Origin of the sequence: Streptomyces sp. NPDC026206 (assembly GCF_040638465.1) — a bacterium.
In the GTDB taxonomy this organism is placed as follows: domain Bacteria; phylum Actinomycetota; class Actinomycetes; order Streptomycetales; family Streptomycetaceae; genus Streptomyces.
Genome location: NZ_JBEZYL010000006.1, coordinates 1 through 57,671, shown reverse-complemented (window position 1 = coordinate 57,671; position 57,671 = coordinate 1). Strand labels below are relative to the sequence as shown.

General features: G+C 72.9%; 44 protein-coding genes (1 of these 44 running past the window's edge). 32 read left to right on the top strand and 12 right to left on the bottom strand.

What is annotated here, in order from left to right:
• Positions 1-491, bottom strand: the 5' portion of a protein-coding gene (locus AB0F13_RS11630; RefSeq protein WP_362078981.1) for a glycerophosphodiester phosphodiesterase. The gene continues 199 nt to the left of window position 1, outside the view; the window shows 491 of its 690 coding nt (coding positions 1-491); it begins with the start codon at positions 489-491; its stop codon lies off the left edge, out of view.
• A 35-nt stretch (positions 492-526) separates the two neighbouring features.
• Positions 527-1,549: an adenosine deaminase gene (locus tag AB0F13_RS11625; protein ID WP_362078978.1), complete on the bottom strand. Its 1,023-nt coding sequence runs from the start codon at positions 1,547-1,549 to the stop codon at positions 527-529.
• A gap of 117 nt (positions 1,550-1,666) precedes the next feature.
• On the opposite strand from AB0F13_RS11625, the gene AB0F13_RS11620 reads away from it, so the two are divergent.
• Positions 1,667-2,473 carry a DUF4190 domain-containing protein gene (locus AB0F13_RS11620; protein WP_362078975.1) on the top strand — a complete coding sequence of 269 codons (807 nt, stop codon included), beginning with the start codon at positions 1,667-1,669 and terminating at the stop codon, positions 2,471-2,473.
• On the opposite strand, the gene AB0F13_RS11615 is transcribed toward AB0F13_RS11620, so the two are convergent.
• A complete protein-coding gene (locus AB0F13_RS11615) occupies positions 2,419-3,045 on the bottom strand; it encodes an NADAR family protein (RefSeq protein WP_362079540.1) in 627 nt (208 codons plus the stop codon). The genes AB0F13_RS11620 and AB0F13_RS11615 overlap by 55 nt on opposite strands.
• Before the next feature lie 425 nt (positions 3,046-3,470).
• On the opposite strand from AB0F13_RS11615, the gene AB0F13_RS11610 reads away from it, so the two are divergent.
• The 4 genes from AB0F13_RS11610 (at position 3,471) to AB0F13_RS11595 (ending at position 7,874) form a co-directional block, all read left to right on the top strand.
• The gene (locus tag AB0F13_RS11610; RefSeq protein WP_362078972.1) at positions 3,471-4,637 is read left to right on the top strand and encodes an ABC transporter ATP-binding protein; all 1,167 of its coding nucleotides are present in this window, start codon (positions 3,471-3,473) and stop codon (positions 4,635-4,637) included.
• 89 nt (positions 4,638-4,726) lie between these two features.
• Complete coding sequence (locus AB0F13_RS11605) at positions 4,727-5,650, top strand: ABC transporter permease (protein WP_362079537.1); 924 nt, start codon at positions 4,727-4,729, stop codon at positions 5,648-5,650.
• Positions 5,650-6,456, top strand: coding sequence for an ABC transporter permease (locus AB0F13_RS11600; protein ID WP_362078969.1), 807 nt, complete (start codon positions 5,650-5,652; stop codon positions 6,454-6,456). The genes AB0F13_RS11605 and AB0F13_RS11600 overlap by 1 nt, the downstream gene beginning before the upstream one ends.
• Before the next feature lie 5 nt (positions 6,457-6,461).
• Positions 6,462-7,874, top strand: a complete 1,413-nt coding sequence (locus AB0F13_RS11595; protein WP_362078966.1) for an FAD-dependent oxidoreductase — start codon at positions 6,462-6,464, stop codon at positions 7,872-7,874.
• A 214-nt stretch (positions 7,875-8,088) separates the two neighbouring features.
• On the opposite strand, the gene AB0F13_RS11590 is transcribed toward AB0F13_RS11595, so the two are convergent.
• A complete protein-coding gene (locus AB0F13_RS11590) occupies positions 8,089-8,808 on the bottom strand; it encodes a phosphatase PAP2 family protein (protein ID WP_362078963.1) in 720 nt (239 codons plus the stop codon).
• Positions 8,809-9,088: 280 nt separating this feature from the next.
• Complete coding sequence (gene gabT / locus AB0F13_RS11585) at positions 9,089-10,429, bottom strand: 4-aminobutyrate--2-oxoglutarate transaminase (protein ID WP_362078960.1); 1,341 nt, start codon at positions 10,427-10,429, stop codon at positions 9,089-9,091.
• Positions 10,430-10,666: 237 nt separating this feature from the next.
• Between gabT and AB0F13_RS11580 the strand changes: the two genes are divergently transcribed.
• The 10 genes from AB0F13_RS11580 to AB0F13_RS11535 all read left to right on the top strand — a co-directional run bounded on the left by AB0F13_RS11580 (position 10,667) and on the right by AB0F13_RS11535 (position 25,885).
• Positions 10,667-13,081 (top strand): ATP/GTP-binding protein, encoded by a 2,415-nt coding sequence (locus AB0F13_RS11580; protein ID WP_362078957.1) that lies wholly within the window; start codon positions 10,667-10,669, stop codon positions 13,079-13,081.
• A gap of 57 nt (positions 13,082-13,138) precedes the next feature.
• Positions 13,139-14,779 carry a PucR family transcriptional regulator gene (locus AB0F13_RS11575; protein WP_362078954.1) on the top strand — a complete coding sequence of 547 codons (1,641 nt, stop codon included), beginning with the start codon at positions 13,139-13,141 and terminating at the stop codon, positions 14,777-14,779.
• Positions 14,780-15,007: 228 nt separating this feature from the next.
• The gene (locus tag AB0F13_RS11570; protein WP_362078951.1) at positions 15,008-16,453 is read left to right on the top strand and encodes an aldehyde dehydrogenase family protein; all 1,446 of its coding nucleotides are present in this window, start codon (positions 15,008-15,010) and stop codon (positions 16,451-16,453) included.
• A gap of 199 nt (positions 16,454-16,652) precedes the next feature.
• Positions 16,653-18,587, top strand: a complete 1,935-nt coding sequence (locus AB0F13_RS11565; RefSeq protein WP_362078948.1) for an acyl-CoA dehydrogenase family protein — start codon at positions 16,653-16,655, stop codon at positions 18,585-18,587.
• Between the two features lie 72 nt (positions 18,588-18,659).
• Positions 18,660-19,931 (top strand): 1-deoxy-D-xylulose-5-phosphate reductoisomerase, encoded by a 1,272-nt coding sequence (gene dxr, locus AB0F13_RS11560; RefSeq protein ID WP_362078945.1) that lies wholly within the window; start codon positions 18,660-18,662, stop codon positions 19,929-19,931.
• Positions 19,928-21,229 (top strand): site-2 protease family protein, encoded by a 1,302-nt coding sequence (locus AB0F13_RS11555; protein WP_362078942.1) that lies wholly within the window; start codon positions 19,928-19,930, stop codon positions 21,227-21,229. The genes dxr and AB0F13_RS11555 overlap by 4 nt, the downstream gene beginning before the upstream one ends.
• A 140-nt stretch (positions 21,230-21,369) precedes the next feature.
• Positions 21,370-22,527 carry a flavodoxin-dependent (E)-4-hydroxy-3-methylbut-2-enyl-diphosphate synthase gene (gene ispG / locus AB0F13_RS11550; protein ID WP_362078939.1) on the top strand — a complete coding sequence of 386 codons (1,158 nt, stop codon included), beginning with the start codon at positions 21,370-21,372 and terminating at the stop codon, positions 22,525-22,527.
• Between the two features lie 151 nt (positions 22,528-22,678).
• The gene (locus tag AB0F13_RS11545; protein ID WP_362078936.1) at positions 22,679-23,524 is read left to right on the top strand and encodes a GNAT family N-acetyltransferase; all 846 of its coding nucleotides are present in this window, start codon (positions 22,679-22,681) and stop codon (positions 23,522-23,524) included.
• Positions 23,525-23,561: 37 nt separating this feature from the next.
• On the top strand, positions 23,562-24,095 hold the full coding sequence (locus AB0F13_RS11540) for a GNAT family N-acetyltransferase (protein WP_362078934.1): 534 nt from the start codon (positions 23,562-23,564) through the stop codon (positions 24,093-24,095).
• Positions 24,096-24,172: 77 nt separating this feature from the next.
• Positions 24,173-25,885 carry a proline--tRNA ligase gene (locus tag AB0F13_RS11535; RefSeq protein WP_362078931.1) on the top strand — a complete coding sequence of 571 codons (1,713 nt, stop codon included), beginning with the start codon at positions 24,173-24,175 and terminating at the stop codon, positions 25,883-25,885.
• Between the two features lie 122 nt (positions 25,886-26,007).
• On the opposite strand, the gene AB0F13_RS11530 is transcribed toward AB0F13_RS11535, so the two are convergent.
• Genes AB0F13_RS11530 through AB0F13_RS11520 form a run of 3 tightly spaced genes read right to left on the bottom strand, consistent with a single transcriptional unit; the run spans position 26,008 to position 27,944 of the window.
• A complete protein-coding gene (locus AB0F13_RS11530; protein ID WP_362078928.1) occupies positions 26,008-26,943 on the bottom strand; it encodes an aminoglycoside phosphotransferase family protein in 936 nt (311 codons plus the stop codon).
• 30 nt (positions 26,944-26,973) lie between these two features.
• Positions 26,974-27,471: a ferritin-like domain-containing protein gene (locus tag AB0F13_RS11525; RefSeq protein ID WP_362078925.1), complete on the bottom strand. Its 498-nt coding sequence runs from the start codon at positions 27,469-27,471 to the stop codon at positions 26,974-26,976.
• Positions 27,468-27,944 (bottom strand): hypothetical protein, encoded by a 477-nt coding sequence (locus AB0F13_RS11520; RefSeq protein WP_362079534.1) that lies wholly within the window; start codon positions 27,942-27,944, stop codon positions 27,468-27,470. Before AB0F13_RS11520 ends, AB0F13_RS11525 begins: the two co-directional genes overlap by 4 nt.
• A gap of 224 nt (positions 27,945-28,168) precedes the next feature.
• On the opposite strand from AB0F13_RS11520, the gene rimP reads away from it, so the two are divergent.
• The 9 genes from rimP (at position 28,169) to AB0F13_RS11475 (ending at position 41,554) form a co-directional block, all read left to right on the top strand.
• The gene (gene rimP, locus AB0F13_RS11515; protein ID WP_362078922.1) at positions 28,169-28,717 is read left to right on the top strand and encodes a ribosome maturation factor RimP; all 549 of its coding nucleotides are present in this window, start codon (positions 28,169-28,171) and stop codon (positions 28,715-28,717) included.
• A gap of 2 nt (positions 28,718-28,719) precedes the next feature.
• On the top strand, positions 28,720-29,712 hold the full coding sequence (gene nusA / locus AB0F13_RS11510) for a transcription termination factor NusA (protein WP_362078920.1): 993 nt from the start codon (positions 28,720-28,722) through the stop codon (positions 29,710-29,712).
• A gap of 209 nt (positions 29,713-29,921) precedes the next feature.
• Positions 29,922-30,227, top strand: a complete 306-nt coding sequence (locus tag AB0F13_RS11505; protein WP_362078918.1) for a YlxR family protein — start codon at positions 29,922-29,924, stop codon at positions 30,225-30,227.
• 145 nt (positions 30,228-30,372) lie between these two features.
• Positions 30,373-33,444: a translation initiation factor IF-2 gene (infB, locus tag AB0F13_RS11500; RefSeq protein WP_362078915.1), complete on the top strand. Its 3,072-nt coding sequence runs from the start codon at positions 30,373-30,375 to the stop codon at positions 33,442-33,444.
• Between the two features lie 138 nt (positions 33,445-33,582).
• Positions 33,583-33,876 carry a DUF503 domain-containing protein gene (locus tag AB0F13_RS11495; RefSeq protein ID WP_362078912.1) on the top strand — a complete coding sequence of 98 codons (294 nt, stop codon included), beginning with the start codon at positions 33,583-33,585 and terminating at the stop codon, positions 33,874-33,876.
• 64 nt (positions 33,877-33,940) lie between these two features.
• Positions 33,941-34,402 carry a 30S ribosome-binding factor RbfA gene (gene rbfA / locus AB0F13_RS11490; RefSeq protein WP_362078909.1) on the top strand — a complete coding sequence of 154 codons (462 nt, stop codon included), beginning with the start codon at positions 33,941-33,943 and terminating at the stop codon, positions 34,400-34,402.
• Positions 34,402-35,307 (top strand): tRNA pseudouridine(55) synthase TruB, encoded by a 906-nt coding sequence (truB, locus tag AB0F13_RS11485; protein ID WP_362078906.1) that lies wholly within the window; start codon positions 34,402-34,404, stop codon positions 35,305-35,307. Before rbfA ends, truB begins: the two co-directional genes overlap by 1 nt.
• Positions 35,308-35,556: 249 nt before the next feature.
• Complete coding sequence (locus tag AB0F13_RS11480; RefSeq protein WP_362078903.1) at positions 35,557-40,536, top strand: hypothetical protein; 4,980 nt, start codon at positions 35,557-35,559, stop codon at positions 40,534-40,536.
• A 52-nt stretch (positions 40,537-40,588) separates the two neighbouring features.
• The gene (locus tag AB0F13_RS11475; RefSeq protein WP_362078900.1) at positions 40,589-41,554 is read left to right on the top strand and encodes a bifunctional riboflavin kinase/FAD synthetase; all 966 of its coding nucleotides are present in this window, start codon (positions 40,589-40,591) and stop codon (positions 41,552-41,554) included.
• Positions 41,555-41,617: 63 nt separating this feature from the next.
• Here the strand turns inward: AB0F13_RS11475 and AB0F13_RS11470 are convergent, their stop codons facing one another.
• The 3 genes from AB0F13_RS11470 to eccE all read right to left on the bottom strand — a co-directional run bounded on the left by AB0F13_RS11470 (position 41,618) and on the right by eccE (position 47,266).
• Positions 41,618-44,707, bottom strand: coding sequence for an SCO5717 family growth-regulating ATPase (locus AB0F13_RS11470; protein WP_362078897.1), 3,090 nt, complete (start codon positions 44,705-44,707; stop codon positions 41,618-41,620).
• Positions 44,708-44,960: 253 nt separating this feature from the next.
• On the bottom strand, positions 44,961-45,677 hold the full coding sequence (locus tag AB0F13_RS11465; RefSeq protein ID WP_362078894.1) for a hypothetical protein: 717 nt from the start codon (positions 45,675-45,677) through the stop codon (positions 44,961-44,963).
• A 305-nt stretch (positions 45,678-45,982) separates the two neighbouring features.
• Positions 45,983-47,266 (bottom strand): type VII secretion protein EccE, encoded by a 1,284-nt coding sequence (gene eccE / locus AB0F13_RS11460; RefSeq protein ID WP_362078891.1) that lies wholly within the window; start codon positions 47,264-47,266, stop codon positions 45,983-45,985.
• Between the two features lie 196 nt (positions 47,267-47,462).
• On the opposite strand from eccE, the gene eccB reads away from it, so the two are divergent.
• The 4 genes from eccB to AB0F13_RS11440 all read left to right on the top strand — a co-directional run bounded on the left by eccB (position 47,463) and on the right by AB0F13_RS11440 (position 53,359).
• A complete protein-coding gene (gene eccB / locus AB0F13_RS11455) occupies positions 47,463-49,055 on the top strand; it encodes a type VII secretion protein EccB (protein WP_362078888.1) in 1,593 nt (530 codons plus the stop codon).
• 12 nt (positions 49,056-49,067) lie between these two features.
• Positions 49,068-50,354, top strand: coding sequence for a type VII secretion-associated serine protease mycosin (mycP, locus tag AB0F13_RS11450; RefSeq protein WP_362078885.1), 1,287 nt, complete (start codon positions 49,068-49,070; stop codon positions 50,352-50,354).
• Positions 50,355-50,368: 14 nt separating this feature from the next.
• On the top strand, positions 50,369-51,838 hold the full coding sequence (locus tag AB0F13_RS11445; RefSeq protein ID WP_362078882.1) for a PQQ-binding-like beta-propeller repeat protein: 1,470 nt from the start codon (positions 50,369-50,371) through the stop codon (positions 51,836-51,838).
• Positions 51,839-51,904: 66 nt separating this feature from the next.
• Positions 51,905-53,359 carry a PQQ-binding-like beta-propeller repeat protein gene (locus AB0F13_RS11440; RefSeq protein ID WP_362078879.1) on the top strand — a complete coding sequence of 485 codons (1,455 nt, stop codon included), beginning with the start codon at positions 51,905-51,907 and terminating at the stop codon, positions 53,357-53,359.
• A 48-nt stretch (positions 53,360-53,407) separates the two neighbouring features.
• On the opposite strand, the gene AB0F13_RS11435 is transcribed toward AB0F13_RS11440, so the two are convergent.
• Positions 53,408-53,650 (bottom strand): DUF397 domain-containing protein, encoded by a 243-nt coding sequence (locus AB0F13_RS11435; RefSeq protein ID WP_359372736.1) that lies wholly within the window; start codon positions 53,648-53,650, stop codon positions 53,408-53,410.
• Positions 53,651-53,798: 148 nt separating this feature from the next.
• Between AB0F13_RS11435 and AB0F13_RS11430 the strand changes: the two genes are divergently transcribed.
• From AB0F13_RS11430 to AB0F13_RS11415, 4 genes are all read left to right on the top strand, one after another.
• Complete coding sequence (locus tag AB0F13_RS11430; RefSeq protein ID WP_362078876.1) at positions 53,799-55,232, top strand: PQQ-binding-like beta-propeller repeat protein; 1,434 nt, start codon at positions 53,799-53,801, stop codon at positions 55,230-55,232.
• A gap of 53 nt (positions 55,233-55,285) precedes the next feature.
• Positions 55,286-56,692: a PQQ-binding-like beta-propeller repeat protein gene (locus AB0F13_RS11425; RefSeq protein WP_362078873.1), complete on the top strand. Its 1,407-nt coding sequence runs from the start codon at positions 55,286-55,288 to the stop codon at positions 56,690-56,692.
• A 143-nt stretch (positions 56,693-56,835) separates the two neighbouring features.
• Entirely contained in the window at positions 56,836-57,225 is a 390-nt protein-coding gene (locus AB0F13_RS11420) for a WXG100 family type VII secretion target (RefSeq protein ID WP_362078870.1), read from the top strand.
• Positions 57,226-57,280: 55 nt separating this feature from the next.
• Positions 57,281-57,592: a WXG100 family type VII secretion target gene (locus tag AB0F13_RS11415; protein WP_362078867.1), complete on the top strand. Its 312-nt coding sequence runs from the start codon at positions 57,281-57,283 to the stop codon at positions 57,590-57,592.
• Positions 57,593-57,671: the final 79 nt, after the last annotated feature.

Below are 57,671 nucleotides of genomic sequence, written 5' to 3'. Positions count from 1 at the left end.
GCGAGCAGGGACGGCCGGGGCGGGGCGAGCGTGGTCCAGGTGAGGGCGATCTCCGCGCCCGGGTCCGCGCGGCGCACGTTCAGCATGGCGGCCGGGCCACCGCAGTAGTACGCGCGCTCCGCCGCCCCGCTCGCACGGACCTCGGCGACCGCGGCAGCGGCGGCCGAGGGGTCCGGCAGGTCGATGAACAGCCGCCCCGCCGCCGGCGCCCGGGCGATCTCCGCGAGAGCCTCCGCCAGCGTCGGTGCCCCGCCCGCGGTCATGGCGCGCAGCTCCGCGGCCGTCAGCGCGGCCAGGGCCACCTCCCGGCCCCACAGCCGCCCCAGCGACGCGTCGTGCAGCAGCACGGGCACGCCGTCGCCGGTCAGCCGGACGTCGATCTCCACCGCGCCCGCCCCCGCCCGCAGCGCCGAGCGGATCGAGGGCAGGGTGTTCTCGCGGTGGACGTAGGGGTCGCCGCGATGGGCGACGGCGGTGAAGGCGGTGACCATGGGCACATTGTGGCCCGAACGCCCGGGCCGGTCGGTCAGTCCCGCCAACTCGCGGTGTAGGTGTCGATCTCCGTGCGGAGCCGGGCCTTGCCCGCCTCGTCCATGAACGACGCCTCCACGGCGTTCCTGGCGAGGCCGGCCACGCCCCGCGCATCGAGGTCCAGGAGGCGCGCGGCGACCGCGTACTCGCTGTTGAGGTCGGTGCCGAACATGGGCGGGTCGTCGCTGTTGATGGTCACCAGCACGCCCGCGGCGACCATCTCCTTGAGCGGGTGCTGTTCCAGGTCGGCCACGGCACGGGTGGCGAGGTTGGAGGTCGGGCAGACCTCCAGCGGGATGCGGTGCTCGGCCAGGTGGGCCAGCAGCGCCGGGTCCTGGGTGGCGCTGGTGCCGTGGCCGATGCGCTCGGCGCGCAGCGCGACCAGGGCGTCCCAGATGGTCTGCGGGCCCGTGGTCTCCCCGGCGTGCGGCACGCTGCGCAGGCCGGCGGCGATGGCCCGGTCGAAGTAGGGCTTGAACTGCCCGCGGGGCACCCCGATCTCGGGGCCGCCCAGGCCGAAGGAGACCAGGCCCTCGGGCTGGAGCTCGCAGGCGATCCGAGCCGTCTCCTCGGCCGCCGCCAGACCGGCCTCGCCCGGGATGTCGAAGCACCAGCGCAGCACCACGCCCAGCTCCGACTCCGCCGCCTTGCGGGCGTCCTCGATGGCCTCGACGAACGCGGCGTCCGGGATGCCGCGCCGGGTGGAGCTGTAGGGGGTGACGGTCAGCTCGGCGTAGCGGATGTTCTGCCGGGCCATGTCGCGGGCGACCTCGTACGTCAGCAGGCGCACGTCCTCGGCGTCGCGGATGAGGTCGACCACGGAGAGGTAGACCTCGATGAAGTGGGCGAAGTCCCGGAAGCTGAAGAAGTCGGCGAGCGCCTCGGGATCGGTGGGCACGGGCGAGTCGGGGTGCCGGGCTGCGAGCTCGGCGACGATGCGGGGGGAGGCGGAGCCGACGTGGTGCACGTGCAGCTCCGCCTTGGGCAGCCCTGCGATGAACGGGTCGAGTGCGGACATGCGGGCCTCCATGGCTGCTCGGGCCGCTCGGTCACGGCGTGCCGATCATCGTATGCGCGGTGGGAGTCGGCGCCGTGCCCAGGCCTTAGCATGACGGGGTACCGACTGGGGAGGGCCATGTCCGACAAGGACGACGCGCAGCCGGAGCCGCAGGACCGGAATCCTTGGGCTCCGCCGGAGCGGCGCGTGCCGCTCGACAAGCCCGGCACCGAGCAGGTGCCGTCCGTGCCGCACTGCGCGCAGCCCGGTCCCGGACCGGCCGCGGGCATGCCGGCCCCGCCGCCGGCGCCCTCGCCCCCTTTCGTCCCCGGCGCCCCGCTGGACGCCGCGATCCCGCCCATACCTCCGGCGCCGACCGGCCCGGGCACTCCCAGCGCGTACCCGGCCGGCCCCTACGCCTACGGACAGCCCGGCCCCTACCCGCAGCAGCCGTACGGTCCCGGCGCCGCACCCGGCGCGTACGCCCAGGACCCGTACGGGCAGGCGCCCTACGGGCAGACCGGCTACGGAACCGCCGCCTACGGCTATCCGGTGGCCGGCTACGGCCAGGGCTGGCCGGCCCCTGCCGGGGCGATACCCGACAACAGCCTGGGCGTGGCCGCCCTGGTGCTCGGCATCGTGGGCACCGTCCTCTCGCCGAGCATCATCTTCGGCGTCATTCTCGGAATCCTCGCGATCGTCTTCGGTGCGATGGGGCGGAGCAAGGCGGCCACGGGCGAGGCGAACAACGGCGGCCAGGCGCTGGCCGGGCTGATCCTCGGCGGGGTGGCGCTCCTCGCCACGGCTCTGTTGCTCGTCCTCTACATCAGCGTGGGCGGGAGCGCCGACACCGGCCAGGACGAGGATCCGGAAGAAGCCACCTACGGCGCCTATATGCCCGAGCCGCCCGCCCCCGCGCCGTTCGAGGCGGCCGCCAGGCGCTGACGCGCCTCCATCAGCGCGAAGCCCAGCAGGTTCAGCCCGCGCCAGCGGGCCGGGTCCGGTGCCCGCTCGTCGTCGGCGGCCAGGCCTATGCCCCACACCCGGTCCAGCGGGCTGGCCTCCACCAGCACCCGGGCGCCCGTGCCGAGCAGATACGCGCCCAGCTCCGGATGCTGTCCGAATTTGTGGACGCTGCCCTCGACGACCAGCTCGAAGCGGTGCCTGCGCCACTCCTCCTCGTCGAAGCCGCGTACGGAACGGCCCGCGTCCTTCGCCTGCTTGGGGTGGCCCGCCCCGACCGCCCGCGCCTGCGCCTCGGCGTCGCCGAAGAGCCGCGCTTTGCCCGCCATCATCCAGTGCTCGGCTGTGGCGTAGACCGTGCCGTCCACCGTGAACGGCGCGGGCCACCACTGGCTGAAGCAGCCGGGCCCCACGCTGCCGTCCCGGCGCGGCCGGTGGCCCCAGAAGTACAGATACTTCACCCGCTCGCCCCCGGCGGCGGCAGTCGCCAGCTCCGTCACCGAACGCGGCCCGTCCGCGGTGACCGCCCGGGTGTCGATGCCTCTTGTACCCATGTCCTTCGCCCCCCGTTCCGTCATGCCCGCATTCTGGCAGCGGCCACTGACAGTGCTTCCGCCCGGCCCTCAGGCCCCGCCGCGCCATGCACCGAATCCGTCGCCTGACCAAATATCGGCGACGGAATCCCTTGTAGCCCAGGGGGTGTTCTGCCAGGATCGGCAACCATTCCGGATGGAGCAACGCCTTTCCACGGGTGCGCGGTCGGCGGAGGAGTGTGCGCGATGGAGCAAGGCCTGGATGCGACCGAGGAGTTCGCGCAGGCCACCTCCTGCGAGGCGGCTCCAGGACGCCGACAAAGCCTGACATTGCGGGCAATGCGACGTCGTCGGCCGCGCGTGGCACGGCCCGCAGCAGGCCACACGCCGCTGTATGTCAATGTTGTCTGCTCTCCGTTCCCCCCGAACCCCCTGGAACCAGACCCATGACGGCAACCGCCACGACCGGCACCGACGTCCGCCTCACCGGCCTCAGCAAGAGCTACGGCGCCTTCACCGCCGTGCACCCGCTCGACCTGTCCATCCCCGCGGGCTCCTTCTTCGCCCTGCTCGGCGCCTCCGGATGCGGCAAGACCACCACCCTGCGCATGATCGCCGGCCTGGAGGACCCCACCACCGGCACCGTGCGGCTCGCGGGCAAGGACGTCACCGGTCTCGCCCCGTACAAGCGGCCCGTCAACACCGTCTTCCAGAGCTATGCGCTCTTCCCCCACCTGGACATCTACGAGAACGTCGCCTTCGGGCTGCGCCGCCGCGGCGTTAAGTCCGTCAAGAAACAGGTCGGCGAGATGCTCGACCTCGTTCAGCTCGGCGACTTCGCGCGCCGCAGGCCCCAGCAGCTCTCCGGCGGTCAGCAGCAGCGCGTCGCCGTGGCCCGCGCGCTGATCAACCACCCGCAGGTGCTGCTCCTCGACGAGCCGCTCGGCGCCCTCGACCTCAAGCTGCGCCGCCAGATGCAGCTCGAGCTCAAGCGCATCCAGACGGAGGTCGGCATCACCTTCATCCACGTCACCCACGACCAGGAGGAGGCCATGACCATGGCCGACACGGTCGCGGTCATGAACGGCGGCCGGGTCGAACAGCTGGGAGCGCCCGCGGACCTCTACGAGACCCCCCGCACCACCTTCGTCGCCAACTTCCTCGGCACCTCCAACCTCATCACCGCCGATGTCCTCGGCACCGCGGGCGACGACATCCTTCTACGGGCCTGCGATACCAAACTCACTCTTCCGGCGACACGATGTACAGCCACCGCCCGCACGGGCGAGAAGCTCCTGGTCGGCATACGGCCCGAGAAGGTCGCTCTGACGCATGCCGACGACGCCGGCTCCGTCCCCGACGGCCGCAACCGCGTCCGCGGCCGCATAGCCCAGTCCAGCTTCACCGGCGTCTCCACCCAGTACCTCGTCGACAGCCCGGTCGCCGCCGGCCTCTGCGTGTACGAGCAGAACATCGAGCGTGACTCCCGCCTCGCCCCCGGCGCCGAGGTCGTCCTGCACTGGAACCCCGGCCACAGTTTCGGCCTGGACGCCGCGCAGAACATCGAGGCCGGCACGGACGTCGACCGCGCCGAGGCGGGAGAAGGCACGTGAGCGACGCACGTGAGGCCACCGGGCCGCAGAAGACACCGAAAGCCACGCCTCTGCGCCTCGCGGGCGGAGAAGCGAACGGAAAGAAGGGGATGACGACTTCTGCTCTCGCCGAACAGTCCCCGGCCCCCGACGCTCCCCACCCCGCCGCCCGCCGCACCAAGCGCGTGCCCTACTGGCTGCTGCTCCCCGGCATCCTCTGGCTGCTCGTCTTCTTCGCCGCGCCCCTCGTCTACCAGGCGTCGACCTCGGTACAGACGGGCTCGCTGGAAGAAGGCTTCGAGGTCACCTGGCACGTCGCCACCTACTGGGACGCCCTGAGCGAGTACTACCCCCAGTTCCTGCGCTCGGTCGCCTACGCCACCACCGCCACCGCGCTGTGCCTGATCCTGGGCTACCCGCTGGCGTACCTCATCGCCTTCAGGGCCGGCCGCTGGCGCAATGTCCTGATGGTCCTCGTCATCGCGCCGTTCTTCACCAGCTTCCTGATCCGCACCCTCGCCTGGAAGACGATCCTCTCCGACGGCGGCCCCGTCGTCTCCGCCCTGGACTCCCTGCACGTCCTCGCCCTCACCGACGTGCTCGGCGTCACCGAGGGCCACCGCGTGCTCGCCACACCGCTCGCCGTCGTCTGCGGGCTGACCTACAACTTCCTGCCCTTCATGATCCTTCCGCTGTACACCTCGCTCGAGCGCATCGACGGCCGCCTCCACGAAGCCGCCGGCGACCTCTACGCCCGGCCCGTCACCACTTTCCGCAAGGTGACCCTGCCGCTGTCCATGCCCGGTGTCGTCGCCGGCACGCTGCTGACCTTCATCCCCGCGACCGGCGACTACATCAACGCCGAACTGCTCGGCTCCACCGACCAGAAGATGATCGGCAACGTCATCCAGTCCCAGTTCCTGCGCGTCCTGGACTACCCGGCCGCCGCCGCCCTGTCCTTCATCCTCATGGCCGCCATCCTGGCCATGGTCACGCTCTACATCCGCAAGTCCGGGACGGAGGACCTGGTCTGATGGCCCTCTTCCCCCGAGCCGTGCGCGCCCTGCGCCGCAACTTCGCGGTCATCGCCGGACTGTGCACCCTGGCGTACCTCGTCCTGCCCAACGTCATCGTGACGGTGTTCTCGTTCAACAAGCCCAACGGCCGCTTCAACTACGAGTGGCAGCGCTTCTCCACGGACGCCTGGACCGACCCCTGCGGCGTCGCCGACCTGTGCGGCTCGCTCTCGCTGAGCCTGCGGATCGCGCTCTGGGCGACCATCGGCGCCACCGCCCTGGGCACGATGATCGCGTTCGCGCTCGCCCGCTACCGCTTCCGGGCCCGCTCCTCCGTCAGCACACTGATCTTCCTGCCGATGGCCATGCCCGAGGTCGTCATGGCCGCGTCGCTGGCCACCCTCTTCCTCAACATGGGCGTCACCTTCGGCTTCTGGACCATCCTCATCGCCCACATCACGTTCTGCCTGAGCTTCGTGGTCACCGCCGTCAAGGCGCGCGTGATGAGCATGGACCCCCGCCTCGAACAGGCCGCCCAGGACCTCTACGCCACTCCGCTGCAGACCTTCCTGAAGGTCACCCTCCCCATCGCCGCCCCCGGCATCGCCGCGGGCGCCCTGCTCTCCTTCGCGCTGTCCTTCGACGACTTCATCATCACGAACTTCAACTCCGGTTCGACCGTGACCTTCCCCATGTACGTCTGGGGATCCGCACAACGGGGCACTCCTGTACAGATCAATGTCATCGGAACGGCGATGTTCGCCATCGCCGTGCTGTGCGTCCTTGTCGGTCAACTGGCCGGGAGACGCCGAAAAAGGAGCTGAGAACCATGGCCACCGGTGCCATGAACCCTGCTGAAGCACTTTCCGACGCCACCCCCCGTCCCTACTGGCTCGACGATCCCGCCCGGCCCCAGGCGCTGTCCGCCCTGGTCGGCGACGAGTACTGCGACCTGCTCGTCGTCGGCGGCGGCTACACAGGCCTGTGGACCGCGCTCAACGCCAAGGAGCGCGACCCCGGCCGGGACGTCGTCCTGATCGAGGGCCAGGAGGCCGGCTGGGCCGCCTCCGGCCGCAACGGCGGCTTCTGCGCCGCCTCCCTCACCCACGGCTGGGCCAACGGCCGCTCCCGGTGGCCTGCCGAGCTCACCACCCTGGAGGAGCTCGGCCGGCGCAACCTCGACGACATGGAGGCCGCCCTCGCCCGCCACGGCATCGACTGCGACTTCGAGCGCACCGGAGAGATCGACGTCGCCACCGCACCCCACCAGGTCAACGAGCTCAAGGAGGCCGCCGAGGAGGCCGCGTCCCTCGGCGTCGGCGGCCACGAGTTCCTCGACCGGGACGCCGTGCGCGCCGAGGTCGACTCGCCGACCTTCCTCGCCGGCCTGTGGAACCGCCGTGGCGTGGCCATGCTGCACCCCGCCAGGCTCGCCTGGGGCCTCAAACGCGCCTGCCTCGCCCAGGGCGTACGGATATACGAGCACACCCCCGGCACCGAACTCTCCTCCCGCAGCGCCGGCGTGGCCGTGCGCACCCCCTACGGCCGCGTCTTCGCCCGCCACGCCGCGCTCGGCACCAACGCCTTCCCCTCGCTCGTCAAGCGCCTGCGCCCCTACATCGCCCCCGTCTACGACTACGCCCTGATGACCGAGCCCCTGACAGCGGAGCAGCTCTCCTCCATCGGCTGGCGGCGGCGGCAGGGGCTGAGCGACAGCGCCAACCACTTCCACTACTTCCGGCTGACCGCCGACCACCGCGTCCTGTGGGGCGGTTACGACATCGTCTACCGCTACGGGGGCGGGGTCCGGGCCGAGTACGACCACCACCCGGCCACCTACCGGCGCCTGGCCGAGCACTTCTTCCGCTGCTTCCCCCAGCTGGAGGGCGTGCGCTTCTCCCACACCTGGGGCGGCGCCATCGACACCTGCTCCCGCTTCTCCGCCTTCTTCGGCACCGCGCACGGCGGCCGTGTCGCCTACGCCATGGGCTTCACCGGGCTCGGCGTCGGCGCGACCCGCTTCGGCGCCGACGTCATGCTCGACCTGCTCGCGGGGGAGCGCACCGAACGCACGGAGCTGGAGATGGTCCGCAGCAAGCCGCTGCCCTTCCCGCCCGAGCCGGTGCGCTCGGTGGGCATCGGCATCACCCAGTGGGCCATGACCCGCGCCGACGAGAACGGCGGCCGCCGCAACCTCTGGCTCAAGGCCATGGACAAGGCCGGCCTCGGCTTCGACAGCTGACGGCCGTCACTCCCCCCGTATGACACCAGCCGCCGAAACGGCGTAATGATTCGCCGTTGGCGGCCTCTCAACCGTCAAACGCACAACGGACGACACGGGCGGAGGCATTTCCATGAGCGACGGCACGGGGGCGAGGAGCGCGGTGGACTGGCTGGCGGCCGCCGCGCCGGACCCTGGCACCTGCCGGTGGGAGTGGGAGCGCAACCCCTCGGGGTCACGCTGCTGCCCGCCGGCAGGCTCTGGGACGCCGTGATCTGGGACGGGCGGGCCCTCGGCTGTGACGAGCGGTGACACGGGCCACGCAGCACAGCAGCAGCCCGGCCAGGCACCAGGCGCCCAGCACGTCCAGCGGCCAGTGATAGCCGCGCCGGACCAGCCCGGCGCCGACCCCCGCGACGAGGAGCCCGCAGGCCACGGCCGCGGGCCGGGAGCGGGGCAGGAGCAGCAGCACGGCCGCCCCGTACGCCACGGCGGCCGTGGCCGCGTGACCGGAGGGGAAGAAGCCGTCGTGCGCCCCCGCCGCCATGGCGGGCGGCCCGGGCCGGGCGATCCACGCCTTCAGCGGCACGATCAGCGCGGGCACCGCGGCCATCGCCACGGCCGCCGCGAGCGGCGGCAGCCACCGGCGCGGCGCCCGGGAGCGCAGCGCCGACCAGAGCGCGGCCGCGCCCAGCACGGGCAGGGCCACGGCCGTGTTGCCGAGGTCGGCGAGGAGTTCGGCGGCGGCGGAGGGGAGCGCACCGCAGGCGGCGGCCGCACGGCCGAGGCGCTCGTCGAGCACGCGCAGCGGCCCGTGCGCGGTGATCTGCCAGGTGAGGACGGCGAACAGCAGCGCGGCGGACGCCGGGAGGAGAGCCGCCCGGAGGCGGACAGTCGGCGGCCCCGGAACAGGGGGGGTAGTTCCGGGGCCGCCGCGCCGGCCGGCGTGCCGCACGTCCCGGGGGGTATGGGGCGGGCGGCCGTCCGATCGGTGAGGATGTCCGGAGCCGAGGGCTCCAGGGGTGTGCGCGAAGGCACGACCGGGTCGGCACTGGGGAAGTACCGGCACGGCGTCGTCCGCAGTCCCCTGCGGACGGGGTGTTTCATTCATCTGCAGAAACCGTACGGCAGGCAAGACGGCTCCGATAGTCGGATCACCCGTCCACCACCCGCCCCGCACAGGTTCTTCACTCGGTTACGGGCAGGCGAACGCGGTGACGACCGCCAGGAGACCGCTACAGCCGGGAGAACGCCGCCTCGATGATGTCGAGGCCCTCGTTCAGCAGGTCCTCGCCGATGACCAGCGGCGGCAGGAAGCGCAGGACGTTGCCGTACGTACCGCAGGTGAGCACCAGCAGGCCCTCGGCGTGGCAGGCCTTGGCGAGCGCGCCCGCGGCCGCAGCGTTCGGGGTCTTGGTGCCGGGCTCCACCAGCTCGATCGCGATCATCCCGCCACGGCCGCGGATGTCACCGATGATGGCGCCGTTGTCGAGCTTGCCCTGCATCTCGGCGAGGCGGCCCTTCATGATCTCCTCGATGCGCTTGGCCTTCGCGTTGAGGTCCAGCTCGCGCATGGTCTCGATCGCACCGAGGGCGGCGGCGCAGGCCACCGGGTTGCCACCGTAGGTACCGCCCAGACCGCCGGCGTGCGGCGCGTCCATGATCTCCGCGCGGCCCGTGACGGCGGCGAGCGGCATACCGCCCGCGATGCCCTTGGCGGTGGTGATCAGGTCCGGGACGATGCCCTCGTCCTCGCACGCGAACCACTGGCCGGTGCGGCAGAAGCCGGACTGGATCTCGTCCGCGACGAAGACGATGCCGTTGTCCTTGGCGAACTCCGCGATGCGCGGCAGGAAGCCCTTGGCCGGCTCGATGAAGCCGCCCTCGCCGAGGACCGGCTCGATGATGATCGCCGCGACGTTCTCGGCACCGACCTGCTTGGTGATCTGGTCGATGGCCTGGGCGGCGGCCTCGGGGCCGCAGTTCTCCGGGCCGGTCGGCCAGCGGTAGCCGTACGCCACCGGCACGCGGTAGACCTCGGGCGCGAACGGGCCGAAGCCGTGCTTGTACGGCATGTTCTTGGCGGTGAGCGCCATCGTCAGGTTGGTGCGGCCGTGGTAGCCGTGGTCGAAGACGACGACCGCCTGGCGCTTGGTGTACGCACGGGCGATCTTGACCGCGTTCTCCACGGCCTCGGCGCCCGAGTTGAACAGCGCGGACTTCTTGGCGTGGTCGCCCGGGGTCAGCTCGGCGAGCTGCTCGCAGACCTCGACGTAGCCCTCGTACGGGGTCACCATGAAACAGGTGTGGGTGAAGTCGGCGAGCTGCGCGGTCGCACGGCGCACGACGGCCTCGGCGCTGGCGCCGACCGAAGTCACCGCGATGCCCGAACCGAAGTCGATCAGCGAGTTGCCGTCGACGTCCTCGATGACACCGCCACCCGCGCGCGTGGTGAAGACGGGCAGCACGGAGCCCACACCGCCGGCCACGACGGCGGTACGGCGGGCCTGCAGCTCCTGCGACTTCGGGCCGGGGATGGCGGTGACGACGCGGCGCTCCTGCGGAATCGCGCTCATGAGGGCTCCTGGGGGTGATTCGGACGCATCCGGGGTCTTTCCCCGCAGGCTAGGTGCGGGGGGTTGGGTCCGGCATGCGCCGTTCGGTAGTGGTCAGGGCGTGTCGTTGTCCGTGGCGGACAGACGGGCGTGGCACCCCGGCCAGGCCGGAAACACCGGAACTGTCGGTGCCGGGCACTAGATTGAGCTCCGGCACGCCTGTCACGGGCCTGGCTGGTCAGGGGGTACAAGGGGTCGATGGACACCGAAGGCACGTACGACGCGCGCGGCACCCGCGCCCACCCGGTGCCCCGGCCGGCCCGCCCGCCCCTGGTGCCACCGGCGGCTCCGCCCCCTCCCGCGTACGCCCCGGCCGCCCGCCCGGCGGTCGTGGAGTGGCTGAACGCGCCGCGCCGGCCGGCCGGGCCCGGCATCTTCCGGCACGGCCATGTGCCGCCGCCGCCCCTGGGCCCCGACCGGGTCCCCGACCGCGCGCTGCTGTCCGGTGCGGTGATCTCCCTGCTGTCCGGGATGCTGCTCTGGACGCTCCTGTGGAACGGCTACATCCCTTACTGGCGCGTGCCGATGAAGCTGGTCACCCCGGCCGAGTGGTGGCACGCGGGCGCGATGGGCGGCCCGGCGACGATGGACGCCGTCGAGGCCACCGTCGTCTACCGCGCCGTGCTGGCCGCCCTGCTGATCTACGGCTTCGGCCGGCTGGGGAACTGGCCCGAGGTGCTCAGGCGCTTCGTCAGCGACCGCCCGCAGCCCTCCCGCGCCGTCGCCGCCGCGCTCCTCGCCGGCCTGACGCAGCTGCTCACCTGGAAGGGCACGCTGCCCGTCGTCGAACCGGTCCTGGTCCTGACGCCCGCGGACTGGCTGCAGGGCGGCGGCGACCCCTACCTGGCCGCGCTGGTGGTCTACGTCCTGTACGCGCTGATCACGGTGGCCCTCCTGTGGCCCTTCGCCAGGCTCGGTGACTGGACCGGCCTCGTCCGTCCCCGCCGGGCCGAGGAACCGCGCCCGCCCGCAGGCCCTCCGGCCGGCCCTGCCGCTTCTCCCGCGGACTGGCCCGAGCTCCGGGCGGCAGGGCAGACGGAGGCCGCCGACCGGCTCGCCGCCGACCTGAGCGCCGGACGGATGAACGATGTCGACTGCGTCCGTATCCGCCACACCTGGGCCTCGGCACAAGCGGAACCCCACCGGCTCGCCTCCTTCAGGGACACCGTCCTGCGCCACGGCGGAGCCTCCTGGGCGCACCCCTCCGGCGACCGGGACCTGCCGGAGCGCACGGCGACCCACGACCTGCTCGCCGGGCAGGTCCGCATCGGCCGCAGCGCGGACCACGCCCGCAACCCCTACGCGCGCCGCGGCTGCGGGGTCGCCCTGGAGCCCGCCCTCCTCGGCACCTCGCTGCTGGCGGTCGGCCCTCCGGGCGCCGGCAAGACCCGCCGCCTGATCAGGCCCGTCGTCGAGAGCCTCGCCCTCCAGGCGCTCGCCGGGCAGTGCGGCGTCATCGTCGTCTGCGCCGCCGGAACGCCGCTCGGCCCCGACGAGGCGTACGACGTCGTGGTCAAGCCCGGCGACAGCACGTCCCTCCACGACCTCGACCTGTACGGCGGGAGCACTGACCCCGACGAGGCCGCCGCCTTCCTCGCGGAGGGCCTCGTCGGCGACCTCGACACCGTCGACACCCGCCGCGCCGCCACCGCGCTGGCCCAGCTGCTCGGCCCGTACCACGCCGCCCACGGACGCTTCCCGGCCGTGCCCGAGCTGTACGAGCTCCTCAGCGGCACGCCGTCGGTCCTGGCGGCGCTGCGCGAACGGCTCGACGAGGGCGGTCACCACGCGATGCGGCGTGAGCTGGAGGCCCGGTTGCGCCAGGGCGGATCCGCGTCCGACCCCTGCCCGGCCCTCGCCGACCGGGTCGCCCTCCTCGACCGGCCGGCCTTCGCCGACTTCTTCGCCATCGGGACCACGACGCGGCCCTTCTCCCTGCGCTCCGTGCAGCACCACCCGCTGCGGGTCCGCGTCGACCTGCCCGAACGCGGCCACGCGGAGGCGTCCCGGCTGCTGGCCCGGCTGATCCTGGCCCAGTTCACGGCGATGGCCACCGCCCGCGGCGACCGGTCCCTGTTCACATGCCTGGTTCTCGACGACGCCACCGGCACCCTCACCACCGAGACCGTCCGCGGCATCCAGCGCCTGCGGTCCGCCAACGCCGGAGTGGTGCTCGGCCTGCGGACCGTCGACGACGTGTCCGAGAGCCTGCACATCGCGCTGCTCAGCGCCGTCGGCTGCCACATGGCCTTCTCCGGTGTCACCACCTGGGACGGCCGGCGGTTCGCCGAGGCGTGGGGCACCGAATGGGTGGAGACCAGGGAGGTGGCCCAGCACGCGGTCTTCGCCGACCAGCCGCTGACCCGGGCCGTCCACGCCCTGCGCAAGCTCGTCACCGGCCAGGCGGTGACGAGGGACGCGGTGACCGTACGGAAGGTGGAGCGCGAGCGGTGGTCGGCGTCGGAGCTGGCGCACCAGGTGCCCGCCGGGCACGCCGTGCTGTCCCTGACAACGGTCCGCGGCGAGCACGTGCCCCCGCTGCTGGTGGATCTGCGCCAGGGAACCGGACGGGGCGAAGTGGGCCCCGGGACCCTGCCGCCCTGGCAGAATTGAGGGGAGCCGTTCATACGGGACGGTGAAATTCCCTTCCCGTCGAAAGTCCGCGTCCCCATGCCGCTCACGCTTGCCTCGCTCGTCCAGCACTCGGCGCTGAAGCTCACCGTGCTCGCGGGTGGGGACCGGCTGGAGACCCCCGTCCGCTGGGCCCACGTCAGCGAGCTGGCCGACCCCGTGCCGTGGATGGACGGCGGGGAGCTCCTCCTGATCACGGCCATGAAGATCGACGCCGAGGACCGGGAGACGATGCGCCGGTACGTCCGGCGGCTGGTCCGCGCCGGCGTCGTCGGGCTCGGCTTCGCCGTCGGCGTCAACTACGAGCAGGTGCCCCCGGCGCTCGTCGAAGCGGCGGAGGAGGAGGGGCTGCCCCTGCTGGAGGTGCCGCGCCGCACCCCCTTCCTCGCCATCACCAAGGCCGTCTCCGCGGCCATCGCCGCCGACCAGTACCGCGCGGTGACCGCCGGCTTCGAGGCCCAGCGCGAGCTGACCCGGGCAGCGCTCGCCCCGGAGGGCCCGGCCGCGCTGATCGCCCGGCTGGCCGCGCACCTGGGCGGGTGGGCCGCGCTGTACGACGCCTCGGGCGCCGTCGTCGCCGCCGCACCCGACTGGGCGGCACGCCGGGCGGCCCGGCTGGGCGCCGATGTCGAGCGGCTGCGGGAGCGGCCCGCGCCCGCCAGCGCGGTCGTCGGCTCGGATGCCGCCGACGAGGGCGGCGACCGCGTGGAACTGCAGTCCCTGGGCACCGGCCGCCGCACCCGTGGCGTGCTCGCCGTCGGCACGGACGCCCCGCTGGGCACCGCCGAGCGCTACGCCGTGCACTCCGCGATCGCGCTGCTCACCCTCACCACCGAGCGCTCGCGAGCCCTGCAGGACGCCGAACAGCGGCTCGGCGCGGCAGTGCTGCGCATGCTCCTGGCGGGCGAGCCGGACCACGCGCGGGCGGTGGCGGGCGAGCTGTACGGAGCGCTGCTGGACGCGCCGTTCCGGATGGTGGTCGCGGAGGCCGTCGAGGGCACCGGCGAGGAGGGGCGGACCCAGGACGCGGCGGACCCGCTGGGCGCCCTGGCGGACGCGGTGGAGACCGCCGCGAGCCGGGTGGCGGAGCCGGTGCTGGTGGTTCCGGAGGGTGAACGGATCCTCCTCCTCGTGCCCGACGGCGGCGCGGCCGTGGGGGCGTGCGTCGCGTACGCCCGTGCGCTCGAGGCCCGCAGGGCCGCCGCGTCCCGCCAGCGGGACCGCGGCGCCGCCGCCGGGCCGGACGGTGGCGGGGCGGCCCTCGGGCTGTCCGCCCCGACCGGCCCCTCGGGCGCCGCGGCCGCCTTCCGCCAGGCGGAGCAGGCCCTGGCCGTCGGGCGCCGCCGCGGCCGCGCCCTCGTCGAGCACGAGGAGGTGGCCGCCGGCTCGGTCGTGCCCCTGCTGGCCGACGACGCCGTGCGGGCCTTCGCCGACGGGATGCTGCGTGCGCTGTACGACCATGACGCGACCGGACGCGGCGACCTGGTCGCCTCGCTGCGGGCGTGGCTGTCGCGGCACGGGCAGTGGGACGCGGCCGCGGCCGATCTCGGCGTGCACCGGCATACGCTGCGCTACCGGATGCGGCGGGTCGAGGAGATCCTGGGGCGTTCTCTGGACGACCCGGACGCCCGGATGGAGCTGTGGCTGGCCCTGAAGGCGACGTCGGGCCCGCCGGCGTAGAGCGCGGCGGGATGTGCCCCTGCCCCGCCCTTTCACCGTTTCTTGTCCTCAAACGCCGGACGGGCTGGATATGAGGACCGGGGGCCGGGGATGGAGCCCCGGTTGCCTTCACGCCATAGCGGTGCACCCGCACCGCCCCGTGCTCCATCACGGACAAGCAGTGGAAGGCGGCCCCCCACCTACCGTGGGGGAGCCAATATCCACACCCCCACCTGGGAAGGGCCGATTGTGACTGCTCCCCACGCGTTCTGGCTGGCCGGCCGCGAGGCCACCGGCGAGGAGACCTTCGACGTCACGAACTCCTGGGACGGTCGTCTCGTCGGCACCGTGAGCGTGCCCACCGAGGCGCAGGTCGAGGAGGCCGTGGCGGCCGCGCACGCCGTGCGGGACGAGTTCGCGGCGACGCCCGCGCACGTCCGTACCGCCGCCCTCGACCACGTCGCCAAGCGGCTCACCGAGCGCACCGAGGAGATCGCCCAGCTGATCTCCGCCGAGAACGGCAAGCCCATCAAGTGGGCGCGCGGCGAGGTCGGCCGTGCCGTCTCCGTCTTCCGCTGGGCCGCCGAGGAGGCGCGCCGCTTCAACGCCGGTGACGCCCAGCGCCTGGACACCGACGCCGGTGGCACCGGCCGCCTCGCGCTGACGCGCCGCTTCCCGCGCGGCACCGTGCTCGGCATCGCGCCCTTCAACTTCCCGCTCAACCTGAGCGCGCACAAGGTCGCCCCGGCCATCGCCGTCGGCGCCCCGATCATCCTCAAGCCCGCACCGGCGACCCCGATCTCCTCGCTCGTCCTCGGCGAGATCCTCGCCGAGACGGACCTGCCGGCGGGCTCCTGGAGCGTCCTGCCCGTGCCCAACGACCGGATGCCCGCCCTCGTGCAGGACGAGCGCCTGCCGGTCATCTCCTTCACCGGCTCCGGCCCGGTCGGCTGGTCGATCCTCGACTCCGCGCCGCGCAAGCACGTCACCCTGGAGCTCGGCGGCAACGGCGCGGCCGTCGTCCTCGCCGACTGGTCCTCCGAGGAGGACCTGGACTGGGCGGCGCAGCGCATCGCCACCTTCTCCAACTACCAGGGCGGCCAGTCCTGCATCTCCGTGCAGCGCGTCATCGCCGACGCCTCGCTGTACGAGCGGCTGGTCCCCAAGGTCGTCGCCGCCGTCGAGGCGCAGGTCACCGGTGACCCCTCCGACGCCGCGACCGACGTCGGCCCGCTGGTCAGCGAGGACGCCGCCAAGCGCGTCGAGTCCTGGGTGGACGAGGCCGTCGCCGCGGGTGCGAAGCTGCTCGCCGGCGGCAAGCGCGAGGGCGCCACGTACGCCCCGACCGTGCTCGCGGACGTGCCGGCCGGCGTGACCATCGCCTGCGAGGAGGTCTTCGGCCCGGTCCTGACCCTCACCAGTGCGGAGGGCGAGGACGCGGCGTTCGCGGCGGTCAACGACTCGCCGTACGGCCTGCAGGCGGGCGTGTTCACGCACGACCTGCAGACCGCCTTCCGCGCACACCGCGCGCTGGAGACCGGCGGCGTGATCATCGGGGATGTCCCCTCGTACCGCGCGGACCAGATGCCCTACGGCGGCGCCAAGCAGTCCGGCGTGGGCCGTGAGGGCGTGCGCTACGCGATGGACGACTACACCTATGAGCGGGTGCTCGTCCTGACCGGCCTGGCCCTCTGAGGCCGAGCCTCACCGCACAGCACGGCGAAGCGCTCCGCAGACGGCTCGGCCCGTTTGAGGAGCGCTTCGCCGTACCCGGGGAGGCGAAGACGCGTCGGCGGTGTGGTGTCCGGGCCCGGAATTGGGTACATAGATACGGACGAGTAGCACCGGTCGGTAGCCGACCGGGACGGCCCCGACTCACGCGGCGAGGTGCCAGATGACCGCACCATCCGTACGACCGGTCTCCGAGCGCGAGGCGCGCCAGGTCGCCGAAGCGGCCCGGGAGCAGGGATGGCAGAAGCCCAGCTTCGCCAAGGAACTCTTCCTCGGCCGGTTCCGCCTCGACCTGCTGCACCCGCATCCCACCCCCGCGCCGGACGACGTCAGGCGCGGCGAGGAGTTCCTCGGCACACTGCGCGACTTCTGCGAGACGCGGATCGACGGCGCCCGCATCGAGCGCGAGGCGAAGATCCCGGACGAGACGGTGAACGGGCTCAAGGAGCTCGGGGCCTTCGGCATGAAGATCGACGTCAAGTACGGGGGCCTCGGCCTCACCCAGGTCTACTACAACAGGGCCCTCTCCCTGGTGGGCTCCGCCAGCCCCGTCGTCGGCGCGCTGCTCTCCGCCCATCAGTCCATCGGCGTACCCCAGCCGCTCAAACTCTTCGGCACCCAGGAGCAGAAGGAGAAGTTCCTGCCGCGCTGCGCGCGCACGGACATCACCGCCTTCCTGCTCACCGAGCCCGACGTCGGCTCCGACCCGGCCCGGCTGGCGACGTCCGCCGTCCCCGACGGCGACGACTACATCCTCGACGGCGTGAAGCTGTGGACGACCAACGGCGTCGTCGCCGACCTGCTCGTCGTGATGGCCCGGGTGCCCAGGAGCGAGGGGCACAAGGGCGGCATCACCGCCTTCGTCGTCGAGGCGGCGGCCGAAGGCGTCACCGTGGAGAACCGCAACGCCTTCATGGGCCTGCGCGGCATCGAGAACGGCGTCACCCGCTTCCACCAGGTCCGCGTCCCCGCCGCCAACCGCATCGGGCCCGAGGGCTCCGGCCTGAAGATCGCGCTGACGACGCTGAACACGGGCCGGCTGTCCATCCCCGCCATGTGCGTCTCGGGCGGCAAGTGGGCTCTGAAGATCGCCCGCGAGTGGTCCACCGCGCGCGAGCAGTGGGGCAAGTCCATCGCCGAGCACGAGGCCGTCGGCTCGAAGATCTCCTTCATCGCCGCGACCACCTTCGCCCTGGAAGCCATCCTCGACCTGTCCAGCCAGATGGCGGACGAGGACCGCAACGACATCCGCATCGAGGCCGCGCTCGCCAAGCTCTACTCCAGCGAGATGGCCTGGCTGATGACCGACGAGCTGGTCCAGATCCGCGGCGGCCGGGGCTACGAGAGCGCCGCCTCGCTGGCCGCCCGCGGCGAGCGGGCCGTGCCCGCCGAGCAGATGCTGCGCGACTCGCGCATCAACCGCATCTTCGAGGGCTCCACCGAGATCATGCACCTGCTCATCGCCCGCGAGGCCGTCGACGCCCACCTCTCCGTCGCCGGCGACCTCATCGACCCGGAGAAGTCCCTCGGCGACAAGGCACGCGCGGGCGCCCGCGCCGGCGGCTTCTACGCCCGCTGGCTGCCCAGGCTCGTCACCGGGCCCGGACAGCTGCCGCGCACCTACGCCGAATTCCACCCGGCGGGCCACCGCGACCTCTCCGGGCACCTGCGCTACGTCGAGCGCTCCTCGCGCAAGCTCGCCCGCTCCACCTTCTACGCCATGTCCCGCTGGCAGGGCCGCATGGAGACCAAACAGGGCTTCCTCGGCCGCATCGTCGACATCGGCGCCGAGCTGTTCGCCATGAGCGCCGCCTGCGTACGGGCCGAGCACCTGCGCACCCGCGGCGAGCACGGCAGCGAGGCCTACCAGCTCGCCGACGCCTTCTGCCGCCAGTCCCGCATCCGCGTGGAGGAGCTCTTCCACCGGCTGTGGACCAACACCGACGACCTCGACCGGAAGGTCGTCTCCGGCGTCATGTCCGGTTCGTACGAGTGGCTCGAGAGCGGCATCGTCGACCCCAGCGGCGAGGGCCCCTGGATCGCGGACGCCACCCCCGGGCCCTCCAAGGCCGAGAACGTCCACCGCCCGATCCGCTGAGCACATCATCCGATGGCCGTACGACCGGGACGCCCTGTCGGGGCGGACCGGCGATGCGGCCACAATGGGGGGATGACGGACTCCCTCGCTGACCCGCACCTGCGCTACTCCGCCGCCCCGGCCGGCGGCGGACCGCGCGACATCGTGATCCTCGGCTCGACCGGCTCGATCGGCACCCAGGCCATCGACCTCGTGCTCCGCAACCCCGGCCGCTTCACGGTGACCGCCCTGTCCGCCGCGGGCGGCCGGGTGGAGCTCCTCGCCGAGCAGGCGCGGCAGCTGCGGGTGCGCACGGTGGCGGTCGCCCAGGCCGACAAGGTGCCCGCGCTGCGCGAGGCGCTCGCCGCGCAGTACGGCGGCGAGCCGCTGCCCGAGATCCTGGCGGGCCCCGACGCGGCCACCGAACTGGCGCGCAGCGAGTGCCACACCGTCCTCAACGGCATCACCGGCTCCATCGGCCTGGCGCCCACCCTCGCCGCCCTGGAGGCGGGCCGCACGCTGGCCCTGGCCAACAAGGAGTCGCTGATCGTCGGCGGCCCGCTGGTCAAGGCCGTGGCCAAGCCGGGACAGATCATCCCGGTCGACTCCGAGCACGCGGCCCTCTTCCAGGCACTGCTGGGCGGCACCCGCGCCGAGGTGCGCAAACTGGTGGTCACCGCCTCCGGCGGCCCCTTCCGCGGCCGTACGAAGGCCGAGCTGGCCTCGGTCACCCCGAAGGACGCCCTGGCGCATCCCACCTGGTCCATGGGCCCGGTGATCACGATCAACTCCGCGACCCTGGTGAACAAGGGCCTGGAGGTCATCGAGGCCCACCTGCTGTACGACATCCCGTTCGAGCGCATCGAGGTCGTCGTCCACCCGCAGTCCTACGTGCACTCGATGGTGGAGTTCACCGACGGCTCGACCCTCGCCCAGGCCACCCCGCCCGACATGCGCGGCCCCATCGCCATCGGCCTGGGCTGGCCCGAGCGGGTGCCCGACGCGGCCCCCGCCTTCGACTGGTCCCAGGCATCCACCTGGGAGTTCTTCCCGCTCGACGACGAGGCGTTCCCCTCGGTCGGCCTCGCCCGGCACGTCGGCGGCCTCGGCGGCACGGCGCCCGCGGTCTTCAACGCCGCGAACGAGGAATGCGTCGACGCGTTCCTGAGCGGAGCACTGCCGTTCAATGGGATCGTGGACACCGTCGCCGAGGTGGTGGCGGAACACGGCACCCCCGCCGCGGGAACCCGCCTGACCGTCTCGGACGTCCTGCAAGCGGAGACCTGGGCGCGCGCCCGGGCCCGCGAACTGGCGGCCCGTACGGGCGCCCGTACGGCGAAAGCGACCTCGGAGGCCCGCGCATGACGACACTGATGACCGTCCTCGGGATAGTCGTCTTCGTGGTGGGCCTGCTCTTCTCCATCGCCTGGCACGAACTCGGCCACCTCTCCACCGCCAAGATGTTCGGCATCCGGGTGCCGCAGTACATGGTCGGCTTCGGGCCGACGATCTTCTCGCGGCACAAGGACGAGACCGAGTACGGCATCAAGGCCGTCCCGCTCGGCGGCTACATCCGCATGATCGGCATGTTCCCGCCCGGCGAGGACGGCCGCATCAGCGCCCGCTCCACCTCCCCGTGGCGCGGCATGGTCGAGGACGCCCGTTCGGCGGCCTTCGAGGAACTGCGGCCCGGCGACGAGACGCGGATGTTCTACACGCGCACGCCCTGGAAGCGCGTGATCGTGATGTTCGCGGGGCCCTTCATGAACCTGGTCCTCGCGGTGGTGATCTTCCTCGGCGTGATGATGTCGTTCGGCGTCAACACCCAGACCACCACCGTCTCGGCCGTCTCCGACTGCGTGGTCTCCGCCAGCGCCGCCACCGACAAGTGCCCGCAGGGCGCCAAGGACTCCCCGGCCAAGGCGGCCGGCCTGCAGCCCAAGGACCGCATCGTCGTCTTCAACGGCCACAGGGCCACCGACTGGACCACCCTGCAGAAGGAGATCCGCAGGACCACCGGCCCGGCCACGCTCACCGTCGTGCGGGACGGCAAGGAGAAGACCCTCAGCGCGGATCTCATCTCCAACCAGGTCCAGAAGTACGACAGCAAGGGCGCGCCCCTCAAGGGCCAGTACGTCACCGCGGGCTTCCTCGGCTTCACGCCCGCCACCGGCGTCGTCCAGCAGTCCTTCGGCCAGTCCGTCGACCGGATGGGCGACATGGTCCAGTCCGGTGTCGAGTCGCTGATCGCGCTGCCCGGCAAGATCCCGGACCTGTGGAACGCAGCCTTCGACGGCGGTGAGCGCAAGGCCGACTCACCCATGGGCGTCGTCGGCGCGGCCCGCGTCGGCGGCGAGGTGTTCAACCTCGACATTCCGCCGTCGCAGCAGATCGCGACCATGCTCTTCCTGGTCGCGGGCTTCAACCTCTCGCTGTTCCTGTTCAACATGCTGCCGCTGCTGCCGCTCGACGGCGGGCACATCGCGGGGGCGCTGTGGGAGTCGGTGCGGCGCGCCTTCGCCAAGGTCTTCCGGCGCCCCGACCCGGGCCCGTTCGACGTGGCGAAGCTCATGCCGGTCGCCTACGTGGTGGCAGGGATCTTCGTCTGCTTCACCCTGCTCGTACTGATCGCGGACCTGGTCAACCCGGTACGGCTCACCTAGGCCGGGGCCCCGGCCCGTGGCCAGGACACCAAAACGCCGGACGGCTGAATTTTCAGCCCGTCCGGCGTTTGCCGTAACCTCGGAAGCCGGAGCCCGCCGATCTCGGGACCATGATTTAAGACCTTGGGGTTGCTCGCCAGATGACAGCGATTTCGCTTGGAATGCCGTCCGTTCCGACCAAGCTCGCCGACCGCAGGGTCAGCCGCAAGATCCAGGTCGGCTCGGTGGCCGTCGGCGGCGACGCTCCCGTCTCCGTCCAGTCGATGACGACGACCCGGACCTCGGACATCGGCGCCACGCTGCAGCAGATCGCCGAGCTGACCGCCTCCGGGTGCCAGATCGTCCGCGTCGCCTGCCCGACCCAGGACGATGCCGACGCGCTGCCGGTCATCGCCAGGAAGTCGCAGATCCCGGTGATCGCGGACATCCACTTCCAGCCGAAGTACGTCTTCGCCGCCATCGACGCCGGCTGCGCGGCCGTCCGGGTCAACCCGGGCAACATCAAGCAGTTCGACGACAAGGTCAAGGAGATCGCCAAGGCGGCCTCCGAGGCCGGCACGCCGATCCGCATCGGCGTCAACGCCGGCTCCCTGGACCGCCGACTGCTGCAGAAGTACGGCAAGGCCACCCCCGAGGCGCTCGTGGAGTCCGCCCTGTGGGAGGCATCCCTCTTCGAGGAGCACGGCTTCCGCGACATCAAGATCTCGGTCAAGCACAACGACCCGGTCGTCATGGTGAACGCCTACCGCCAGCTCGCGGCCCAGTGCGACTACCCGCTGCACCTCGGCGTCACCGAGGCGGGACCGGCCTTCCAGGGCACCATCAAGTCCGCCGTCGCCTTCGGCGCGCTGCTGGCCGAGGGCATCGGCGACACCATCCGCGTCTCGCTCTCGGCCCCGCCGGTCGAGGAGATCAAGGTCGGCATCCAGATCCTGGAGTCCCTCAACCTCCGCCAGCGCCGCCTGGAGATCGTCTCCTGCCCCTCCTGCGGCCGCGCCCAGGTCGACGTCTACAAGCTGGCCGAGGAGGTCACGGCGGGCCTGGAGGGCATGGAGGTGCCGCTGCGCGTCGCCGTCATGGGCTGTGTCGTCAACGGCCCCGGCGAGGCCCGCGAGGCCGACCTGGGCGTCGCCTCCGGCAACGGCAAGGGCCAGATCTTCGTCAAGGGCGAGGTCATCAAGACCGTCCCCGAGTCGAAGATCGTGGAAACCCTCATCGAAGAGGCCATGAAGATCGCCGAACAGATGGAGAAGGACGGCGTCGCCTCCGGCGAGCCCACCATCAGCGTCGCCGGCTGACCTCTCAGCGGCACCGCCCGATGCCCCGCCCTCCCCGGGCGGGGCATCGCCGTATCCGCCCGCAAGGGAGGTGCCCCGGGAAGCCTGGAGGTACAGTGCCAGGACCTGTTCCCCACGGCCTCCGGCCTGCGACGGTGAGGCAATCCCCCACGTGCTGACGACGACCACCACCAAGGTCCTGGAGCCCGCCGACCTCGACGCGGCCCTCGCCGTCCTCGGCCGTGACCCCGTCGCCAACGCCTTCGTCGCAGCGCGCGTCCAGGTCGCCGGGCTCGACCCATGGCGGCTCGGCGGAGAGATGTGGGGCTGGTACGCGGCCGGCCGCCTGGAGTCGCTCTGCTACGCCGGTGCCAACCTCGTCCCCATCTGCGCCGGCCCCGACGCCGTACGGGCCTTCGCCGACCGCGCCCGCCGATCCGGGCGCCGCTGCTCCTCCATCGTCGGACCGGCCCCCGCCACCGCCGGACTGTGGTCCCTCCTCGAACCCCACTGGGGCCCCGCCCGCGAGGTCCGGGCCCATCAGCCGCTCATGGTCGCCCGGTCCATGCCGGTGGACATCGAACCGGATCCGCTCGTCCGGCGCGTCCGCAAGGACGAGATGGACATGATCATGCCGGCGTGCGTGGCGATGTTCACCGAGGAGGTCGGCGTCTCGCCGCTCGCCGGTGACGGCGGGCTGCTCTACCAGGCCCGTGTCGCCGAGCTCGTCGGCTCGGGCCGCTCCTTCGCCCGCATCGAGAACGGCCGCGTCCTCTTCAAGGCCGAGATCGGCGCCGCCACGGACCGGGCCTGCCAGGTCCAGGGCGTCTGGGTCGCCCCCGAGCACCGGGGCCGGGGCCTGTCCGTGACCGGTATGGCGGCCGTCCTGCGCCACGCGCTGCAGGAGGTCTCCCCGGTGGTGAGCCTGTACGTCAACGACTACAACACCGCGGCGCGGGCGGCGTACCGCCGGGTGGGCTTCGACGAAGTCGGCGCATTCATGAGCGTGCTCTTCTGAGGCGACCGGGGGACGAACCTGCGGGTAGCCTCCCCGCATGAATGACATCGCGGTCGGACCGCTCGACCTCGCCGCGCGGGTGGACGAAGCGCTGGCCGTGCAGGCCGTCGCCTTCGGGCTCACACCGGAGGAGGTCGGCGTACGACGCCACATCGTCCTGCGGCACCTCGCCTGCCCCGGCGCGCGGGCCCTGGGCGCCACCACACCCGAAGGGCGCCTCGTCGGCTTCGTCTACGGGATGCCCAACGACCGTACGCACTGGTGGTCCACGGTCGTCGAACCGTACCTGCGCGCCAACGGCTGCGACGGCTGGCTCGACGACTCCTTCGTCATCACCGAGCTGCATGTCCACCCCGCCTTCCAGAACCGGCGCATCGGACGCGCCCTGATCACCGCCATCACGGCCACTGCGAAGGAGCCGCGCTCCATCCTGTCCGCCATCGACCGGGAGAGCCCCGCGCGGGCGCTGTACCGCAAGCTGGGATACCGGGACCTGGCGCGGCACGTGGTCTTCCCGAGCGCGCCGAGCCCGTACGCGGTCATGGGGGCGCCGCTGCCGCTGCTGGGGTGAGAAACCGTTTCCCGCTGTCGGTGCCGCCCGCTAGTCTCCTGGCCAATCGCTCTCGGCACGGTACGCAGGAGACAGTCATGGCCCAGGTCCAGCGCATGTCCGCAACGATGGTCAAGACGCTGCGTGACGACCCGGCCGACGCCGAGACCGCCAGCCACAGGCTGCTGGTCCGGGCAGGGTACGTGCGCCGCACCTCGGCGGGCGTCTGGACCTGGCTGCCGCTCGGCAAGAAGGTTCTCGACAACGTCACGCGCGTGGTCCGCGAGGAGATGGACGCCATCGGCGGCCAGGAGGTCCTGCTGCCCGCGCTGCTGCCCAGGGAGCCGTACGAGACGAGCGGGCGCTGGAAGGAGTACGGCGACCTGCTCTTCCGGCTGCGCGACCGCAAGGGCGCGGACTATCTCCTCGGACCCACGCACGAGGAGATCTTCACACTGACGGTCAAGGACCAGTGCACGTCCTACAAGGACCTGCCGGTGATCCTCTATCAGATCCAGACCAAGTACCGGGACGAGGCACGGCCCCGCTCGGGCGTGCTGCGCGGGCGCGAGTTCCAGATGAAGGACTCGTACTCCTTCGACACCACCGAAGAGGGCCTCGCCGAGTCGTACCGGCTGCACCGCGCCGCCTACATCCGCATCTTCGAACGCCTCGGCCTGGACCACCGGATCGTCTCCGCCGTCTCCGGCGCGATGGGCGGCTCGGCGTCGGAGGAGTTCCTGGCCCCGGCGGCCGCGGGGGAGGACACCTTCGTCGACTGTCCCCGGTGCGACTACGCCGCCAACACCGAGGCGGTGACCACGGTCGTGGCCCCCGCCGACCCCTCCGGCCACGGCCCCGTCGAGGAGCTCGACACCCCCGGCACCCCCACCATCGACACGCTCGCCGAGTACCTGGGCGTGCCCGCCTCGGCCACGCTCAAGAACCTGCTCGTGAAGGTCGACGGACGGATCACGGCCGTCGGCGTGCCCGGCGACCGCGAGGTGGACCTGGGCAAGCTGCGGGAGCATCTGGCCCCCGCCGTGGTGGAGTTGGTGACGGCCGAGGACTTCGCCGGCCGGCCCGGGCTCGTACGCGGCTACGTCGGCCCGCAGGGGCCGGCGGACCTGCCGTACATCGCCGACCCGCGCGTGGCGCCCGGCACGGCGTGGATCACCGGCGCCAACAAGCCGGACACCCATGCCCGCAACGTCGTCTGCGGCCGCGACTTCACCGTCGACCGCTACGTCGACGTCGTCGTGGTCGAGCCCGGCGACCCGTGCCCCTGCTGCGGCACGGGCCTGGAGGTCGGGCGGGCGATCGAAATCGGCCATATCTTCCAGCTCGGCCGGAAGTACGCCGACGCGTTCGGCCTCGACGTACTGGGCCCGCACGGCAAGCCCGTCCGGGTCACCATGGGCTCGTACGGCATCGGCGTCTCCCGCGCGGTCGCCGCCCTCGCCGAGCAGACCCACGACGCGGCGGGCCTGTGCTGGCCCCGTGAAGTCGCCCCGGCGGACGTCCACGTCGTGGCCGCCGGCAAGGCCGCGCAGAGCGAACTGGCCGAGGCGGTCGCCGCGCGGCTGGCGGAGGCCGGAGTGCGGGTTCTGCTGGACGACCGGGCGGGCGTCTCGCCGGGGGTGAAGTTCACGGACGCCGAGCTCATCGGTGTGCCGACGATTGTCGTCGTCGGCCGCCGGGCGTCCGACGGCGTGGTCGAGGTGAAGGACCGCCGCACGGGGGCCAAGGAGGAACTGCCGGTGGGCGAGGCGGTGGCGCGGCTGACGGAGGCGGTGCGACCGGTGCACTGACGTGGAGGTTCCCCTACCCGCCCTTTCACCGTTTCTTGTCCTCAAGCGCCGGACGGGCTGCTGTGGTCTGTCCTCAAGCGCCGGACGGGCTGCTGTGACCGGGGTCCGGGGCGGAGCCCCGGCTACAGCAAGCTTGCGAACTCCAGCAGGAGTTCGCCCTGCCCCCGCGCCCCCAGCGACAGCAGCCGCGCCCCCGCCTCCGCCGTGCGGAAGAGCGTCCAGCCGCGCAGCCGCCCGGCGTCGACGTCCAGGGACTCGGCCAGCTTCGCCACGCGGCGGCGGGCCGCAGCCGCCGCGCCGGGCGCCGCCAGCAGCGTGTCGGCACGGTCGCGGACCAGCCAGGCCAGGTCGTAGGCCCGTTCACCGACCAGCGGGCGGGGCGCGATGGCCAGCCAGGGCGCCCGGTCGGCGGCCAGCACATTGCCCTGGTGGTACTCGCCGTGCAGCAGTGCAGGAGAGTCCTCGCCGCCGGCCGCCACCAGGCCGTCCCGCAGGTCCAGCGCCTCGTCGAGCACGGCCCGCGCATCCGCCGCCCACGGCTGCCCGCGGTACGAGCGCAGCGCGTCGGCCGGCGCGGCCGTGTGCCCGGCCACGGTCGTGAACGGGTGCTCCGCGGGCGGCGGCACCCACAGCCGCTGGAGCGTCGCCGCCGCCTCCAGCTGTGCCTTGGCCTCCGCCAGCGAGCGCAGGCTGACATCGGAGTGCAGCCGCTCCAGCAGCAGCGCCCCGGCCTCCGGGTCCACGCGCAGCGCTCGCACCGCGCTGCGGCCGTCCCAGTGGGCGAGCGCGGCGTGTTCGCGGGCGGCCGTGCCGTCCGGCGGGGTGAGCTTGAGCGCGGCCGGCGTGCCGTCGGACTGACGGACGAGGACGACCATGCTGGTCCGGCCGCCGGGCATCTGCACCCGTTCGGGTGTCAGTTCCCAACGGGCCAGGCACTCCTGCGCGATGCCGGGCAGCGCCGCGAGCCACTGCTGCGCGGCGGCGCCGGAGGCGGGGTCCGAGCCCAGGGTCCGAACCAGCCGATCCGGCGGTTCGAGGCGGTCGTGAGCGTTGGCCATCCCTGAGCTGTCCCTTTCGTTCTTTCCTGGTCAGGCTTGCGGGGGCGAGCCGCTCGGCGAGCGGTCCGGCCCGGCGGGAGCGGCCCGCTCGGCGAGCCCAGGGAAGGCTACGCTGCTGCCGCTCCAGCGCACCGCCCGCACCGCCGCCTCCCGCAGCCCCACCGCCGCGTCGCCGCGCAGGGCGCCCGTGGCGGCCCGTACGAGGTCGGCGTAGACGGCCGCGAGCCGGCTCTCCAGCTCCGCCGCCAGCCGCACCGCGGCCGCCCCGTCGGGCACCGGGAACGGCAGGGAGTACGCGGCCGCCGCGGCCTCGGGCTCGGCGCCCAGGTCCCGTACGGCGCGGGTCATCGCGTCCCGTCGTGCCCGGTGCGCGTCGTACCCCTCACGGGCCTCGGCCTCCCGGGCGTCCTCGACACGCCCGCCGACCACCCCGTAGCCGTACACGGCCGCGTGCTCGGCGGCGAGGGCGGCCTGCGCCGCCGCCACCACCGCGCGCGTCGCGCCACCGGAGTCCGCGGTCCGCGTCATGAGCCACCTCCGGTGAGCAGGTACGCGTGGGCCGCGCCGGCCGCCGCCACGGAGGCGAGGAGGCGGGCGAGTTCGGGGGAGGCCGAACCGAGGGCCGAGGTGCGGGAGTCGGCGGTGCGCCGCTCGGCCTCGGCGAGCGCTGCGAGCGCCGCTCTCTCGTCGCCGGGTACGGGCGGGGCGGCGGGCGCGGCCGACGGGGAGACGGACGCGGAAGGGGCTGCCGGGCCCGTGCCGAAGGCCTCGGCGTGCCGGGCGGCTTCGGCCCGCAGCGGCCGCAGCCGCTGTGCCAGGGCGGCGTGCGCGGCGATCGTCGCGTCGTAGCGCTCCAGCAGTGCCACCGAGTTCCGGCCGGCGCTCTCCCGCAGCCGCCGCGCGGCCGAGGAGCGCTTCTCGGCACCGGCGTCACCGGAGGAACAACCGGCCAGCAGCGCGCCCGCGCCACCGGTCAGCAGGGCCGCCGTCGCCCCGGCCAGTACCCTGCGTCTGCGCGGGCCTTCGGCGCCCCGCGTCGTCGTCGTGAGCGGCACGATCCTCTTTCCGCCTCGTCCGGGCATGATCACCGCACGCGAGCGTACCGGCGTGCGGCCGCGGGGCCGGGGACCGGGCACCGAATCGTCAGCCGGCTGCCGGAACAGATAGGCTTTGACCTGACACGCGACTTTCCCACAACAGCACACGCGGCCGAGGAGTCACCCGGATGAGCACCACCCAGAGCGAGAGGCTGCGCGAGCTCCTCGCCCCTCTCGTCAGCGCGCGAGAGCTGGACCTGGAAGAGGTCGAGGTGACACCGGCGGGGAACCGGCGTGTGCTGCGCATCGTGGTGGATTCCGATGCGGGTGTGCAGCTGGACACGTGTGCTGATCTGAGCCGTGACATCTCCGCGAAGCTCGACGAGACGGACGCCATGGGTGGCGATCCGTACGTCCTGGAGGTCACCTCTCCCGGCGCCGACCGGCCCCTGACGCAGCACCGTCACTACGTGCGTGCCACCGGACGGCTGATCAAGGCGCAGCTCACCGCGGGCGGCGAGCTCGTCGCGCGGATCGTCGCCGTGGACGACGAGGGGCTCGACCTGGAGGTGCCGGGTGTGAAGGGCCGCAAGCCCACCGCCCGCCGGGTGGCCTTCAGCGAGATCGCTAAGGCGCGTGTCGAGATCGAGTTCAACCGTAAGGCCGACGAGACGGCCGCAGTCGAATCCGCCGGAGAGCAGTCCGGGGTTCAAGACGAGAATCAAGAGGAGGCGTAGCCGTGGACATCGACATGAGCGCCCTGCGGGGTCTGGTGCGAGAGAAGGAGATCTCCTTCGACCTGCTGGTCGAGGCGATCGAGTCGGCCCTCCTCATCGCGTACCACCGCACCGAGGGAAGCCGTCGCCGGGCCCGCGTGGAGCTGGACCGGTCGACCGGCCATGTGACGGTGTGGGCCAAGGAGGACCCGCAGGACCTCGCCGAGGGCGAGGAGCCCAAGGAGTTCGACGACACCCCCTCCGGTTTCGGCCGCATCGCCGCGACCACCGCGAAGCAGGTCATCCTCCAGCGTCTGCGCGATGCCGAGGACGAGATCACTTTCGGTGAGTTCGCCGGCCGTGAGGGCGACGTCGTCGCGGGCATCGTGCAGCAGGGCAAGGACCCCAAGAACGTCCTGGTCGACATCGGCAGGCTGGAAGCCATCCTGCCGGTCCAGGAGCAGGTGCCCGGCGAGGAGTACAAGCACGGCACGCGTCTGCGGACGTACGTCGTGCGGGTGGCCAAGGGTGTCCGCGGCCCGTCCGTGACGCTCTCGCGCACCCACCCCAACCTGGTGAAGAAGCTGTTCGCCATGGAGGTCCCGGAGATCGCGGACGGCTCGGTGGAGATCGCCGCCATCGCCCGTGAGGCCGGCCACCGCACCAAGATCGCGGTGCGTTCGACCCGTTCCGGGCTGAACGCCAAGGGCGCCTGCATCGGCCCGATGGGCGGCCGGGTCCGCGCGGTCATGGCCGAGCTGCACGGCGAGAAGATCGACATCGTCGACTGGTCGGACGACCCGGCGGAGCTGGTGGCGCACGCGCTGTCCCCCGCCCGGGTGAGCAAGGTCGAGGTCGTGGACCTGGGCGCCCGCTCCGCACGGGTGACCGTGCCGGACTACCAGCTGTCCCTCGCCATCGGCAAGGAAGGCCAGAACGCCCGGCTCGCGGCGCGGCTCACCGGCTGGCGGATCGACATCCGCCCGGACACCGAGCAGCAGCCGGAGCGCGACTGACCCCCGCGGCAGCGCACAGCAGCGACGGGGGGCGTGCGACAGCCCGCTCCGAGCGGCCCGGATCGGTCTTTTTGAAGACCGTCACGGGCTCATGCCCCCCGGTGGATCCCGGCAGGGGCCCCGAATCCTGGCCGATCATGGCCGAAACGCATACGCGCACGATCAGTGCCCCGAAGGGGTGAGGTCGGCGTGGGGAGGTAGACTTAACGGTGTCTGGCCGGACGCATGCCCGCGCATGCCCTGAGCGCACCTGTGTGGGGTGCCGGGAGCGAGCGGCCAAGGGCGAGCTGCTGCGGACCGTGATGATCGAGGGCGTCTGCGTCCCCGATCCGCGCGGTACGCTGCCCGGCCGGGGTGCCTCTGTGCACCCCACACTGGTCTGCCTCGATCTGGCGGTACGCCGCCGGGCGTTCCCCAGGGCCTTCAAAAGCCCGGGACCGCTCGACACGGCGGAACTGCGCCGGTACATCGAACAGATCGGCCAGCACCGGCAGCACTGCCAGGCAACACCGTAAGAAGAACGGCACGGGTGACCGTGCGGTCAGGTACCTCGCGAGTTGGAAGTAGGTCGAGATTGCGATGAGCACTCGATGAGTACGCGATGAGTACGCCCATGAAGTAGCGACGGTCCGGTGGACACCCGGACCTAGAAGGAGCGAAGTGGCTAAGGTCCGGGTATATGAACTCGCCAAGGAGTTCGGAGTGGAGAGCAAGGTCGTCATGGCCAAGCTCCAAGAACTTGGTGAATTCGTCCGTTCGGCGTCCTCGACTATCGAGGCGCCGGTCGTCCGCAAGTTGACTGACGCATTGCAGGGGCCCGGCGGCAACGCCGGCAAGTCCGCTGCGAAGCCCGCGGCGCCGCGTAAGGCAGCGCCGAAGCCGGGTGCCCCCACTCCGGGCGCCCCCCGTCCCGCTGCCCCGGCTCCCAAGCCGGCCGCGGAGACCCCCAGCACCACCAAGCCCGCAGGCGCCGCACCGGCCCCCGGCCCGCGCCCCGGCCCGAAGCCTGCTCCGGCGGCTCCGGCGGCTCCGGCCAAGCCTGCCCCGGTCACCCCGGTGCCCGCCGCGGAGTTCTCCGCGCCGGCTCCGGCCGCCCCGTCCCAGGACCGCCCCGCGGCGCGTCCCGGCGGCGGTGCCGCCGGTCCGCGCCCCGGTGCGCGTCCCGGTCCGGCCGGCCAGCGTGACGGTGGCCGTCCCGAGCGTGCCCCGCGTCCGCAGGGCCAGGGCGAGCGTGCCCCGCGTCCCGGTGGCGCCCGTCCGGCCGGTCCCCGTCCGGGCAACAACCCCTTCACCTCCGGTGGCTCCACCGGTATGGCCCGTCCGCAGGCCCCCCGTCCCGGTGGCGCCCCGCGTCCCGGCCAGGCCGGTCCCGGCGGCCCGCGTCCGCAGGGCGGCCCCGGTGGCGCCCCGCGTCCGCAGGGCCAGGGTGGCGCCCGTCCGACCCCGGGCGGCATGCCTCGTCCGCAGGGTGCCCCCGGTGGCGCCCCGCGTCCCGGCGGTGCCCCCGCCGGTAACCGCCCGAACCCGGGCATGATGCCGCAGCGTCCGGCTGCCGGCCCGCGTCCGGGCCCCGGTGGCGGCGGTCGCGGTCCCGGTGGCGGCGCTGGTCGTCCCGGTGGCGCCGGTCGTCCCGCGGGCGGCGGCTTCGCCGGTCGTCCGGCCGGTCCCGGTGGCGGCGGTCGTCCCGGTGGCGGCGGCGGCTTCGCCGGCCGTCCCGGTGGCGGTGGCGCTCCCGGTGGTGGCGGCGGCTTCGGCGGTCGTCCCGGCTTCGGTGGCCGTCCCGGTGGCCCCGGTGCCCGTGGTGGCACGCAGGGTGCGTTCGGCCGTCCCGGCGGTCCGGCGCGTCGTGGTCGCAAGTCGAAGCGGCAGAGGCGCCAGGAGTACGAGGCCATGCAGGCCCCGTCCGTCGGCGGCGTGATGCTGCCCCGCGGCGGCGGCGAGACCATTCGCCTGTCGCGCGGTGCCTCCCTCACCGACTTCGCGGAGAAGATCGGCGCGAACCCCGCGTCGCTCGTCGCCGTGATGATGAACCTCGGCGAGATGGTCACGGCCACCCAGTCGGTGTCCGACGAGACGCTGACGCTCCTCGGCGACGAGATGAACTACACCGTTCAGATCGTCAGCCCCGAGGAGGAGGACCGCGAGCTGCTCGAGTCGTTCTCCATCGAGTTCGGTGAGAACGAGGGCGGCGAGGAGATGCTCGTCTCCCGTCCGCCGGTCGTGACCGTCATGGGTCACGTCGACCACGGTAAGACCCGACTGCTGGACGCCATCCGCAAGACGAACGTCGTCGCGGGCGAGGCCGGCGGTATCACGCAGCACATCGGTGCGTACCAGGTCGCCACCGAGGTCAACGGCGAAGAGCGCGCCATCACCTTCATCGACACCCCGGGTCACGAGGCGTTCACCGCCATGCGTGCCCGTGGTGCCAAGTCGACCGACATCGCGATCCTCGTGGTGGCGGCCAACGACGGTGTCATGCCGCAGACGATCGAGGCGCTGAACCACGCCAAGGCGGCCGACGTGCCGATCGTGGTCGCGGTCAACAAGATCGACGTCGAGGGTGCCGACCCGACCAAGGTGCGCGGTCAGCTCACCGAGTTCGGTCTGGTGGCCGAGGAGTACGGCGGCGACACGATGTTCGTCGACATCTCCGCCAAGCAGGGTCTGAACATCGACAGCCTGCTGGAGGCCGTGGTCCTCACCGCGGACGCCTCGCTCGACCTGCGCGCCAACGCGGAGCAGGACGCGCAGGGTATTGCGATCGAGGCCCACCTCGACCGTGGCCGCGGCGCCGTCGCCACCGTGCTCGTCCAGCGCGGTACCCTCCGCGTCGGCGACACGATGGTCGCCGGTGACGCCTACGGCCGTGTCCGCGCGATGCTCGACGACAAGGGCCAGAACGTGGAAGAGGCGGGTCCGTCGACCCCGGTCCTCGTCCTCGGTCTGACCAACGTCCCGGGCGCCGGCGACAACTTCCTCGTCGTCGACGAGGACCGCACGGCCCGTCAGATCGCCGAGAAGCGCGCTGCGCGTGAGCGCAACGCCGCCTTCGCCAAGCGCACCCGCCGGGTGTCCCTCGAGGACCTCGACAAGGTGCTCAAGGCCGGTCTGGTGCAGGATCTCAACATCATCATCAAGGGCGACGCGTCCGGTTCGGTGGAGGCTCTCGAGTCCTCGCTGCTCCAGCTCGACGTCGGCGAAGAGGTCGAGATCCGCGTGCTGCACCGCGGTGTGGGTGCGGTCACCGAGTCGGACATCAACCTGGCGACCGGCTCCGACGCCATCGTCATCGGCTTCAACGTCCGCGCCGAGGGCCGTGCCACGCAGATGGCCGAGCGCGAGGGCGTCGACGTCCGGTACTACTCGGTCATCTACCAGGCGATCGAGGAGATCGAGGCGGCCCTGAAGGGCATGCTGAAGCCGGAGTACGAAGAGGTCGAGCTCGGTACGGCGGAGATCCGCGAGATCTACCGCTCGTCCAAGCTGGGCAACATCGCGGGTGTTCTCATCCGCTCCGGCGAGGTCAAGCGCAACACCAAGGCTCGCCTCATCCGCGACGGCAAGGTCGTCGCGGAGGACCTCACGATCCAGGGTCTGCGCCGCTTCAAGGACGACGTCACCGAGATCCGCGAAGGCTACGAGGGCGGTATCAACCTCGGAAACTTCAACGACATCAAGGTCGACGATGTCATCGCGACGTACGAGATGCGCGAGAAGCCGCGAGGCTGATCCCGCAGAGCGCGACCGGGGCCGGTCGGCGGAGCATATTTCCGTCGATCGGCCCCGGCCGTTGCGTGTACGGTTCGAAGAGCCGGTACAGAAACGGATAACACCTCACGCCTCCCGGGTGGGCATCACCCGTATCGCATGTATGCAGGGACTCTGTCCTTCGACCTCCTCCTCGGCGACGTACGGTCGCTGAAGGAGAAGCGCTCCGTCGTCCGCCCGATCGTCGCCGAGCTGCACCGCAAGTACGCGGTGAGCGTGGCGGAGGTCGGCGACCAGGACCTCTACCGCCGGGCCACGATCGGCGTGGCGGCGGTCTCCGGGGACGCGGGGCACCTCACAGACCTGTTGGACCGCTGCGAGCGCATGGTCGCCGCACGTCCCGAAGTGGAGCTGCTGTCGGTACGGCGGCGGATCCACGGAGATGACGACTAGCGTCGTCGACCGGGCGCGCCGGCGCCGAGAGCACAATGATGGAAGACGAGAAGGAGACGGACCAGTGGCCGACAACGCGCGTGCGAAGAGGCTGGCGGACCTCATCCGCGAGGTGATCGCACAGAAGCTGCAGCGCGGAATCAAGGACCCGCGGCTCGGCTCGCATGTGACGATCACGGACACCCGCGTCACCGGCGACCTGCGGGAGGCTACGGTCTTCTACACGGTCTACGGCGACGACGAGGACCGGGCCAGCGCCGCCGCCGGCCTGGAGAGCGCCAAGGGCATCCTGCGCTCGGAGGTCGGCCGCGCCGCGGGCACCAAGTTCACGCCGACGCTGACGTTCGTCGCGGACGCCCTGCCGGACAACGCCCGGGCCATCGAGGACCTCCTCGACCGGGCGCGGATGTCGGACGCCCAGGTGCGCGAGGCGTCCTCGGGCGCGGCGTACGCCGGCGAGGCCGACCCGTACCGCAAGCCGGGCGACGAGGACGAGGGCGACGACGCAAAGGGCGCCGGCGCCTGATGAAGCACAAGGCACCGACCACCCCGGACGGGCTGGTCATCGTCGACAAGCCTGCCGGTTTCACCTCGCACGACGTCGTCGCCAAGATGCGGGGCATCGCCCGCACCCGGCGCGTCGGCCATGCGGGGACGCTCGATCCGATGGCGACCGGTGTGCTCGTCCTCGGCGTCGAGCGCGCCACCAAGCTCCTCGGTCACCTCGCGCTGACCGAGAAGGAGTACGTGGCGACGATCCGGCTCGGCCAGAACACGGTGACCGACGACGCCGAGGGCGAGATCACCTCGTCCACGGACGCCTCCGCGGTGACCCGCGAGGCGATCGACGCCGGGGTGGCCGAGCTGACGGGCGCCATCATGCAGGTGCCGTCCAAGGTCAGCGCGATCAAGATAGACGGCGTGCGCTCCTACAAGCGGGCGCGCGAGGGCGAGGAGTTCGAGATCCCCGCCCGGCCGGTGACGGTCTCCGCCTTCACCGTGCACGCCGTGCTCCCCGCCGAGGCGGCGGACGGCACGCCGGTGCAGGACCTGCTGGTCTCCGTCGTCTGCTCGTCCGGTACATACGTCCGTGCCCTCGCCCGCGACCTGGGCGCGGACACGGGCGTCGGCGGCCACCTCACGGCCCTGCGGCGCACCCGCGTCGGCCCGTACCGGATCGGCGACGCCCGCACGCTCGACCAGCTCCAGGAGGAGCTGACCGTGATGCCCGTCGCGGACGCGGCCGCCGCCGCGTTCCAGCGCTGGGACGTGAACGAGGAGCAGGCCCGGCTGCTCGGCAACGGCGTCCGGATCAAGGTGCCGATGTTCGACACCACCGGCCCCATCGCCGTCTTCGGACCCGACGGCCGCTTCCTGGTGCTGGTGGAGAACCAGGGCGGCAAGGCCAAGAGCCTGGCGGTCTTCGCCTAGCGGTCGGCCGTTCCACCGGTCCCCGCCCCACACCGTGGGGCGGGGACCGCGTCGTTCCACGCGTTCCCCGCCCCACGATCCCCCTCCCACTGGTCTCTATCCATCCGGGACGGGTGATTCACCCCAACGGGCAGGCGCTCGGAGTGAACCAGGGGGGTGGAAGGGGGCGCGTTCAGGGTGGGACCTGGCTTCGCCGATCATCCGCTGCCTACCGTCGTGTGTACGAGCACGGCGGGGAGGTTCGACGAGATGAACGGTCGGCGGGCCGACGCGGAAGAGTCGCTGGTGCGCATCCGTGACCTCGCGGGGCGCGCACGCGGCACGGGATTTCTTGCCGACGACCACGGCACCCTGATCACCAGCCACGAGGCGGTCGACGGTCTGGCGCGGCTTGTCCTGCACGCAGCGGGCGAGCTGACCTGCGTCGTCGGCGCGGAGAACGTCACGCCCCTGCCCGAGTTCGACCTGGCCCTGGTCCGCACCGAAGGGCTCGGCGTCCCGCCGCTGCCAGTGGCAGCGGCCGTGCGCTTCGAGGGCGGCAGGGAGGTCCGGCTGCGCACCGGCCGCTGGCACACCGCCCGCATCGTCGGCGATGTCCCGGTCACGTATACGGCGACCGACCGCTTCCACCTGCTGGGCGCGGCCCTGGAGCTGTCGCTGTCCGAGCGGGCCGGGCTGCGCCTGGGCGACGAGGCCACGGGCGGCCCCGTCTTCGACGCCCGTACCGGGGCGGTCGTCGCCGTCCTCGGTACCGCGCTGCAGGCCGAACGCCGGGCCGCCGGCTTCGCGATTCCCCTGCGGGCCGCGGCAGCGGCCGCGCCCGGCGGACCGCTGGCCGAGCTCCTCGACCGCAACTCCGCCACGGTCCCCGCCTTCGGCCCCGACCTCAACCTCGCGGGCGCGCTGCAGCTCACGGCCACCGCCCTGGGCTCGGTCGTCACGCCGCGCGCGTGGCGCGAGCCCGTGGAGCGCCCGGAGACCGAGCGCGAGTTCGCCCGCTTCCTCGATGTGGAGCCGGGCGAGCCGGGGAGCGGGGCCCGCGTCCTCGGGCTGGTCGGCGACCCCGGCACGGGCCGCACCACCGAGCTCGGCGCGCTGGCCGGACGGCGGGCGCGCGGCGCCGAGCCCGCCCCGACGATCTGGCTGCGGGGCGCGGACCTGCAGGTGGGGGACGAGAGCGTACGGGACGCGATCGCCCGGGCCCTGGCGGCGGCCGGGCGCATCGTCACCGCCTCGGCGGGCCCCGCGGGCACGGTCGGGGACACCACCGACGCCAGCCCCGAGGACGTCGCGGAGCTGGCCCGCCGCATGGGGCGGCCCCTGCTCGTCCTCCTGGACGGGCCCGAGGAAATGCCGCCCGTCCTCGCTCACGGGCTGCCCGAGTGGACCGCGGCGACCACGCGCTGGCTGCGGCAGACCTCGGCCCGCCTGATCGTCGCCTGCCGCCCCGAGCACTGGGAGAGCGCCGGTGCCCTGTTCCCGGCCGAGGTCCTGCACGCCCCCGGCGGCCCCTGCGCACCGCTCCCGGCGCCCGGGCGGCGCGCCCTGCCGGCCTGCTGCCGGCTGCCCGGGCTGACCCCGGGCCAGGCGGCCGAGGCCCGGGCGTCCTACGGCATCCCCCCGGACGCGATCGACCCGGCCGACGCGGGCCACCCGCTCGCCCTCCGGCTCCTCGCCGAGGTGCGGGCCGCCCTTCCGGACGGCACGGTGGGCGTCGGCGGCACCGGTGAGGCCGCCCCCGGCCGCTGGGACGTGTTCGCCGCCTACCTCGACCTGATCTGCCTGCGCATCGCCGTACGGCTGGCCGCCTCCCGCAGGCCGCCCCTGCGCGGCCCGGCCGTGCGGCGGCTGGCCGCCCGGGTGGCCGGGCAGGTGCACGAGGCCGCCCGGCGCTGCCTCGGCCCGGGCCAGGGGGAGCTGGAGCGCGAAGCCTTCGAGGAGCTGTTCCCCTGGCGCACGGGCTGGGCCTCCGCCGTGCTGACGGAGGGCCTGCTCGTACCGGCCGGTTCCGGCTACCGCTTCGCCCACGAGGAGTTCGCCGACTGGCTGCAGGGCACCCACCTCGACCTCGACGCCGCCCTGCACGCCCTGGTCCACCGCTGGTACGAACCGGAGGGCCCGCCCGCCGAGGCCGCCGTGCGCCTGCCGTCCCGCGCGGGCGGCGGGCCGATGCCCGCGGCCGAGGGCCATGTGCCGCCCCCGCCCGGCTCCGGCGGCGCCGGGCGCCCCGGCGCCGCCCGCCGCCGCAAACGCGGCAGCGCGGCCCCGCAGGAGCCGCCCAGGCCCCTGCCGGTCCCGCGCCACCGCATCGGGCCCGTCCTCCAGGCGCTGCTCCTGCTCGCGCGGCGCTCAGGGCCGACCGAGCTCTCCCGCCGGCTCAGCGCCCTGGTCCACGCCGTCGAGACGCTCTCCCAGCGCGCCGAGGCGGCCGAGGCCAAGGAGCAGGGCGGCAGCCGCGTGGTCAGCGACCCCTCCTGGTGGGCCGCCCACCTGCTCGGCGAGGCCCTGCTGCGTGTCCCGGACGCCACGCCCTACATGGGCGTACTGCGCCTGCTCGCCGAGCGCGTCACCGCCCGTTCCGTCGCCATCGGGGGCTTCGACAGCGCCGCGTCCGCCACGCTGGGCGGGCTCGCCGAGTTCGGCCCGTGGTTCTGGCTGCGCCTGCCGCTCGGCCTCGCCGAACGGCTGGAACTGCTGCGGATCCTGATCCCCGCGGACGCACCGCCGCCGGGGGCGGCGCAGGAAGCCGCCACAGCCGCACTGGAGGCGGGCCCGGCGCCGGACGCCGCCGACGCCGTACCCCAGGGCACGGCGAGTGCCCGGCCGGGCCCGGCCGGACCCTCCATGGAGCAGGACGAGCACGGCCGGGCGCCCGGCGATGCCGTAGCCGGTGCGGAGGACGTCATCGAGGCGCACGGCATCGCCTCGCCGGAGGTCACCGAGGGCGCCCGGGTGCCGGGCCGGGCGGAGGACACCGGGGAAGTGTGGTTGCCCGGCCAGGTCAGGGGCGCCGGCACCTCGCGAGCCGGGGGCGTGGCCGAGGGGCGCGCGGGAGCGGGCGGCGCGGGCGCGCCGGAAAAGCCGGCGGGACGGGTGCCCGGGCAGGCGCGCGGTGCGGGGGACGATGCGCAGCCCTCCGCGGTGCCCGGCGAGGGCGTGCAGGAGAACGCCGGCCGAGGGGAGAGCTCTGCGCGGCCGGACGGTGCGGGTGCGGACCGGGCCGCCGGGCTGGCGGGGATGGTGTCACCGGATGGGCGGGGGGCGGCGGAGAGTTCTGCGCAGTCGGCCGGTATGGATGCGGACGGGGCCGCCGGGCGGGCGGGTTCCGTGTCACGGGACGGAGTGGGCGCGGCGGAGAGTTCCGCGCGGTCGGACGGTGTGGATGCGGACGGGGCCGCCGGGCGGGCGGGTTCCGTGTCACGGGACGGAGTGGGCGCGGCGGGGAGTTCCGGGCGGCCGGACGGTGCGGGTGCGGACGGGGTCGCCGGGCGGGGGAGCAGCTCCGTGTCATCGGGCGAGTTCGGCGCGGCAGAGAGTTTCGCGCAGCCGGACGGTGCCGCCGCGGACCGGACCGGGCGGGCGAGCGGCTCCGTGTCATCGGACGGAGTGGGCGCGGCGGAGAGTTCCGAGCGGCCGGACGGTGCGGGTGCGGGGCGGGCGGCGGGCGGGTTCGTGTCACCGGAGGCGTCGGGCGCGGCCGGGGGCCACGGGCTGCCGGACGACCACGCGCCGCGCCGCGGCCGGGGCCGGGCCGCCCGCCCCGGCGCGGCCCGCCCCGGCTGGTCGCGGAGGACCGCCGCCCCGGGCGGCGCGCGGAGCGCCGACGCCTCGCCGTCCGCCGACAGGACCGCGCAGCCGCAGGCCCAGGCGGCCGCCGCTCCCCAGTCGGACCGCTTCCTGACCGCGGTCGCCGCGCTCATGAGCGAGCACCCCTGTGCCGCCCAGCCCCTGCTGTGCCGCTGGTTCACCGACGAGCGGGCCCTGCAGACCGTCCCCATCGGCGGCCGGGTGCGGCCCACCGTCGCCACGGCCGCCCAGGCCCTGCTGCACACTCACCGCCGGCGTGCCATCGACGACCTCGCCGAGGCCCTCGTGGAGGCGGGCCACCCCCGCGCCGACGAGCTGCTGGCGGCCCTCGCCGAGGACGAGCCCTCCGCGCTCTGCCGGGCCGTGGACCGCTGGGCCCACGACGACCGCGTCGAGCGTCACGTGGCGGCCGCCGCGTACGGGCTGCGGACGGCACCCCACGTCACCACCGACGCCGACCGCGAACTGCTGCGCTTCTCCGCCCTCGCCCTCCTCGCCCGCCCCGCCGAAGGCGCCCTGCACGGCACCGCGCTCGCCCTCCTCGTACGCGACAGGGGCACGCGTGCCAAGCACCTCCCGCAGGCCCTCGCGCGCTTCGCCGCGGCCGACCCGCACCTGCCGCCCGGCGTTCTCGCCCCCGCCCTGAGCACCCACGCCGACCTCGTGCTCGGCGCCTTCCAGGCGCGGCTGTACGAGCCCGGGGAGCGGCCCGCCGCCGTTCTGCGCACCCTCGCCGAGGTGTCCGCGCCCGCCACCCTGGCCCGCCGCATCGCCACCCTCGTGCGGGAGCACGTCGAGCACCGCCCGGAGGGCGCCGAGAACGCCGCGGCCTTCATCGACCGGCGCCTGGAGGACGGCCCCGCCGCCCGTGCGGTCCTCTTCCCCCTCGTGGTGGACCTGCTGCGCAGCTGTCCCGCCCAGGTCCGCCGCGCCCTGGCGCCCGTACTGGCCGACCCGGGCACCCCGCTGTCCCGCCCACTGCGCCAGGAGTTGCTGGAGGTGCTGATGGAGCGGGAGGAGTACGGGCCGTACGAGCGCGAGGTCACGGTCCTCGACGCGTTGTTGCGGGCGGTGGCCGCCGGGGCCGCGGAGCGCTCGGAGGGCCGTACCCGCGACCTGGTCCACCGCACCGGCCTGCTGATGGCCCGTACCACCGAAGGCGCCGCGTGCTTCGACCGGCGGCTGACGCAGCTCGCCCGCGAGGTCCCGTTCTTCGGCGCCCAGGTCCGCGGGTGGCTGAAGTCGGCGCCCGCCCAATGGGCCGTCGTGGTGGGCCCGAGCGCACGGATCAGGCTGACCGCCGGGCGGGAGAAGGGGGGCGCGCGGGGCCAGGGAGAGGGAACGGACCCCGCGGACCCGGCGGACCTGACAGCCGGTGCACCGGCCGATGCAGGACGTCGCCAACCGGCATGGCACTCTTAGACCTGCGTCATCAGACAGACAAAGGTTCGGGTTCGGGCGAGGAGCGGGCACAGTGCAGCGCTGGCGTGGCTTGGAGGACATCCCCCAGGACTGGGGGCGCAGCGTCGTCACCATCGGCTCGTACGACGGCGTGCACCGCGGGCATCAGCTGATCATCGGCCGCGCGGTGGACCGGGCGCGCGAGCTCGGCGTGCCCGCGGTCGTGGTGACGTTCGACCCGCATCCCAGCGAGGTCGTCCGGCCCGGCAGCCACCCGCCGCTGCTGGCGCCGCACCACCGCCGTGCGGAGCTGATGGCGGAGCTTGGCGTGGACGCGCTGCTGATCCTGCCGTTCACGGCGGAGTTCTCGATGCTGTCGCCCGCCGACTTCGTGGTGAAGGTCCTGGTCGACAAGTTGCACGCGCGGCTCGTCGTCGAGGGCCCCAACTTCCGCTTCGGCCATCGCGCGGCAGGTGACGTCGACTTCCTCAAGGAGCTCGGCGCCACCTACGACTACGGCGTCGAGGTCATCGACCTGTATGTGACGGGTGAGGCGGGCGGCGGGCTGCCGTTCTCCTCCACCCTGACCCGGCGCCTGGTCGCCGAGGGCGACGTCGCGGGCGCCATGGAGATCCTCGGCCGTCCGCACCGCGTCGAGGGCGTCGTCGTCCGCGGCGCGCAGCGCGGCCGCGAACTCGGCTTCCCGACCGCCAACGTGGAGACGCTGCCGCACACCGCGATCCCGGCCGACGGCGTCTACGCGGGCTGGCTGACGGTCGAGGACGAGGCGATGCCGGCGGCGATCTCGGTCGGCACGAACGTGCAGTTCGACGCGACCGAGCGGACGGTCGAGGCGTACGCCATCGACCGCGTCGGCCTGGAGCTGTACGGCATGCACGCGGCCGTGGACTTCCTCGCCTACCTGCGCGGGATGGAGAAGTTCGAGTCCATCGAGGCGCTGCTGGAGTGCATGGCGGACGACGTGAAGCGGGCGCGGGAGCTGGTGGCGGCGCACGAGGCAGCCGTCGTCGCGGGCTGACGATCGTTACGTGGAAGGGCCCCGGGCGCGTTCGTCGCGCCCGGGGCCCTTCCACGTATGTGCCTACTGCTGGGGCGGCATGGACCAGCCGTCCTGCTGGGGGTACGGGCCGGGCTGGGCCTGCGGCTGGGCGGCGCCGTACGGGTTGTACGGGACCTCGGGCGCGGGCGCGTAGCCGCCCGGCACCGGGGGCGCCTGATGGGGCGCCGCGTAGAGCCCCTGTTGCTGCTGGGCCCGGACGAAGTCCTCGGCCACCATGGCGGACAGGTGGAAGTAGGCCTCGCGGGTCTTCGGCCGCATCATGTCGAGGTCGACCTCCGCACCAGCGGCCAAGTGCTCGTCGAACGGCACCACGACGACGCCGCGGCAGCGGGTCTCGAAGTGCGACACGATGTCCTCGACCTTGATCATCTTTCCGGTCTCGCGCACACCCGAGATGACCGTGATGCTGCGCGAGACCAGCTCGCCGTAGCCGTGCGCGGCCAGCCAGTCGAGGGTGGTGCTTGCGCTGCTCGCGCCGTCGACGGACGGCGTGGAGATGATGATCAGCTGGTCGGCGAGGTCGAGGACCCCGCGCATGGCGCTGTAGAGCAGGCCGGTGCCGGAGTCGGTGAGGATGATCGGGTACTGCTTGCCCAGCACGTCTATGGCGCGCCGGTAGTCCTCGTCATTGAAGGTCGTGGAGACCGCCGGGTCGACGTCGTTGGCGATGATCTCCAGTCCGGAGGGCGCCTGCGAGGTGTAACGGCGGATGTCCATGTAGCTGTTGAGGTGCGGGATCGCCTGCACCAGGTCACGGATGGTCGCGCCCGTCTCCCGGCGCACGCGGCGGCCGAGCGTGCCGGCGTCGGGGTTGGCGTCGATCGCGAGGATCTTGTCCTGCCGCTCGGCGGCGAGCGTCGAGCCGAGGGCGGTGGTGGTCGTCGTCTTGCCGACGCCGCCCTTGAGGCTGATGACGGCGATGCGGTAGCAGGAGAGCACCGGCGTGCGGATCAGCTCCAGCTTGCGCTGCCGCTCGGCCTCCTCCTTCTTGCCGCCGAACTTGAAGCGGTTCGGGGAACTCTGCTTCTTCGGCTTCGGCTTGCCCTTGAGTAGCCGCTCCGAGGACAGCTCCACGGCGGCCGTGAACCCCAGCGGCGCCCCGTGCACGGAGCGCTGCCGCTGCTCGGGCGCCACGCTCGGCCAGCCGCCCGAACGGGGGTCGGCGGGAGCGGCGCCCGCGCCCTGCTGCGCGGCGTACGGGGCGGGGTAGGCGTGCGGATCGCCGGGAGCGGCGCCCGGGTAGGCCGCCTCCGGCCCGGGGCTCACGGCGGGCGGAAGCGCACCGGGATGCCCCTGCCGCGCCTGCGGCCCCTGCGGCGCCGCCTCGGCACCGGGGTGAGGCATTCCGGGCTGCGGGGTGCCCTCCGGGCCGGGGTAGGGCATGCCCGGATGCGGGGTGCCCTCCGGGCTGGGGTAAGGCATGCCCGGCTGCGGGGCGTACGGGCCGGGGGCGCCTGCCTGGAGCTGTCCGGGCATGGGTTGCCCGGGCATCGGCTGTCCGGGCATCGGCTGTCCCGGCATGGGTTGCCCGGGCATGGGCTGTCCGGGCATCGGCTGACCCGGCACAAGCTGTTCGGGGAACGCGGCCGGGGGCAGAGCGCCGGGCTGCTGACCGGCGGGTGCCCCCGCGTCGGGCGCCGGGGTGCCGGGGGCCGGGTACCCGTAACCGCTGGGTGCGCCCGGGTGCACGGGAGCACCGGGTACGCCCGGGCCGGGGTACCCGAAGGGCGCTCCCGGCGGAGCGGGCGGCACGGGGGCACCCGCAATGCCGGGCTGCGGGTAGCCGTAACCGTCGCGGGGCGCGGCGGGATCGGGGTAGCCGTAACCGCCCTGGGGGGCGGGTGTGTTCGGGGCCGGCGGGGTGGGGGTGCCGGGGGCGTTCGGCGCGTCCGGTCGGGGGTGGCCGTAACCGTCCTGGGGCGCCTGAGCGTTCGGCACGTCCGGGCGCGGGTAGCCGTAACCGCCCTGCGGGGCGGGCGTACCCGGGGTCGGTGGGGTCGGCGTGCCGGGGGCGTCCGTGGTGGCCGGGCGCGGGTAGCCGTAACCCGCGCGGGGGGCGGTGGGAGCGGGATAGCCGTAACCGTCCTGCGGGGCGGGCGTGTTGGGGGCCGACGGGGCCGGGGGAGTGGTGGCGTGCGGGGTCTCCGGGGCCGGGTGGCCGGGGGCATCCCGGGGCGCGGGTGCGGCGGATGCGGGGTCCGTGACGGCTGCGGGGGCGCCCTCTTCCGGCGCGGCCGTGGCCGCGGCGAGGTCGCTGTCGGGCCCCGGCTTCTCCTCCGCGCCGGGGCGCGCGGACCGGTCGTCGTCGCCGTGCGGAGCATTCGCGTCCTCAGGCCCGGGCGTTGCGGCGTCGGCGTCCACGTCCGCCCGGGGCGCCTCGGGCGCCCCGGGGCCGCGGTCGTCGCTCTGCGGCGCGGCGGCGGGCTCGGAGGCGCCCGGCGTGCCGGGGTCACCCGCGACGGCCCCCGCGGCACTCTGGCCCAGGTAGCCGTAAGCACCCTCAGGCGCCGACCCGTTGGCCTGGGCCCCGGGAGCGGGGTACGCGTAGCCGCCCTGCGGCGCGGCCGCTGCCGGGGCGTCCGGGTGCGGCAGGCCCTGGGCCTGCGGCGCCGACGGCCACGCCGCCGGCGGAGTCGCGGGCGGGAAGTCCGGCGGGAGCGGCGGCAGGGAGACCTGCGGCACCGGCGGCGGGGTCCACGCCTCCGCGGGCGCGACCGGCGCGACCGGCGGCGTGGCACCCGGTGACTCCGCCGGGCCCGCACCTGAGCCGTCCCGTTCGCCGCCCTCGCCGGAATCACCGTGCGTCGCCGCAGCTGAGAACCGCATCGAGGCCGGACTGTTCACCTCGTCCTCGCCCTCGCCCGAAGCGGGCGAACGGGGCGATACCGGCGCAGCCGGGAGCGGCTCGCCGACAGGCGGCGGAGGTGCGGCGGTCGCAGTTCCGCCGACCGACGGCGTGCTCTGCGTGTACCACGCGGGCGGCGTGTAATCGATGGTGAACTCACCCGTGTGTTCGGGCTCGTGCTCGTGTTCCGGCGCGTGCGCGGCGTCGGACCGGTCCTCGCCGGCTGTCTTCCCGGCCGCGCGGATCTCGTCCCGATCGCTGCTCACAATGCCTCCTGCTGGTGTGGTCCGGCGCCCATGGACTCATCTGACGGGGCCGACCGTTCCTGACGCCCCGATCGCCCGGGTTTCCCCTCTGTCGCGTGATCTGTCACGGGACAGGACTGGCATCGGGTTCTCCAGTGCGTACGTTCATACAGACTAATCGTCATCCGCATCGCTGCGGCAGGCCTGCCCCGTTCCGCTCACCGCACCCCGGCGGAACAAGGCTTCCCCGAGCGGTTCCCGCGACACGGGAGCGTCACTCCATGCGCCGGGCCGCGCCCAGGAGCCCCGCTTCCGGCTCGGTGGCTTGCGTGGTCACGTACGTCCGCGCCGAGCGCGTGCACCACAGCGTGACCCCGTCCGGCAGGGTGGACAGCGCCTCGACATCGTCGGGCGACAGGCTCATCGTCCGGCCGATCTGCCGCGCCTCGTCCGGGGCGACCCGCTGGACGCCCACGAGGTCCGCCTGGGCCATCAGCCGAGGTGTGGCGGGGCTCGGGTAGGGGAGCAGGGTCAGCACGGACTGCCAGGGCGCCGAACCGGCCCGCCCGCGCGGGGGCCGCGCCCCGCAGTCGCGGACGACGAGCACCGGACTGTGGAGGGACGGCCCCTGCGGCGGGACCCGGCCGACGTCGTGCAGGGTGATGGACTGCTGCCCGGTGTTGGCCGACTGTGCGAGCGCGGTCCACAACTGCCGCCGCCCGGTCTCCACCGCGACCCGCGCGCCCGTACCGACCGCGCGCAGCGCGATGACCTGTGCCGTCCAGGCGCCGCCGACCAGGACGACGTCGAACGCCGTGGGACGGCCGAGCCCGAGCACGGCCGGCGCGCCCTGCTCGTCGGAGCCGATGACGACGCCGTCGTCGCCGACGGGCAGGGCCAGCGCCTCGAACTGCTCCGGCGACACCTCGTGCCGCCCGCGCCGCGGCCCGATCAGCCCGAATCCCAGGCGCGGCCGCCGTACCACGGGCACAGGACTGCCGGGCGCAGGGCCTGCGGGCGCATGACTTGCGGGCACAGCACTGTCGGGCACAGGGCCTGGGGGCGCATGGCCTGCGGGCACATGGCCGCCGGGCACATGGCCTGCGGGCGCACGGTCTGCGGGCGCATGACCCGCGGGCACAGGACCTGCGGGCACAAGACCGCTGGGCCCGGCCGCGGGCGCCACCGCGGGCGCCACCGCGGGCTCCACCGTGGGCCCGGCCGCGACCGTGGGCCCCGCCGCCGGGCCGGGTGACGGCGTCGCCGTCTGCGGGGGCACCGAAGCGGGCGTGCTCATCAACGAGTCCCTCCCAGAGGCAGCGTGGCGAGGACGCCCGGCACCTGCTCGTGGTCCAGCCGCACCAGACCGACCTTCACCGCCCGCGCGGCCCGCTCCAACTCGCGCCGGACCGCACCCAATTCATCCGCACTGCGTCCGCATATCCGCACATGTCCCGTCATCGTCGGTGCATGCCGGCCCGCCGGGGCCCCACCGCGGCCGAGCGTCAGGCTCAGTGTCGTCGACAGCGCGGGCAGCGACGTGAGCAGCGCGGCCAGCTGCGGCAGGGCGACGCCGCCCGCGCCCAGGCGCGGCCAGCGGCTCACCCAGTACGTGGTGTGCCACCGGTCGTCGCACCGCCAGGCGCGGGAGCTCTCGACGGTCCGCCGTACGGGCGTGCCCGTACGGCCGGCCTGGGCCGTGGCGGCCGGGTTGACGTCGGCGGCCATCGCCAGCGCGGCCGTCAGCCCGTCCTCGGACAGCAGCGTCGCCGCGAAACCGGCACCCCGCAGCCGGCTCGCCAACTGGCCGGCGGCCCGCAGCACGCACCGGCGCGCCCCCTCGGCGCCACCGCCGCGCGCCTCGACGGCCCCCGGACACAGCTCGGGATCGAATTTGAGCGCCACCCACGTCTGGCGGACGGCGGGGGAGCCGGTAAGGGCCTGCAGCGGCGTGTAGTTCCGGGCGGCCAGTGCCTGGCCGGGCAGGTGGGGGGCCGGCGCGGGCAGGGTGCTCTGCACGACCTGCACCGACTCCAGCACGATGCCGTCGACCTCCATGGCGTCCCGCAACAGGGCGAGCGGCAGCGCCTTTTCCACCCTGTTCGCGCGCAACGGCCTGTCCACGGCGTCGACGCGCAGCACGGCCGTCAGGAACGTGCCGTCCCCGACGAGCCCCACCGAACGCCGCTCGCGGTCGGTGAAGGAGTCGGTGCGCAGCGCCGGTTCGCACTCCACGACGGGCGCCAGGCGCGGATCGGTGCCCGTGGCCACCGGTTCGGCCGCGGCCCTTCGCAGGCGCCGGCGCAGCGCCGCCGCGGCGGTCAGCCACTCGGTGACCGGCCGCCGCCCCCGGCGCACGAGGGCCAACAGGAGCAGCACCACGGCCAGTACCACCGCCGGCGCGAGCAACAGGCCGCCGGCGACCCAACCGGCGAGCACCACGGCCGCCGCCACCTCGACCAGCACGAGCTGCTGCAGCCGCACCGGCCCCAGCGCGCCCCGCCCCGGAGCGGACCGGGGGACGACCGCGTCACCGGCCCCCGGGCCGTTCGAGGCCCGTACGCGCGTCGCGGCAGCCATTACCGTCAAGCCCCCTCAAATATCCCTCAATGCACGCTCGGGAATCGGCCGTCGCCTCTGCCGGTACCGTCCCCCGGCGACAAGTGCCGATCACCTACGGGCATAGTAGAGGCTCGGTACGACACCGGGCCCGATAGGGCGGGCCCCGGCCGGCCGAGGCGAGGCCGCAGCGAATACGGGGGAGAAACGGCTCGACATGGCATCACGGCGGGACGAACTCAACGCCTACACTTTCGCGAAGAAACGGACAGTTGCCGCCTTTCTGCAGCCCTCGCCCAGCGGTTCGGAGGAGGGTGCGCCGCGACCGCTGCGCACGGTCCTGCCCGGCATCGTCGCCGGCGCCCTGCTCGTCGCTGGGTTCGGCGCATGGGGCGTGTTCAAGCCCGTCGCCCCCAAGGGCTGGGACGACGCCGAGGCCCACGTCATCGTCGGCAGCGACTCCACCACCCGGTACGTGGTCCTCACGACGGACGGCAGGAAGCAGCTGCACCCCGTCCTCAATCTCGCCTCCGCCCGCCTCCTTCTCGCCCCCGGCAAGGGCCAAGTGATCAAGGTCCGGGAATCCGAGCTCGACAACGGCCATATTCCGCGCGGCCCCACACTCGGCATTCCGTACGCACCGGACCGAATGCCCACCGCCGCCCAGGCGGGCAAAGAGAAGCAGTGGGCGGTCTGCCAACAACCCGGCGGCAACGGTAAAACCACTCAAAAGGCGGTTTTCCTTTTCTCCGCGGGGGATCCGAAGGGTAAGCAACTCAGCGGCCCGCAACGCCTGCGCGGCGGCCAGGCCCTGTACGTACAGGGCCCCGACGACGCCCGCTACCTCATCGACCCCAAGGGCACCCGCTACCTCCTCGGCGGCGCCGACTGGAAGAGCCAGGACACCGCCGACCGCAACCTCCTCCTGCGGGCCCTCTTCCACGACGGCGCACAGCCGCAGCGCGTCACCAAGGAGTGGCTCGGCACCTTCGACGAGGGCGCCCCCATCACCTTCCCCGAGATCAAGGGCAGCGCCGGCGCCCCCGCGGGCGTGCCGACGCTCAGCGCCAAGGCAAACCGCGTCGGCATGATCCTCCAGGCCCCCACCGGAACGACCACCCAGCACTACGTCGTGCTGCCCGGAAAGGTCGCCCGGGTCTCGGAGTTCGTCGCCAAGCTCCTCCTCAGCAGCCGCACCCTCTCCTCCCTCGGCCAGGCCGGCGCGCCCGAGCGGGTGAGCGCCGCCGACTTCAACCCCGACGCCGACGAGTTCCACGGCTCCTCCCACTGGCCCGCGCAGGTGCCGCGCCAGGCCAACTCCACCGACCCCCTGGCCGGCGGCGACGCCCACGACACCGTGTGCAGCCTCTTCGGCGGGCTGGACGCCGACGGCACCCCCGACCTGGGCGTGTGGGCCGGCAAGGACTACCCCGCGACCATCCCCGACGGTGCCACCAGCGCCTACGTCACCCCCGGCTCCGGCCTCCTCTACCGCCAGGTCACCGGGCGCCAGACGCACAGCGGCGCGGTCTTCCTCGTCACCGACACCGGGCTGCGGTATTCCGTCCAGACCAACAGCGACAGCGCCACGGCCCAGTCGAGGATCGGCCGGGAGCCGGCGGCCGGTGCGACGCCGGACGCCTCGGAGGGGGCGACGGCCGCGCCCGCGCCCGCCGAGGCGGACCAGGCCCGGGCCAGGCTGGGCTACCAGAACGTCAAGCCCGTCGCCGTACCCGCGAACTGGTCGCAGTTCCTGCCGACGGGACCCCGGCTGGACACCAACAGCGCCAAGCAGCCGCAGGGTTCGTAGAGGGACGCCCGTATGCGAACCACAGCCATGCTGACAGCAGCGCTCCTCGCGACGCTCACCGGAGCCGCGGCCGCAGCCACAGCCGCCGCCGGGGACCGGGCGGGAGGCACACCGGAGCGCGCGGCCGCGGACGAGGCCGCGGACGCCCCCCTGACCGCCCGCCCCGCCCTGGACGGCAGCGGCGAGTGCACCTACCCCGCCAAGCCCATCAAGGGCACCCCCTGGTCGCTGCAGCGGGTGCTCCTCGACCAGCTCTGGCAGGACACCAGGGGCCGCGACGGCCAGGGCCACCCGGTCCGCGTCGCCGTCATCGACACCGGCGTGGACGTCAAGAACCCGCAGCTGAAGGACGCCGTCGACGCCAAGGCCGGCTCCGACCTGCTCTCCGACGCCAAGGACGCCGACAAGGGCCCCACCACCGACCCCGTCGGCCACGGCACCAAGGTCGCCGGCATCATCGCGGCGCGCCCCTCCGCCACCAGCGGTTTCGTCGGGATCGCCCCGGAATCGGTCATCATCCCGATCCGGCAGAACAACGAGAAGGGCGCCGGCACCTCCCGGACCCTCGCGGTCGGCATCAAGCAGGCCGTCGACGCCGGGGCCCGCGTCATCAACATCTCCCAGGACACCACGACCCCCCTGCGCCCCGACTCCGACCTGGAGCGCGCCGTCGAGGACGCGCTCGCCCGGGACGTCGTCGTGGTCGCCTCGGCGGGCAACGACGGGGCCGACGGCAAGTCCAGGGCGACCTACCCGGCCGCCTACCACGGCGTCCTCGCCGTCGGCGCCTCCGACCGCAACAACGAGCGCGCGCCGTTCTCCCAGTCCGGCGACTTCGTCGGCGTCGCCGCGCCCGGCGTCGACATGGTCTCCACCGTCCCCGGCGGCGGCCAGTGCGTCGACCACGGCACCAGCTTCGCCGCGCCCTACGTCGCCGGGGTCGCCGCCCTCATCCGGGCCAAGCACCCGGACTGGAAGCAGCACCAGGTCGTCGCCCAGATCCAGCAGACCGCCGAGCGCGCCGTCAACGGCCGCGACCGGCACATCGGCTGGGGTGTCGTCGACCCCGTCCGGGCGCTCACCGAGGACGACCACCCCCTGGACCGCGTCACCACCCCCCAAGGCCCGGCGCACGCAGTCGCCGCCCCCCGTCCCGCGGCCCTCCCCCTGGGCGAGACGCCGCGGGAGCGACAGGCGCGCCTGGCCACGTACACCCTGGGCGGCACGGCCGCCCTGGTCGCCGCGATCGCGGGTTCGGCCGTGGTCGTACGAGACCGTAACCGCCGCCGCCTGCCCTGAAGGAGCGGCACCGCATGAAGGAACCCATGACTCAGCCAACACCCCCACCCGGACCACAGCGCCCGCCCCAGGTCTGGGACACGCGCTTCGACCAGCGGCAGACGGGTCCGCCCGGCTTCGGACCGGCGCCCGTCTTCGGCCCGCCCCCGCAGAGCTCCGGCGGCGGCTCCCCGACGCGTGGTTCCGGCAAGCTCCGCAAGGCCCTGGCCATCGGGCTGGGGTTGCTGCTGGTCGCCGGTGCGGGCACGGGCGGCTGGCTGCTGTGGGGGCGGGACGGAAACGATTCCGCCCACAAGAAGAAGGGCCCGGCCCAAGCCGTCGACGCCAAGCTCGAGTGGGTGATCCCGATGCCCTCGCCGGACAAGGAGCATGCCCAGCGCATGGCCCCGGCGTGGTTCGTGAAGGACAACGTCGTGATGTCCACGCAGAAGACGGTGACGGCCTACAACGTGGAGACCGGCAAGCCCAGCTGGACCGTTCCCGTCCCCGGCTTCGCCTGCAACCGCTCGCCGGAGCCGGACGGCGGCATCGCGGTGGTCGTCTACGGCAAGGGCGAGTTCGAATGCGACCTGGCGATGGCCGTCGACCTGGAGCGCGGGCGCACGCTGTGGTCCAAGGAGCTCACCGACTCCCGCGGCAGGAAGGACTCCCACGACACGGCCAACATCTCCTTCTCGCGGGGCGTCGTCACCTTGTCGAGCGGGCTCGAACCACGCGTGTTCGATGCCCGCAGCGGAGAGCGGCGCAAGCCCCTGGACTTCGGCTGCCGGCAGCAGGGCGCGGTCGCGGACGGCACCCAGCAGCTCACTGTCGCCCAGTGCCAGATCTACGGGCGCCAGTTCGTCATGAACGTGGACCCGAGGACCGGCGTGGAGAAGTGGACCTGGAAGGTCCTCGACGGCATCACGGTGCTGAACGTCCTCTCCGTTCAGCCTCCCGTGCTGGCGGTGGCGCGGGAGAACGATCACGACCCCTCGGATCTGGTGGTGCTCGACGACAAGGGCCGGCTGAAGAACCTGATATCCGTCTCCGCCGGCCCGTACGAATTCGGGGACTGCAAGCCGCGTCTGCTGGATTCCTGCCGCAGGGCGGTGACGGACGGGGACACGCTCTACCTGGCCACGCGCAGCGACAAGGTCATCGACAACGGCTCCAGCCCCAACGCCATCGCCTCGATCGACCTGAAGACGGGCAAGGCGCGCTGGACCGTTCCGCTGGCCGAGGACCGCACCAGCCGGCCCGTGGCGATGCACGAGGGGCGCCTGCTCGTCTACCAGCAGGCCACCCGGGACGAGAGCGGAAAGCTGCTGTCCCTCGACCCGGCCAACGGCGAATCCACGGTCTTCATGAAGCTGCCCCAGGACTCGGTGGAGCGGGAGTTCGGACTCCGCGGCGGTACCGCCTATTTCCGGGACGGCCGCTTCTACCTGGTCCCGGAAGAAGGCATGACGGCGACGGAAACGATGATGATGTCCTTCCACTGACCGGTGACCACTGATCCGCGAAGTCCCCGCCGAGAGCCGCAGAACGAGAACGCAGGAGCCCAGTCAGTGTCCCAGCCGCCCCAGCCACCGCAGTACGGCTATCCACCCCAGCGCCCGTCGACGCCCATGCCGCCGCTCGCGCCGCCGTTCCCCCAGCCCTCCGCGGCATCCCCGGCACCTCCCGGCCCCGGCCGTCCCGCATGGCGCAAGCCGGCCCTCATCGGCCTGGTCCTCGCCCTCGTGGTCGCGGCGGGCGGCTGGGGGCTGTGGTCGTTCCTGGGCGGTGAGCCGTCGGGGAAGAAGAAGCCGGCCGAAAGCGCGAAGACCTCCGCCGGATCGGTGGTGTGGATGGCGGATTCCCGCACCAAGCCCGACGACAAGAGCATGAAGGAGGCGCTCGGCACCTGGTTCACCTCCTCGCTCGTCGTCAAGGCCGAGCCGGACATGGTCACGGCCTACGACATCAAGACCGGTGAGAAGAAGTGGTCGTTCCTCCTCATGGGCTCGCTCTGCGCGGCCTCCCGGGAAGCCGAGGGGAACGTGGCGGTCATCGCCGTGGAGTTCGAGAATGTCTGCACCCACCTGATGACCTTCGACCTGCGTGACGGCCACCGGACCTGGGAGGAACTCCTCGTCGAGAAGAAGGAGGCGGGCGACGCACTCGATCCCCGCAAGTGGGGCAAGAGCGGTCCCGAGATCGCCCTCCACGCCGGCCATGCCTACGTGACATGGGCCACAGGCGAGCAGACGCGCCGTCTCAGTGACGGCAAGCGCGTCGAGGAGCAGAAGCACGACGCCTGCGAAATCGTCGACTCCGCGGGCGGCGAGCGGCTGATATCCATCACCTACTGCGACGGCACACGCGACATCAAGCTGCGCTCCCTCGACCCGAGGAAGCTGGACAAGCCCAAGTGGAGCCGGACCATCGACCGGAACGACGGCTTCGTCACCATCATCTCCACCAATCCGCTGGTCCTCAGCCAGGCCCCCGGTAAGGGCGGCGCCGATGCCCGCTACGACTTCGTCGTCCTGGACCCGGACACCGGACAGGAGAAGGCGCGCGTCGCCTACAACAGCTACTGGCTCCTGGGCAGTTGCTTCCTCCCGATGTCCGGCTGCACCGGCGCCCTGGTCGACAAGGGCTCCCTTTACGTCGCGGGCAAGGGCGTCACCGCGGCCTACAACCTGGCCGACGGCAAGGAGCGCTGGACCTACAAGGCCGACGCCAACCGCTACACCACGCCCGTGGCCGTGCGGAACGGTCAGGTCGCCGCCTACACCGTCGCGACCCCCGACCGCCGCGGCCGGACGACCTACCTCGACGCCTCCACCGGCAAGCCCGTCCGCACGGTCGAGCACTCGGACCGCGACAAGGACCGCAAGAACGAGGCGATGATGTCCAGGATCGAGGGCTTCCCCCGCCTGGTCAACGACCGCCTCCTCCTGATCAACGACGGCGGTTTCGCGGATGACCAGGCCGGAATGATCTACGCGATCAGCGCCCCGGCGAACGACGGCTGACGCCCGTGGGGGCATGCACCCGCACGCCCCCACGTCGTGACATCGCCGTCAGGCCTCCTCGACCTCGATGTCGAACTCGCCGTCCCGTACACCCAGCACGAACGCGTCCCACTCGCTCTTGGTGTACCGCAGCACCGTGTCCGGGTCGGCGGACGACCGCATTCCCACCGCCCCGCCCTCCAAATAGGCGATCTCCACGCGCTCCTCCGAGGTGTCACCCGGCGCGCTGAGCCACTCCGCGCCCGAGATGTCCATGGCGTACAGAGCTTCCTTCTCTTCTTCAGTGGCCACTGGGCAGGGCTCCTCTTCCGATCTTCCGACGGTACGGGTGCGAGGCACCGCGGCTGACGCTAGCAACCGGCGAGGGCACGGCGGCGGGAGTTCGGTCACCTGCCCCCCGACCGACTGTATTTCCGTAGGACAGAAAGCCATTCATTCCATGACGCAACCGCCACCGTCCACGCCGGACGGACCCGCCCGCACGCCCCAGATCTGGGACACCGACATCGCCCGGCGCTCCACGCCGCCGCCGGGCTTCGGACCGCCGCCCACGCAATTCGGCGCGGCCCCCGGCGGGGGCGGAGCGCCGCACGGCAGGCGCAAGGCGCTGATCGTCGTCCTGGCGCTCGCGCTCATCGCGGGCCTGGGCGGAGGCGGATGGCTGCTGTGGGGGAGGACACAGAAGGCCCCGCAGCACCGGGCCGGGCCGTCCGCGCCGCCGCGCGTCGACACCCGCCTCGACTGGATGGTCCCCAACCCCGACAAGGACAAGGCACTCCCCAACCCCAAGCACCCGGCCACATGGTTCGCGCACGGCAACGTCATCCGCACCTGGGACCGGCAGATCACCGCCCTCGACGTCCGCCAGGGCAAGGAGCAGTGGAAGATCGCGCTGCCGGGGGAGCTGTGCTCGGCTTCGCGCAGGCCCGACGACGACACGGTGGCGGTGATGTACAGGAAGGACGGAGACGCCTGTACCGGCCTGATGGCCGTGGACCTCAAGAGCGGGCGGCAGAAGTGGGATCGGCGCATTCCGCTGCATGACGAGCGTTCCTCGGACTACGGCGACCCGCAGGTCGTGGTGATCAGGGACAGGGTCAAGGTCATGGGCCGCAGCGAGTCGGCGACCTTCGCGGCCGGTGACGGGGAGGTCCTGGAGCACCCCAGGCTCAGCATTGCCGAGAACTGCATGGAGGACCGGTCCGTGACGGACGGGAAGACCCTGCTCTCCGTGCTCCGGTGCTCCACGGCCAGCGACCGTGAGTTCGTCCAGCGCATCGACCCCGGTACCGGCAAGGAGGATTGGACCTGGAAGGTGCCGGAAGGCCTCACCGTCCGGGGAGTGCTCTCCGCGGATCCCGTCGTCGTGACGGTCGGCAGAACGGACACCCCGATCACCGCCACGGACCTGATCAGCATCAGCCCCGAGGGCCGGACGAGGGCCGTCATCTCCCTTTCGGACGACGGCGGCACGATCGACGCCGTCGTTCGGAAGGACACGGTCTACCTGGCGACCGGGGACAAGGAGACCGCGGCGAGCACCACGGAGAACCGCATCATCGCCGTCGGCCTGGCCAAGGGCGAGAAGCGCTGGGAGAGCAACGCCGGCGGCAACCGGGTCGGCAGACCCATCGGATTCATCGGGGACAAGCCGCTCATCTACCAGATGCCGCAATCGGGGGAGGGCGGAAAACTGGTCACCCTCGACCCGCGCGACGGTGCGGCGACCGTGTTCAAGCGGCTGCCGGCGGAAAGCTCCGAGACGGAACGCGCAGTCGCCGCTCTGGGCGAGGTGTATTTCCGCAACGACAGGCTCTTCATCGTTTCGAATGCGGCGCTCAGGAACGAGAACTTGATGCTGTCGTTCAGTTGAGCCACCGCCTTACTGCCCCCTTTGCCTCAGCCGACAGTTCACCGGAGTCCTCCGTGCCCCACCCACCGCAGAACCCGATGCCGCAGCCCCCGTCCCACCCCCTGCCGCCGCTCCAGCCCCCGCCCTCGATACCCTCACACGCGCCGGGCCGCGCCCCGGGGCCGCGAGGAGGGCGCCGCAAGGCCTGGGTCATCGGGCTGCTGCTCCTCCTGCTGCTCGCCGGCGGTGGCGCCTATGCCGTATGGGCCGGCCATGAGGGAGACGCCGAGCCCTCCGCGGCACACGCTCCGAGTGCCGTCGCCGCCGGCGCGCAGGCTTGGAAGAAGGCCGCCCGCACCGAGCCGTCGCCGAGCGCCAAGCACGCGTCAGGAACCTGGTTCACCCGGAGCACGGTGGTCAAGGCCGAACCCGACATGATGACGGCCTACGACCTGAAGACCGGCACGAAGCAGTGGTCCCTGGTACTCGACGGCGTCCTGTGCGCCGCGTCGAGGGACGCCGACGCGGACCGTGTGCTCATCGCCCTCAAGAAGTCGGGCACCTGCGATGCGATGACGGTCATCGACATCCGCCGGGGCTCCCGGCTTTATTCGCAGCCCATTGCCCTCCACACCATCGGCGATCCGGATCTGGACAACTTCCGGCCCGACAAATGGCAGGTGGAAATGGAAGTGGCAGTCAGTGGAGGTCACGGCCTGATCACCTGGGCCACGGGAGCCAAGGTCATCCGCCTCGGCGACGGCAAGACGGTGGGGGAATCGCCCGAGAAGGAGTGCCGCATCGTCGGCGCGGCCGGAGGGGCCCACCTGCTGACGCAGCGTCGCTGCGGACAGCGCACCACGGTGCGTTCGCAGAACCCGGACGCGTTCGACCGTCCGCGGTGGACATGGGAGGGGCGCGAGGGGGAGGACGTCGCGGGTGTGATCTCGACGAGCCCCGTCGTGCTGCTCATCAGCGTCGGACAGGCTCGCCCCCTGCAAGTGGTGGCCCTCGATGGCGACGGCAAGGAGCGCTCCCGCATCGAGCTCCGGCGCGACCACGAGACCAGCGCCTGCTCGTCCGGCATGAGCAAATGCCCGGAATATCTCGTCGACGGGGACACGGTCTACGTCGCCCGCAAGGGGTCCACGACCGCCCACGACCTGGCGAACGGTCGTGAGAAGTGGACGTACAAGGCCGACGCCAATCGGACGGCGTTCCCCGTCGCGGTGCAGGGCGGGCAGCTCGCCGTCTACGTCGCCGGGACCCCCGAGCGTGTCGGCGAACTGAGCCGCGTGTCCGCCCGCACGGGCGAAGCGGTCCGCACCACCCGGCTCGCCGACGACCTCCGAACGACCGAGTGGCGCCTCGCGCGCAAGGGCGCGGTCGCGCATCTCAAGGAGGGGCTGCTGTTGTTGGTCAACGAGGGTGTGCTGGATTCCGTGGACACGGACGTGGTCGTCGCGGTCGCCGCGCCCTGACGGGGACCGGCCGCGATCGAAGCCCCCTGACGGGCGTCGGACGCGACCGGCCGCCCGGGGTGGTGACAGTGGGGTCGACTAGATTGTCAGGTGCGAATTTCCAGGCCATTCGATGCGCCATCAACTCTGGGGGAAGGTGAAACATGTCGGGTATCCAGAAGATTGACGATGCGGCATTCATCGCGTTCGAGAACAGCATCCGCGAAGCGAGCGCGGCGCTGTCGTCGAACCTGAAGTCCTTGGTGAACGCCGTCGCTCAGGCGCAGGGGGCGTGGTCCGGTGAGGCCGCGAGGGCCTTCGTGAGCGCACAGCGGGAGCTGAACGACGACCACGACGCCGTACGCCGGCTGATCGACGGCATCCACGACGCGGTCGCCCTCACCCGTAAGTCCAGCCATGCCAACGACGCTGATGTCATGGCAAGTTTCAAGAGCATCGACGTCAACGGCTCGGCTGCGGGCGGCCACCTGGCCGCCGGCAGCACGCAGACCGGTCTGAGTGCCGGTCTCGAAAGCAGGATCGACGCCTACTGAGGCATCTGCCCGAGCGGCATTCCATTACCGAGTACGTGAGACGAGTGGGGGACGCATGTCCGGAAACGACGGAATTCTCAAGGTTCAGTACAGCGGGCTGGGCCACACGGCATCCGACATCAGGGCGGCCGCCAAGGTCGTGGACCAGCAGCTGGAGGCGATCTGGGCCGCGGTCAACAAGGTGACCCACGGCTGGGAGGGCGAGGCCTTCCAGATGATGCAGGCCGCCAAGCAGCAGTGGGACGCCCGGGCGAAGCACATCCAGTCGGTCCTGGATGACGTCGCCCGCAAGATCGACAGCGGCAGCGCGCAGTACCAGCACACCGACCGCAAGGCGGCCGGGCTGTTCCAGGGCCTCGGCGGCTGACCGGCGTCGCGCAAGGGGTGGGCGGCGCCCCGGGCGATCAGCGGAACCGCCATGTACGAGTGCAGCCCGGCCCGGCCCA

What these genes read in the sequence shown, in the direction of transcription:
- AB0F13_RS11625 (WP_362078978.1), bottom strand. Translation starts at nt 1,549, where the DNA reads ATGTCCGCACTCGACCCGTTCATCGCAGGGCTGCCCAAGGCGGAGCTG.
- AB0F13_RS11620 (WP_362078975.1), top strand. Translation starts at nt 1,667, where the DNA reads ATGTCCGACAAGGACGACGCGCAGCCGGAGCCGCAGGACCGGAATCCT.
- AB0F13_RS11615 (WP_362079540.1), bottom strand. Translation starts at nt 3,045, where the DNA reads ATGGGTACAAGAGGCATCGACACCCGGGCGGTCACCGCGGACGGGCCG.
- AB0F13_RS11610 (WP_362078972.1), top strand. Translation starts at nt 3,471, where the DNA reads ATGACGGCAACCGCCACGACCGGCACCGACGTCCGCCTCACCGGCCTC.
- AB0F13_RS11605 (WP_362079537.1), top strand. Translation starts at nt 4,727, where the DNA reads ATGACGACTTCTGCTCTCGCCGAACAGTCCCCGGCCCCCGACGCTCCC.
- AB0F13_RS11600 (WP_362078969.1), top strand. Translation starts at nt 5,650, where the DNA reads ATGGCCCTCTTCCCCCGAGCCGTGCGCGCCCTGCGCCGCAACTTCGCG.
- AB0F13_RS11595 (WP_362078966.1), top strand. Translation starts at nt 6,462, where the DNA reads ATGGCCACCGGTGCCATGAACCCTGCTGAAGCACTTTCCGACGCCACC.
- gabT (WP_362078960.1), bottom strand. Translation starts at nt 10,429, where the DNA reads ATGAGCGCGATTCCGCAGGAGCGCCGCGTCGTCACCGCCATCCCCGGC.
- AB0F13_RS11580 (WP_362078957.1), top strand. Translation starts at nt 10,667, where the DNA reads ATGGACACCGAAGGCACGTACGACGCGCGCGGCACCCGCGCCCACCCG.
- AB0F13_RS11575 (WP_362078954.1), top strand. Translation starts at nt 13,139, where the DNA reads ATGCCGCTCACGCTTGCCTCGCTCGTCCAGCACTCGGCGCTGAAGCTC.
- AB0F13_RS11565 (WP_362078948.1), top strand. Translation starts at nt 16,653, where the DNA reads ATGACCGCACCATCCGTACGACCGGTCTCCGAGCGCGAGGCGCGCCAG.
- dxr (WP_362078945.1), top strand. Translation starts at nt 18,660, where the DNA reads ATGACGGACTCCCTCGCTGACCCGCACCTGCGCTACTCCGCCGCCCCG.
- AB0F13_RS11555 (WP_362078942.1), top strand. Translation starts at nt 19,928, where the DNA reads ATGACGACACTGATGACCGTCCTCGGGATAGTCGTCTTCGTGGTGGGC.
- ispG (WP_362078939.1), top strand. Translation starts at nt 21,370, where the DNA reads ATGACAGCGATTTCGCTTGGAATGCCGTCCGTTCCGACCAAGCTCGCC.
- AB0F13_RS11540 (WP_362078934.1), top strand. Translation starts at nt 23,562, where the DNA reads ATGAATGACATCGCGGTCGGACCGCTCGACCTCGCCGCGCGGGTGGAC.
- AB0F13_RS11535 (WP_362078931.1), top strand. Translation starts at nt 24,173, where the DNA reads ATGGCCCAGGTCCAGCGCATGTCCGCAACGATGGTCAAGACGCTGCGT.
- AB0F13_RS11530 (WP_362078928.1), bottom strand. Translation starts at nt 26,943, where the DNA reads ATGGCCAACGCTCACGACCGCCTCGAACCGCCGGATCGGCTGGTTCGG.
- AB0F13_RS11525 (WP_362078925.1), bottom strand. Translation starts at nt 27,471, where the DNA reads ATGACGCGGACCGCGGACTCCGGTGGCGCGACGCGCGCGGTGGTGGCG.
- rimP (WP_362078922.1), top strand. Translation starts at nt 28,169, where the DNA reads ATGAGCACCACCCAGAGCGAGAGGCTGCGCGAGCTCCTCGCCCCTCTC.
- AB0F13_RS11495 (WP_362078912.1), top strand. Translation starts at nt 33,583, where the DNA reads ATGTATGCAGGGACTCTGTCCTTCGACCTCCTCCTCGGCGACGTACGG.
- truB (WP_362078906.1), top strand. Translation starts at nt 34,402, where the DNA reads ATGAAGCACAAGGCACCGACCACCCCGGACGGGCTGGTCATCGTCGAC.
- AB0F13_RS11480 (WP_362078903.1), top strand. Translation starts at nt 35,557, where the DNA reads ATGAACGGTCGGCGGGCCGACGCGGAAGAGTCGCTGGTGCGCATCCGT.
- eccE (WP_362078891.1), bottom strand. Translation starts at nt 47,266, where the DNA reads ATGGCTGCCGCGACGCGCGTACGGGCCTCGAACGGCCCGGGGGCCGGT.
- eccB (WP_362078888.1), top strand. Translation starts at nt 47,463, where the DNA reads ATGGCATCACGGCGGGACGAACTCAACGCCTACACTTTCGCGAAGAAA.
- mycP (WP_362078885.1), top strand. Translation starts at nt 49,068, where the DNA reads ATGCGAACCACAGCCATGCTGACAGCAGCGCTCCTCGCGACGCTCACC.
- AB0F13_RS11445 (WP_362078882.1), top strand. Translation starts at nt 50,369, where the DNA reads ATGAAGGAACCCATGACTCAGCCAACACCCCCACCCGGACCACAGCGC.
- AB0F13_RS11430 (WP_362078876.1), top strand. Translation starts at nt 53,799, where the DNA reads ATGACGCAACCGCCACCGTCCACGCCGGACGGACCCGCCCGCACGCCC.
- AB0F13_RS11420 (WP_362078870.1), top strand. Translation starts at nt 56,836, where the DNA reads ATGTCGGGTATCCAGAAGATTGACGATGCGGCATTCATCGCGTTCGAG.
- AB0F13_RS11415 (WP_362078867.1), top strand. Translation starts at nt 57,281, where the DNA reads ATGTCCGGAAACGACGGAATTCTCAAGGTTCAGTACAGCGGGCTGGGC.